This is a genomic window from Acidocella aromatica, assembly GCF_014201825.1.
Classification (GTDB): domain Bacteria; phylum Pseudomonadota; class Alphaproteobacteria; order Acetobacterales; family Acetobacteraceae; genus Acidocella; species Acidocella aromatica.
Genome location: NZ_JACHFJ010000001.1, coordinates 390033 through 445558 on the forward strand (window position 1 = coordinate 390033; position 55526 = coordinate 445558).

General features: G+C 64.3%; 58 protein-coding genes (2 of these 58 cut by a window edge). 30 read left to right on the forward strand and 28 right to left on the reverse strand.

From position 1 onward, the window contains the following. Positions 1-748: the 5' portion of an ethanolamine ammonia-lyase subunit EutB gene (locus HNP71_RS01975; protein ID WP_183265150.1), read on the reverse strand. 653 nt of this gene lie to the left of the window's left edge; 748 of the gene's 1401 nt are visible here — the first part of the coding sequence; it begins with the start codon at positions 746-748; its stop codon lies off the left edge, out of view. 273 nt (positions 749-1021) lie between these two features. On the opposite strand from HNP71_RS01975, the gene HNP71_RS01980 reads away from it, so the two are divergent. From HNP71_RS01980 to HNP71_RS01990, 3 genes are all read left to right on the forward strand, one after another. Continuing rightward, positions 1022-1831 (forward strand): sulfotransferase family protein, encoded by an 810-nt coding sequence (locus HNP71_RS01980; RefSeq protein WP_183265151.1) that lies wholly within the window; start codon positions 1022-1024, stop codon positions 1829-1831. A 3-nt stretch (positions 1832-1834) separates the two neighbouring features. Beyond that, positions 1835-2881 carry a glycosyltransferase family protein gene (locus HNP71_RS01985; protein WP_183265152.1) on the forward strand — a complete coding sequence of 349 codons (1047 nt, stop codon included), beginning with the start codon at positions 1835-1837 and terminating at the stop codon, positions 2879-2881. A 341-nt stretch (positions 2882-3222) separates the two neighbouring features. Further along, a complete protein-coding gene (locus tag HNP71_RS01990; RefSeq protein ID WP_183265153.1) occupies positions 3223-3639 on the forward strand; it encodes a GFA family protein in 417 nt (138 codons plus the stop codon). A gap of 6 nt (positions 3640-3645) precedes the next feature. Here HNP71_RS01990 and HNP71_RS01995 read toward each other — a convergent pair whose 3' ends face one another. After that, positions 3646-3978 (reverse strand): hypothetical protein, encoded by a 333-nt coding sequence (locus HNP71_RS01995; RefSeq protein ID WP_183265154.1) that lies wholly within the window; start codon positions 3976-3978, stop codon positions 3646-3648. Between the two features lie 375 nt (positions 3979-4353). Here HNP71_RS01995 and HNP71_RS02000 point away from each other — a divergent pair, with 375 nt between their 5' ends. From HNP71_RS02000 to queC, 3 genes are read left to right on the forward strand one after another with little or no spacing between them, the layout of a single operon-like run. Further along, positions 4354-5049 carry a VIT1/CCC1 transporter family protein gene (locus HNP71_RS02000; protein WP_183265155.1) on the forward strand — a complete coding sequence of 232 codons (696 nt, stop codon included), beginning with the start codon at positions 4354-4356 and terminating at the stop codon, positions 5047-5049. A gap of 26 nt (positions 5050-5075) precedes the next feature. After that, complete coding sequence (locus tag HNP71_RS02005; protein WP_183265156.1) at positions 5076-5615, forward strand: cytochrome b; 540 nt, start codon at positions 5076-5078, stop codon at positions 5613-5615. A 43-nt stretch (positions 5616-5658) separates the two neighbouring features. After that, positions 5659-6366 (forward strand): 7-cyano-7-deazaguanine synthase QueC, encoded by a 708-nt coding sequence (gene queC, locus HNP71_RS02010; RefSeq protein ID WP_183265157.1) that lies wholly within the window; start codon positions 5659-5661, stop codon positions 6364-6366. On the opposite strand, the gene HNP71_RS02015 is transcribed toward queC, so the two are convergent. Genes HNP71_RS02015 through HNP71_RS02025 form a run of 3 tightly spaced genes read right to left on the reverse strand, consistent with a single transcriptional unit; the run spans position 6354 to position 8299 of the window. Continuing rightward, on the reverse strand, positions 6354-6713 hold the full coding sequence (locus tag HNP71_RS02015) for a 6-pyruvoyl trahydropterin synthase family protein (protein ID WP_183265158.1): 360 nt from the start codon (positions 6711-6713) through the stop codon (positions 6354-6356). The two genes, queC and HNP71_RS02015, sit on opposite strands and share 13 nt — an antisense overlap. Then, the gene (queE, locus tag HNP71_RS02020) at positions 6714-7346 is read right to left on the reverse strand and encodes a 7-carboxy-7-deazaguanine synthase (protein ID WP_183265159.1); all 633 of its coding nucleotides are present in this window, start codon (positions 7344-7346) and stop codon (positions 6714-6716) included. A gap of 17 nt (positions 7347-7363) precedes the next feature. Beyond that, complete coding sequence (locus HNP71_RS02025) at positions 7364-8299, reverse strand: LysR family transcriptional regulator (RefSeq protein ID WP_183265160.1); 936 nt, start codon at positions 8297-8299, stop codon at positions 7364-7366. Between the two features lie 113 nt (positions 8300-8412). On the opposite strand from HNP71_RS02025, the gene HNP71_RS02030 reads away from it, so the two are divergent. The 3 genes from HNP71_RS02030 (at position 8413) to HNP71_RS02040 (ending at position 10255) form a co-directional block, all read left to right on the forward strand. Beyond that, positions 8413-9114, forward strand: coding sequence for a pirin family protein (locus HNP71_RS02030; RefSeq protein ID WP_183265161.1), 702 nt, complete (start codon positions 8413-8415; stop codon positions 9112-9114). 40 nt (positions 9115-9154) lie between these two features. Further along, a complete protein-coding gene (wrbA, locus tag HNP71_RS02035) occupies positions 9155-9754 on the forward strand; it encodes an NAD(P)H:quinone oxidoreductase (protein WP_183265162.1) in 600 nt (199 codons plus the stop codon). A 75-nt stretch (positions 9755-9829) separates the two neighbouring features. Then, positions 9830-10255 carry a DoxX family protein gene (locus HNP71_RS02040; protein ID WP_183265163.1) on the forward strand — a complete coding sequence of 142 codons (426 nt, stop codon included), beginning with the start codon at positions 9830-9832 and terminating at the stop codon, positions 10253-10255. A 22-nt stretch (positions 10256-10277) separates the two neighbouring features. Here HNP71_RS02040 and HNP71_RS02045 read toward each other — a convergent pair whose 3' ends face one another. From HNP71_RS02045 to HNP71_RS02095, 11 genes are all read right to left on the reverse strand, one after another. Beyond that, complete coding sequence (locus HNP71_RS02045) at positions 10278-12632, reverse strand: TonB-dependent receptor domain-containing protein (protein ID WP_183265164.1); 2355 nt, start codon at positions 12630-12632, stop codon at positions 10278-10280. Then, entirely contained in the window at positions 12629-13711 is a 1083-nt protein-coding gene (gene pqqE, locus HNP71_RS02050) for a pyrroloquinoline quinone biosynthesis protein PqqE (RefSeq protein WP_183265165.1), read from the reverse strand. Before pqqE ends, HNP71_RS02045 begins: the two co-directional genes overlap by 4 nt. Next, the gene (pqqD, locus tag HNP71_RS02055; RefSeq protein ID WP_183265166.1) at positions 13708-13986 is read right to left on the reverse strand and encodes a pyrroloquinoline quinone biosynthesis peptide chaperone PqqD; all 279 of its coding nucleotides are present in this window, start codon (positions 13984-13986) and stop codon (positions 13708-13710) included. The genes pqqE and pqqD overlap by 4 nt, the downstream gene beginning before the upstream one ends. After that, positions 13983-14732: a pyrroloquinoline-quinone synthase PqqC gene (pqqC, locus tag HNP71_RS02060; protein WP_183265167.1), complete on the reverse strand. Its 750-nt coding sequence runs from the start codon at positions 14730-14732 to the stop codon at positions 13983-13985. Before pqqC ends, pqqD begins: the two co-directional genes overlap by 4 nt. Beyond that, positions 14729-15655, reverse strand: coding sequence for a pyrroloquinoline quinone biosynthesis protein PqqB (pqqB, locus tag HNP71_RS02065; protein WP_183265168.1), 927 nt, complete (start codon positions 15653-15655; stop codon positions 14729-14731). The genes pqqC and pqqB overlap by 4 nt, the downstream gene beginning before the upstream one ends. Before the next feature lie 42 nt (positions 15656-15697). Beyond that, positions 15698-15775, reverse strand: coding sequence for a pyrroloquinoline quinone precursor peptide PqqA (gene pqqA, locus HNP71_RS14400; protein WP_221246593.1), 78 nt, complete (start codon positions 15773-15775; stop codon positions 15698-15700). A gap of 105 nt (positions 15776-15880) precedes the next feature. Further along, entirely contained in the window at positions 15881-16294 is a 414-nt protein-coding gene (locus HNP71_RS02075) for a c-type cytochrome (RefSeq protein WP_183265169.1), read from the reverse strand. A 23-nt stretch (positions 16295-16317) separates the two neighbouring features. Next, positions 16318-17088: a hypothetical protein gene (locus tag HNP71_RS02080; RefSeq protein ID WP_183265170.1), complete on the reverse strand. Its 771-nt coding sequence runs from the start codon at positions 17086-17088 to the stop codon at positions 16318-16320. 49 nt (positions 17089-17137) lie between these two features. Then, complete coding sequence (locus HNP71_RS02085; RefSeq protein WP_183265171.1) at positions 17138-18907, reverse strand: methanol/ethanol family PQQ-dependent dehydrogenase; 1770 nt, start codon at positions 18905-18907, stop codon at positions 17138-17140. A 422-nt stretch (positions 18908-19329) separates the two neighbouring features. Continuing rightward, positions 19330-19614 (reverse strand): hypothetical protein, encoded by a 285-nt coding sequence (locus HNP71_RS02090; RefSeq protein WP_183265172.1) that lies wholly within the window; start codon positions 19612-19614, stop codon positions 19330-19332. Between the two features lie 9 nt (positions 19615-19623). Continuing rightward, positions 19624-19899, reverse strand: a complete 276-nt coding sequence (locus HNP71_RS02095) for a hypothetical protein (RefSeq protein WP_183265173.1) — start codon at positions 19897-19899, stop codon at positions 19624-19626. Between the two features lie 445 nt (positions 19900-20344). Here HNP71_RS02095 and HNP71_RS02100 point away from each other — a divergent pair, with 445 nt between their 5' ends. From HNP71_RS02100 to HNP71_RS02120, 5 genes are read left to right on the forward strand one after another with little or no spacing between them, the layout of a single operon-like run. After that, positions 20345-20950, forward strand: coding sequence for a cupin domain-containing protein (locus HNP71_RS02100; protein WP_221246567.1), 606 nt, complete (start codon positions 20345-20347; stop codon positions 20948-20950). A 24-nt stretch (positions 20951-20974) separates the two neighbouring features. After that, on the forward strand, positions 20975-22102 hold the full coding sequence (locus tag HNP71_RS02105) for an ABC transporter ATP-binding protein (protein WP_408840455.1): 1128 nt from the start codon (positions 20975-20977) through the stop codon (positions 22100-22102). A 1-nt stretch (position 22103) separates the two neighbouring features. Then, a complete protein-coding gene (locus HNP71_RS02110) occupies positions 22104-23330 on the forward strand; it encodes a polyamine ABC transporter substrate-binding protein (RefSeq protein ID WP_183265175.1) in 1227 nt (408 codons plus the stop codon). A 12-nt stretch (positions 23331-23342) separates the two neighbouring features. Continuing rightward, a complete protein-coding gene (locus HNP71_RS02115) occupies positions 23343-24203 on the forward strand; it encodes an ABC transporter permease (RefSeq protein WP_183265176.1) in 861 nt (286 codons plus the stop codon). Continuing rightward, complete coding sequence (locus tag HNP71_RS02120; protein ID WP_183265177.1) at positions 24200-25030, forward strand: ABC transporter permease; 831 nt, start codon at positions 24200-24202, stop codon at positions 25028-25030. Before HNP71_RS02115 ends, HNP71_RS02120 begins: the two co-directional genes overlap by 4 nt. Before the next feature lie 4 nt (positions 25031-25034). Here the strand turns inward: HNP71_RS02120 and qhpR are convergent, their stop codons facing one another. The 7 genes from qhpR to HNP71_RS02155 all read right to left on the reverse strand — a co-directional run bounded on the left by qhpR (position 25035) and on the right by HNP71_RS02155 (position 32202). Next, a complete protein-coding gene (gene qhpR / locus HNP71_RS02125; protein WP_183265178.1) occupies positions 25035-26039 on the reverse strand; it encodes an AraC-like transcriptional regulator QhpR in 1005 nt (334 codons plus the stop codon). A 93-nt stretch (positions 26040-26132) separates the two neighbouring features. Beyond that, the gene (locus tag HNP71_RS02130; protein ID WP_183265179.1) at positions 26133-27416 is read right to left on the reverse strand and encodes an NAD(P)/FAD-dependent oxidoreductase; all 1284 of its coding nucleotides are present in this window, start codon (positions 27414-27416) and stop codon (positions 26133-26135) included. After that, complete coding sequence (locus HNP71_RS02135) at positions 27413-27826, reverse strand: Rid family hydrolase (protein ID WP_183265180.1); 414 nt, start codon at positions 27824-27826, stop codon at positions 27413-27415. Before HNP71_RS02135 ends, HNP71_RS02130 begins: the two co-directional genes overlap by 4 nt. Further along, positions 27826-29151 carry a glutamine synthetase family protein gene (locus HNP71_RS02140; RefSeq protein WP_221246568.1) on the reverse strand — a complete coding sequence of 442 codons (1326 nt, stop codon included), beginning with the start codon at positions 29149-29151 and terminating at the stop codon, positions 27826-27828. Before HNP71_RS02140 ends, HNP71_RS02135 begins: the two co-directional genes overlap by 1 nt. A gap of 14 nt (positions 29152-29165) precedes the next feature. Next, entirely contained in the window at positions 29166-30587 is a 1422-nt protein-coding gene (locus HNP71_RS02145; protein ID WP_183265182.1) for an FMN-binding glutamate synthase family protein, read from the reverse strand. Further along, on the reverse strand, positions 30572-31267 hold the full coding sequence (locus tag HNP71_RS02150; RefSeq protein WP_183265183.1) for a GltB/FmdC/FwdC-like GXGXG domain-containing protein: 696 nt from the start codon (positions 31265-31267) through the stop codon (positions 30572-30574). The genes HNP71_RS02145 and HNP71_RS02150 overlap by 16 nt, the downstream gene beginning before the upstream one ends. Continuing rightward, positions 31264-32202 carry a class II glutamine amidotransferase domain-containing protein gene (locus HNP71_RS02155; protein ID WP_183265184.1) on the reverse strand — a complete coding sequence of 313 codons (939 nt, stop codon included), beginning with the start codon at positions 32200-32202 and terminating at the stop codon, positions 31264-31266. Before HNP71_RS02155 ends, HNP71_RS02150 begins: the two co-directional genes overlap by 4 nt. A gap of 206 nt (positions 32203-32408) precedes the next feature. On the opposite strand from HNP71_RS02155, the gene HNP71_RS02160 reads away from it, so the two are divergent. The 5 genes from HNP71_RS02160 (at position 32409) to HNP71_RS02180 (ending at position 40425) form a co-directional block, all read left to right on the forward strand. Beyond that, the gene (locus HNP71_RS02160) at positions 32409-33899 is read left to right on the forward strand and encodes an FAD-linked oxidase C-terminal domain-containing protein (RefSeq protein ID WP_183265185.1); all 1491 of its coding nucleotides are present in this window, start codon (positions 32409-32411) and stop codon (positions 33897-33899) included. An 11-nt stretch (positions 33900-33910) separates the two neighbouring features. Continuing rightward, the gene (glcE, locus tag HNP71_RS02165) at positions 33911-35128 is read left to right on the forward strand and encodes a glycolate oxidase subunit GlcE (RefSeq protein WP_183265186.1); all 1218 of its coding nucleotides are present in this window, start codon (positions 33911-33913) and stop codon (positions 35126-35128) included. Positions 35129-35132: 4 nt separating this feature from the next. Further along, positions 35133-36416 carry a glycolate oxidase subunit GlcF gene (gene glcF, locus HNP71_RS02170; RefSeq protein ID WP_183265187.1) on the forward strand — a complete coding sequence of 428 codons (1284 nt, stop codon included), beginning with the start codon at positions 35133-35135 and terminating at the stop codon, positions 36414-36416. Positions 36417-36861: 445 nt separating this feature from the next. Beyond that, positions 36862-39060: a beta-glucosidase gene (locus HNP71_RS02175; RefSeq protein WP_183265188.1), complete on the forward strand. Its 2199-nt coding sequence runs from the start codon at positions 36862-36864 to the stop codon at positions 39058-39060. Between the two features lie 30 nt (positions 39061-39090). Next, positions 39091-40425 carry a sugar MFS transporter gene (locus HNP71_RS02180; protein WP_183265189.1) on the forward strand — a complete coding sequence of 445 codons (1335 nt, stop codon included), beginning with the start codon at positions 39091-39093 and terminating at the stop codon, positions 40423-40425. On the opposite strand, the gene HNP71_RS02185 is transcribed toward HNP71_RS02180, so the two are convergent. The 3 genes from HNP71_RS02185 to HNP71_RS02195 are packed head-to-tail and all read right to left on the reverse strand — an operon-like array spanning position 40422 to position 44227. After that, positions 40422-41144 (reverse strand): prepilin peptidase, encoded by a 723-nt coding sequence (locus HNP71_RS02185; protein WP_183265190.1) that lies wholly within the window; start codon positions 41142-41144, stop codon positions 40422-40424. The genes HNP71_RS02180 and HNP71_RS02185 overlap by 4 nt on opposite strands. Next, positions 41141-42526, reverse strand: a complete 1386-nt coding sequence (locus HNP71_RS02190; RefSeq protein ID WP_183265191.1) for a cytochrome-c peroxidase — start codon at positions 42524-42526, stop codon at positions 41141-41143. The genes HNP71_RS02185 and HNP71_RS02190 overlap by 4 nt, the downstream gene beginning before the upstream one ends. A gap of 24 nt (positions 42527-42550) precedes the next feature. Beyond that, a complete protein-coding gene (locus tag HNP71_RS02195; RefSeq protein WP_221246569.1) occupies positions 42551-44227 on the reverse strand; it encodes a phospholipase C in 1677 nt (558 codons plus the stop codon). A 181-nt stretch (positions 44228-44408) separates the two neighbouring features. Between HNP71_RS02195 and HNP71_RS02200 the strand changes: the two genes are divergently transcribed. The 10 genes from HNP71_RS02200 to HNP71_RS14145 all read left to right on the forward strand — a co-directional run bounded on the left by HNP71_RS02200 (position 44409) and on the right by HNP71_RS14145 (position 53677). Next, entirely contained in the window at positions 44409-46088 is a 1680-nt protein-coding gene (locus HNP71_RS02200; RefSeq protein ID WP_246344015.1) for a GspE/PulE family protein, read from the forward strand. Further along, a complete protein-coding gene (locus tag HNP71_RS02205) occupies positions 46088-47278 on the forward strand; it encodes a type II secretion system F family protein (RefSeq protein WP_183265192.1) in 1191 nt (396 codons plus the stop codon). Before HNP71_RS02200 ends, HNP71_RS02205 begins: the two co-directional genes overlap by 1 nt. After that, complete coding sequence (locus tag HNP71_RS02210; protein ID WP_183265193.1) at positions 47262-47642, forward strand: GspH/FimT family pseudopilin; 381 nt, start codon at positions 47262-47264, stop codon at positions 47640-47642. Before HNP71_RS02205 ends, HNP71_RS02210 begins: the two co-directional genes overlap by 17 nt. Continuing rightward, positions 47632-47988 (forward strand): type IV pilus modification PilV family protein, encoded by a 357-nt coding sequence (locus HNP71_RS02215; protein WP_183265194.1) that lies wholly within the window; start codon positions 47632-47634, stop codon positions 47986-47988. The genes HNP71_RS02210 and HNP71_RS02215 overlap by 11 nt, the downstream gene beginning before the upstream one ends. Further along, the gene (locus tag HNP71_RS02220; protein ID WP_183265195.1) at positions 47985-48554 is read left to right on the forward strand and encodes a prepilin-type N-terminal cleavage/methylation domain-containing protein; all 570 of its coding nucleotides are present in this window, start codon (positions 47985-47987) and stop codon (positions 48552-48554) included. Before HNP71_RS02215 ends, HNP71_RS02220 begins: the two co-directional genes overlap by 4 nt. Before the next feature lie 84 nt (positions 48555-48638). Beyond that, a complete protein-coding gene (locus tag HNP71_RS02225; RefSeq protein ID WP_183265196.1) occupies positions 48639-49622 on the forward strand; it encodes a PilN domain-containing protein in 984 nt (327 codons plus the stop codon). Further along, positions 49619-50200, forward strand: a complete 582-nt coding sequence (gspM, locus tag HNP71_RS02230) for a type II secretion system protein GspM (RefSeq protein ID WP_183265197.1) — start codon at positions 49619-49621, stop codon at positions 50198-50200. The genes HNP71_RS02225 and gspM overlap by 4 nt, the downstream gene beginning before the upstream one ends. After that, a complete protein-coding gene (locus HNP71_RS02235; protein ID WP_183265198.1) occupies positions 50197-50655 on the forward strand; it encodes a hypothetical protein in 459 nt (152 codons plus the stop codon). Before gspM ends, HNP71_RS02235 begins: the two co-directional genes overlap by 4 nt. Next, the gene (gene gspD, locus HNP71_RS02240) at positions 50655-52898 is read left to right on the forward strand and encodes a type II secretion system secretin GspD (protein WP_183265199.1); all 2244 of its coding nucleotides are present in this window, start codon (positions 50655-50657) and stop codon (positions 52896-52898) included. The genes HNP71_RS02235 and gspD overlap by 1 nt, the downstream gene beginning before the upstream one ends. Continuing rightward, positions 52895-53677, forward strand: coding sequence for a type II secretion system protein GspK (locus HNP71_RS14145; RefSeq protein WP_183265200.1), 783 nt, complete (start codon positions 52895-52897; stop codon positions 53675-53677). The genes gspD and HNP71_RS14145 overlap by 4 nt, the downstream gene beginning before the upstream one ends. Here the strand turns inward: HNP71_RS14145 and gspG are convergent. Next, on the reverse strand, positions 53674-54123 hold the full coding sequence (gene gspG, locus HNP71_RS02250; protein ID WP_183265201.1) for a type II secretion system major pseudopilin GspG: 450 nt from the start codon (positions 54121-54123) through the stop codon (positions 53674-53676). The two genes, HNP71_RS14145 and gspG, sit on opposite strands and share 4 nt — an antisense overlap. Before the next feature lie 91 nt (positions 54124-54214). On the opposite strand from gspG, the gene HNP71_RS02255 reads away from it, so the two are divergent. Further along, positions 54215-54625, forward strand: coding sequence for a lytic transglycosylase domain-containing protein (locus HNP71_RS02255; protein ID WP_343062178.1), 411 nt, complete (start codon positions 54215-54217; stop codon positions 54623-54625). A 3-nt stretch (positions 54626-54628) separates the two neighbouring features. On the opposite strand, the gene HNP71_RS02260 is transcribed toward HNP71_RS02255, so the two are convergent. Next, a protein-coding gene (locus HNP71_RS02260; protein ID WP_183265202.1) for an efflux transporter outer membrane subunit crosses the window boundary here: on the reverse strand, positions 54629-55526 show its 3' portion. 542 nt of this gene lie beyond the right edge of the window; the window shows 898 of its 1440 coding nt (coding positions 543-1440); its start codon lies beyond the right edge, outside the window; its stop codon occupies positions 54629-54631.

The window sequence follows — 55526 nt, forward strand, 5'->3', positions numbered from 1 at the left end:
CGATGGACTGGAACACAAGGTCCACCGCCCCGCCCGCCTGCATCACCTCGATGGCATTTGTCACATGCGTCAGCACGCAAGTCTGGGTGGGGATCTCGTAGCGCTGGCGCAACTCATCCAGCATGCCCAACAGTCGCAGGCAGTTCTGCACGTTGTCGGTGGCAGGGTTGATGCCGATCACGGCATCACCCGAGCCATAAAGCAGCCCGTCCAGCGTGGAGGCGGCAATGCCTTTTAGGTCGTCGGTCGGGTGGTTGGGTTGCAGGCGCGAGGAAAGCCGCCCTGGCAGCCCCACCGTGTTACGGAATTTCTTCACCACCACGCATTTGCGCGCGACCGCGATCAGGTCCTGGTTGCGCATCAGCTTGCTCACCGCCGCCACCATCTCGGGCGTTAGTCCCGGCGCCAATGCGGCCAGCATGGCGGAATCGGCCTCGTAGGAAAGCAGCCAGTCGCGGAACTGCCCAACGGTCATGTGCGAGACCGGGGCGAAGGCGGCGGCATCATGCGTATCGCAGATCAGCCGCGTGACCTCGTCCTCCTCGTAGGGGATCAGCGGCTGTTCGAGGAATATCTTTAACGGCAAATCGGCCAGCACCACGCGGGCGGCGACGCGCTCGGCATCGGAAGAGGCGGCCAGCCCCGCCAGTTCGTCGCCTGAGCGCCGGGCGGAAGCGCGGGCCAAAACGGTTTTCAGATCGGCAAAACGGTAGGTTTCCCCGCGGAAACCATGAGCAAAATTCCTCATAGGCGGATAACACCACAGGATTTTACCAAAACGCAACTCAAATTCCCTACAAGAAGCATATCGTTCCGTATCCGGCGCATGAGCAGCTTATTTGCAACAGGCGCTGCCCCTGGGGTTACACATTGTAACCATTGCGCCGCCAAACCCGCCCCACCGTCGCCGAGCCCGCTCAAAACCTGTGGAATGCTCAGGAAGATTGCGGTCTCAAGGGCGTGGCTGGCGCCAAAATCACGGCAACTTTACATCGCCGGGCTTTTTTATACCCTAGGCCAGATGAACACGCAGCGCATTCATATCATCGGCCCGCCGCGTTCGGGCACGACCATTATGCATACGCTGTTCTCGGTCTGCATGGGTGTGGATGGCGTAACCAGCCACGAAGAGCGCATTTGGCGGCGAATGCCGCATGGGGAGCGCGTGCTGGTGAGCAAATGCCCCGGCGAGGAGCGTTTCGCCTCCCCCTTGCTGAAATTCGACCGGGATTTATGGTTCATCTTCATGCTCCGCGACCCGCGCGACTTGGTGGTGAGCGGGCATGGCAGCAAGCCGGGGCGCTACTGGTCCAATCTGCGCACCTGGTACGAGGCGCTAGCGGTTTACGAGGCGATGCAGGACCACCCGCGCTTCATTACCGTGCGTTACGAAGATCTGGTCCGCACACCCGACAAGACGCAGCAGGACCTGCTCCGCCGCCTGCCGTTTCTGCAAAACGCCGTGCCCTTCAGCCAATATCAGGAACACATCCCGCAAGGCGTGCGCCAGTCAACGAAGATCGTCCAGGCCATGCGCGGCATCCGCGCCGTCTCGGCCGAGAATGTCGGGGCTTGGCAGCAGCATCTGCCACGGATCAAGGCGCATATCAGGCGCTACCCGGACCTGCCCGCCCGGCTGATCGGCCTGGGCTATGAGCAGGATGCAACTTGGGTCAAAGCGCTTGAGAGCGTACCCGCCGACAATCAGCCCAGCGTGGTGCCGGACAACCTGCCACTGCTGAAGCGCTTCCGCTGCGCCCTGCGGTTTTACGGCCATCTCCTCGTCTACCTCATGCGCCGCTACGCATGGGCGAGCCATCGCCAAGCATAAGCCATGCAAATCATTCACGTCAGCAGTTTTCCCATCACGCGGAAAAGCCCGAACCTGCACGCGGTCTCGATCAAGCTCTCCAACGGCCTGACGCGCAACGGCCATAACGTCCTCAATGTCTCGGACCGTGATGTGGCGCGGATGAGCGCCTTCGGCTACCGGCGCCTGGGCACGCGCCATGCCAACAGGGTCCTGCGCGAAATCTGCGAGATGCATCGGCCGGATCTTCTGCTGCTCGGCCATGCGGACGTCATCTCCCCCGAGACGGTGGCCGCCATCCGGCGTGACCGCCCTGCCCTGCGGGTGATCCAGTGGAATGTCGATCCGCTGTTCGAGCCCGACAATGTCGCTCGCATCAACGCCAAGCTCGATGTGGTGGACGCCACGCTGATCTCCACCGCCGGAGCGGAGCTGGAGCAGTTCCGCCGTCCGGGGCATCTCGTTGGGTTCCTGCCCAATCCGGTGGATTTCTCCATCGAGACCGCACGCAACCACGAGCGCGCCGAGCTGCCGTTCGAAGTGTTCTACGCCTGCCGCAACCCCGCCCACCCGCCCCGGTGCGTGTTCGGGCGCGACTGGAACATGAACGAGTTCTGCGCCCAACTACAGCAACTATGCCCGGAGCTGCGCATGACGCTGCCCGGCATCGCCGGACGCCCGCCGCTGAAGGGGTATGAGTTCCAGCAATCCATGTGCGAGGCCGGGATCGGCCTGAACATCAGCCGCCGCCCGGATTCCTGGCTCTACAGCTCGGACCGTCTGGCCCAGCTCGCGGGCAACGGCATGGTGGTGGCGATGGAACGCGGGACCGGCTACGAGACGCTGTTCACCGCCAAGCAGATGCTATTCGCCTCCAGCCTGGAGGAGCTTGCCACCGGGCTGCGCGCCCTGGCCGCCGATCCCGCCCAACGCATGGCCATGGCCACCGCCGGACGCGCGCGCTACCACGAGCTGTTCAACGAGCGGATCGTGGCACGCTATATCGAGCAGGTGGCGGCAGGCCCAGTTGACCCGCGCGACTACGAGTGGCCGACCCTGCTACCGGGCTGAAACATGTGAAGCATCCCCTGATGCATGAATTGCGATCGCACGCATTCTGATACGCAGGAAAACTACACATTAAAGACATAAAATATAGTTTTTGTATATTAATAACGACCCTCAAAGAATTCGCAAAATAAAGAAAATATTTTTATAAAAATTATAAAACAACCAAAAATACCGAAAATTTTTGCCATAAACAGTTTTTAATTCTTAGACGCATTCGTACTGTGCATAGAAGAGGCGCCTTGCCGCATCGGCTTGCTCGGGAAATCATAATATCCCTAGACTCGCTATCGCCGGGGCGGCAGATTCCGGCCACATCAAAAACATCAGGAGGAAATCCAGCCATGTCCATCAGCCTCGAAGGCGGCTGCGCCTGCGGCCAGATCCGTTACGAATGCACCGCCGAGCCCATCTTCACCGCGCATTGCCATTGCCGCGACTGCCAGCAAGCCTCGGGCGGGGCGATGGCCACGGTCAGCGGCGTGCCAAGCGCTGCGTTCCGCGTCACCAAGGGCGCGCCGAAATCGTTCCGCTACGCTGGCAGCAGCGGCAAGGGGCTGGACCGGAATTTCTGCCCGAATTGTGGCTCACGCCTGTTCACCAACAATGCCGGGGCGCTCCCGGATGTAACGTTCATCAATGTCGGCAGCCTGGACAATCCGTCCCAGGTCACGCCATCGATGCATATCTTCATGGCCAGCGCCCAATCTTGGGATAAGCCTGCCGACGGCTTGCCCCAGTTCCCCGGCATGCCTGGCTGATCTGACTTACCCGGCAGCCTGGGTGGCGGGGCGGTAAGCATTGGCCACCGTCTCGCCAAACGGGCCGCTATTGTGTGACTGGCCAAACGGATGCTTACGGTACGCGTCCTCAAGATGCGGGTAGCCGGACAGGATGAAGTTCTCCACACCCACCTCCTTATACTCGCGTAAGAGCCGAGTCACCCGCTGCAGACGTTGGTGGACGAACTCTGGCGGGCCCATCAACCCGCCGCGCTGCTCGTCACGCATGATGTGAACGATGAGCCGCCGCTGGCCGGCCGCTTGGTGGCGCTGGATCAGGGGCGCATCGGGGTGGACATGCCAGTGGATTTGCTCCACCCGCGCCGCCATGCTGAACAGAGCTTCGCGGGTGACGACCGGAGGCGTGCTCGCCTTCGCACAAACTTATAGAAGTTTTTTGGCCGGCGCAGTGCCTAGCCTCCACAGCGGAAATGCCGGACGGCCTCAGTTCTTCGCGAACGCTTTATACAACTCCATCGTTATAGCGATCTCCCAACCCGCCTAGATAGAGAATATTTTCCCACCTAAATGGAGCAAGATCGAATAATGAAGCATTATATGTTTATTCAATAGGCAATAATCATTAAAGCTTCCCTAGCGGGCTGATTTCCCCAAATCTTCTTCCGCTGTTACAATTTATGTTTCTATGATGCGCTGCTTCGGCAGACGTTCGGGTACAGATGAGGGCTAGTCATGCGAAACAAACACTCCGAAAACCATATGCTGGAACGGACCGGCTGGCTGCGCGCCGCCGTGCTGGGCGCGAATGATGGCATCATCTCCACCGCCAGCCTGATCCTGGGCGTGGTCTCCGCCAGCGGCGCGCGGCACGATGCCCTGGTGGCGGGCATAGCCGGGCTGGTGGCGGGCGCCATGGCCATGGCCGCTGGCGAGTATGTGTCTGTCAGCTCCCAGTCCGACACCGAAAACGCCGCCCTGGCCAAGGAGCGCGACGAGCTGGCGACCCAGCCGGAATTCGAGGTCGAGGAACTGACACAGATTTACGTCGCGCGCGGGGTGGAGCCGCCTTTGGCCCGCGAGGTGGCGCTACAGCTGATGAGCCACGACCCCCTTGGCGCCCATGCGCGCGACGAACTCGGCATCACCGAAACCAGCAGCGCCAACCCCGTCCAGGCCGCCATCGCCTCGGCACTGATGTTCTCCTCCGGCGCCGCCGCCCCGCTGCTCCTCGCCGCCTTCACGCCGATGCCGGCGCTCATGCCAACCATCGGCGTCAGCGCGCTGGTCTTCCTGGCGCTGCTCGGCGCCATCGGGGCGCAAGCGGGGGGCGCGCCCATCCTGAAACCAACATTGCGCGTCGCCTTCTGGGGCGCGCTCGCCATGGCCGCGACAACAGGCATCGGCCGCCTTTTCGACACGACCGTATAAACTATAAGCCCTCAAGGATCCCCAACATGAGCGCAGGCACCGCCACCGCACGATATGACGGCCTCACCATCTCCCTGCATTGGGCCACGGCGGCGCTGGTGGTGCTGCAATTCGCCCTGGCGGAATTCTGGGATTTCTTCCCCCGGCCCACGAAACACCTGATGGTGGTGTCGCATATGTCCTTCGGGCTGATCCTCACCGCCATCTTCGCGCTGCGCCTGTTCTGGCGGACCCGGCCCGGCCGCGTCAGCTTCCCCGCCGAGCCGGGGCTCATGGGCCGTGCGGCCAAGGGTGTGCATCACCTGCTCTACACGCTGCTGGCGCTGGAAATCCCGCTCGGCTTCTTCACACGCTGGACGGACAACCACCCCTTGAGCTTCTTCGGCCTGCTCATCCCCTCACCCTTCGGCGATTTTTCCAAGCCGGTGGGCGAGTGGGTGGACCAGATCCATGACATCACCGCCTGGAGCATCGTCGTGCTCGCGGGGCTGCATGCGCTGGCGGCGCTTTACCACCATTACAGCCTCAAGGACGGCGTGCTGCGCCGCATGCTGCCAACCGCATAACGCCGCGCTTGCCTTGGGCCCCGCCCTGCGGTCTAACGCGAACATGAGCGAACAGACTGCCCTCGTCCTGTTCTCGGGCGGCCAGGATTCCACCACCTGCCTCGCCTGGGCGCTGGACCGCTTCGACCACGTCGAGACCATCGGCTTTGATTACGGCCAGCGCCACCGTGTGGAGTTGGAGCTGCGGCGAAATGTGCGCGCCGCCATCGCCCCGCGCTTCCCCACCTGGGCGGCCAAGCTGGGCGAGGATCATCTGGTGGACCTCACCGTGCTCGGCCAGATCAGCGACACGGCGCTGACCCAGGATGTCGCCATCGCCATGCGGGCCGACGGGCTGCCCAACACCTTCGTGCCCGGGCGGAATCTGGTCTTCATGAACTTCGCCGCCACCATCGCGTATCGGCGCGGGGCGAAACATCTCGTCACCGGCGTGTGCGAGACGGATTATTCCGGCTACCCCGATTGCCGCGACGACACGATGAAGGCCATGCAGCTTGCCCTGAATCTGGGCATGCAGGCGCGCTTCGTCATCCACACGCCGCTGATGTGGATCGACAAGGCGCAGACCTGGAAGCTGGCTGAGCAGCTCGGCGGCGAAGCGCTGGTGGAGTTGATCCGCGACGAGACCATCAGCTGCTATAACGGCGACACCACGCAGCTTCACGATTGGGGCATGGGCTGTGGCACCTGCCCCGCCTGCCAGCTACGCGCCCAGGGCTGGGCCGCGTTTCAGGGCAGTCACCCCGCGTAGCAGCATTTATCGCCGCTCGCCTCGCGGTACACACACACACGCGCCAAACCGGGGAGCTTGGGCTGGACCTTGCGCCAGATCCACATGGCAAGGTTCTCCATCGTCGCCGGACCAAGATCGGCAATCTCGTCGAGGAAATGATGATCGAGCTGCTCGCGCACCTCGGCCAGCACGCGCTCGAAAATGCCGAGATCCAGCAGCATGCCGCTTTGCGGGTCTGGCTCGCCGCGCAGCATCACCTCGGCGTGGTAGGTGTGGCCGTGGATGCGCCGGCTGGGCTCGGCATCCACCACGCGAATGAGCGTATGCGCCGCTTCGAAGTAAAACCGTTTCGAGAGTTCGATCATCTAGGGAATTCCAAGCACTTTATGGGTCTGCACGCTGAGCCGCCAGCGCGGATGCGCGAGGCAATAGGCGATGGCCGAGGCGGTGTTCGCCGCGCGGTCGGGGCCATCCATAGGTTGCAGCAAGAAGTTTTTGAACGCCATGCCAACGAAGGATGCAGGATCGACACCCGGCTGCGGATAGACGAGCTTCAGCTCATCTCCCGCCGTGAGCTGCAATGGCGCATCAGCCTTGGGGCTGACGCAGACCCAATCCAGCCCCGGCGGCGACGCGACGGTGCCGTTGGTCTCAACCGCGATCTCGAACCCCTGGGCATGCAGTGCCGCGATCAGGTCTTCATCCACCTGCAACAGCGGCTCGCCGCCGGTGAGCACCACGAGCCGGTTGCCCGCCTCGCCCGTCCAGGCCTGGGCAATGGAAGCCGCCAGCGCCTCGGCCGTGGCGAAGCGCCCGCCGCCCTCTCCATCCGTGCCGATGAAATCGGTATCGCAGAACTGGCAGACGGCCTTGGCGCGGTCTTCCTCGCGCCCGCTCCACAGATTGCAGCCCGCAAAGCGGCAGAACACCGCCGGGCGACCAGCATTCAGCCCCTCGCCTTGCAGCGTGTAGAAGATTTCCTTGATGGCGTATGACATGGTGATTGCCGTGGCTCCTAAGCCCTCGGCTCCGGCAAATCAACTCGCGACCACGGGGCCGCGCTGAAGCAGTCGGCCAGATAGTCCAGCAGCACCGTTACTCTGGCGGGGCGCAGGGCGCTGGGCGGGGTGACGAGGTTAAGTGCGATGGGTGCAATCTCCCAGCCCGGCAATACCTCCTCCAGCCGTCCCTCCGCCAGTTCACGCCAAACCATGAACTCGGGCTGGAGCGCCATGCCCTGCCCCGCCAGCAGGACCGGCCCCAGAGCGTCGGCGTTATTGGCCCGCAGGCGCCCGCGCATGGTCACGGCATAATCTCCCTCGCGCGCATGGCGGAACCGCCACACACCCGGAGAGGCCGTGCCGGTGTAGATCAGCCCGGCATGGGCCACGAGTTCGCGCGGGTGGTTCGGTCGGCCAAAGCGGTCGAGATAGGAGGGCGCGGCCACCAAGGGGCGGCGCACGGTACAGAGGCGGCGGCCGCGCAGCGAGGAATCCGCCAGGGCGGCAATGCGCAGGGCGGCATCGAACCCCTCGGCCACCAAATCCACCAACTCGTCGCTCAGTTGCAGGTCGATATCCACTTCCGGGTAGCGGTCCAGAAAGGCGGGCAGAACCGGGGCCAGATGCCGCATACCAAAAGACATCGGCGCCGAGAGGCGAACCAGCCCGCTTGGGTTAAGTGACTGCGCCGACGCTTCGGCCTCCGCCGCCTCGCCCTCGGCCAGGATCCGGTTCGCACGCTCCAGCGCCCCGCGTCCCGTCTCGGTGAGCGAAAGCCTGCGCGATGTGCGGTGCAGCAGCATCGTGCCCAGCCGCTGCTCCAGCCGGGAGATGGCCTTGGACACGGTGGGCTTGGACAAGCCCAGCTCCTCCGCCGCCCGGACGAATGAGCCCGTTTCGGCGACTTTGGCGAACACCGCCCAGGCCTCGAAATCAGGCAACCGCATCATGCAATTTCCAGAACCGATCTGTTTCCGTCATTTCTGTTTTAAATCACCATCCGCATCCCTATTTCAATCCCAGAGCAAGGCCAGCAGGGCCTTCCAGACAAGGAGTGTTGAAAATGATCGAGCTGCGCCCATTCAAAAACCTCGGCGGTGCCAATCACGGATGGCTCGACGCCAAGCACCATTTTTCCTTCGCCGAATACCATGACCCCAACCGCATGGGGTGGGGGCTGCTGCGTGTGTGGAACGACGACACCATCGCCCCAGGCACGGGTTTTCCACCTCATCCACACGCGAACATGGAAATCATCACCTATGTCCGCAAGGGGGCGATCACGCATCGCGACCACCTGGGCAATCTCGGCCGCACCGAGGCGGGCGACGTACAGGTGATGTCCGCCGGCACCGGGATCACCCATAGCGAATACAACATGGAGAAGGAACCGACGCAGATCTTCCAGATCTGGATCCGCCCGAGCAGCCGCGGCCACGGGCCGAGCTGGGGCACCAAGCCCTTCCCCAAGGGCGAGCGCGCGGGCAAGTTCATCGTGCTGGCCTCGGGCTTTGCCGAGGATACCGACGCCCTGACGATCCATAGCGATGCGCGCCTGCTTGGCGCCACGCTGAAGGCCGGTGAGACCCTTGACTACAAGCTCGGCGCCGACCGCCTGGGTTACCTCGTGTCCGCCAAGGGAAGTGTGCAAATCAACGGTGTGGCCGTGCATGAGCGCGACGGCGCGGCCATCGATATGCTAGACAATCTGCGTGTCACGGCCCTGGAGGATGCGGAGATCGTCCTCGCCGATGTGGCAGCCTGAACGCGATGCTTTCGTTTCATAAAGGGTAAAGGAGACGCTCATGAGCAAGGTTCTGGTTCTGTATTATTCCACCTACGGTCATATCGAGCAGATGGCCGAAGCCGTGGCGGCGGGGGCTGCCGAGGCCGGCGCGACGGTGACGCTGAAGCGCGTGCCGGAAACCGCACCCGAGGCCGTGGCCAAGGCCGGGCATTTCAAGCTCGACCAGAAGGCCCCCGTGGCCACGGTTGCGGAACTCGTCGATTACGACGCCATCATCGTCGGCGCGCCGACGCGCTTTGGCCGCATGCCCTCGCAGATGGCGAGCTTCCTCGACCAGGCCGGTGGGCTATGGGCGCGCGGCTTGCTCAACGGCAAGGTTGGCTCCGCCTTCACCTCCACCGCCACCCAGCATGGCGGGCAGGAAGTGACGCTGTTCTCCACCATCACCAATCTTCTGCATTTCGGCATGGTGATCGTCGGCCTGCCCTACAGCTTCCAGGGCCAGATGAAGCTTGACGAAATCACCGGCGGCAGCCCCTACGGCGCCACCACCATCGCCGGTGGCGATGGCAGCCGCCAACCCAGCGAAAACGAACTCGCCGGTGCGCGCTACCAGGGCAAGCATGTGGCGGAAATCGCCAACAAGCTTTTCGGCTAAAGCCTGAATACCGGGAGGTGGCAAACGCCATCTCCCACCCCATTCCCTCACAATTCGCAATTCAAGGAGACCGCCATGTTCAAGTATGGTGCGGAGAAGTTTTCTGACGAGCTGATTCTGGCCGCTCGTTTTCTGCTGGTGCTGCTGTACCTGATCTTCGGCTGGCAGAAGATCACCGATTATGCCGGAACCGTTGCCTATATGGCGCAGACCGGCGCGCCCGTCCCCGGCATTTCCGCCGTCATCGCCATCATCATGGAATTGTTCGTCTCCGCGGCCATCGTGCTTGGCGTCTTCACCCGCCCGCTGGCGCTGCTGCTGATGGCGTACACCCTCGGCACCGGGATTATCGGGCATCATTACTGGAACATGACCGGCATGGCGCAGTTTGAGAACATGATCAATTTCTACAAGAACGTGAGCATCATGGGCGGACTGCTGCTGCTCTACGTAACCGGCAGCGGGAAATATTCCATCGACCGCCTGCTGCAATACGGCTGATCACAAAAGGCTCAGGGCTGCGCTACAGCTTGTAGCGCAGCCCCACATACACGCCAATCGGCGCGCCGATGGAATAGCTGCGCGGGTTGGAATAATTCGGGGCCTGCGCCACATATACCCCGCCATTGCCCGAGGTGGGTGAGAACGTGCCGTAAGCGTAGTAGGTTTGGTCGAGCAGGTTCTCGATGGTGCCGAAGACCTGCAACCGCCGCGTTACCCAGTAGCTGGAGGTGAGGTTGAGCACCACCGAACCAGGCAGCGGTTTTTGCAGATTGGCGGCATCCCCGGCGAGGTACTGGCTGCTCTGGGCCGTACCGTTCAGTCCGATGCTCCAGCGCGGCGTGATATCGTAGGTGACACCAGCCTTGACGACATGGCGTGGCACACCGGGCAGGTGGTCACCAGGGTAAACGGTAGTGTTACCATTGGGGTCGGCGCCGGGATTATAGGCCGAGGAAACAATGTACTGGGTCTGATATGTGGCGTCGGTGAAGCTGTAGTTGAGATAAGCGTGCCAGCGCGCCGCCTCGTAGCCCAGCCCCAGCTCCACCCCCTGGCGCCTCACATTGCCGATATTGGCGAAATACCCCGCCCCCTGAGGGTTGAGTGGCGATTGCAGGAACTCGATATCGTCATTGGTAACGGAGCGGTACAAATCCAGCGTGTAAGTGAGCAGCCCGCCGCCCGGCGCCAAGGTGATACCCCGCAGCCCTGCCTGCACCTCGCGCGTGACAAGCTGCTTCAGCGGCGGGTCGCCGGACATGAAATTCGCCATGGTGCAGGCATCTTCCGGGCTGGCGCAGGAGAGTTCCGCGGGCGTGGGCGCCGCGTTCTGCTCGGACCATCCGGCATAGGCCGTGAGTTCCGGGGTGAGCTGGTAGCTCAAGCCCACAGCCGGGTTGAAATGCGAAAAGTAGTGCTGCCCATTCAGCCCCCCACCCGCGGCGTTGGGGTCGGCGGGGAGCTGGTTGTGTAAGTCGATCTGCGCGAGGTTCAGCCGCCCGGCGGCGGTGAGGCTGAGTCGGTTGGTGAGGTCGAAGGTGTCGGACAGATACGCCCCGTAATACACGTTGCGGATGCCCACGCGGGTTGGCACCGTGCCTGGCTCGTCCACTGCGTAACCCGGATTGGGCGCGCCGGACGGCGTGTAATACACGCGGCTGTTAAGCCCGAGGGCACCGTCATAGGCCACGGCCCCATACATGGTATAGGCGCCGTCCAGGCTCAGGCCGGCGGTAAGCGTGTTGCCATGCCCCAGCAGCTTGGCGGTGTTGGTGAACTGCCCGGCCAAGCCAAACGCATTGGTGTTGGTGCTGTTCTCGGCAAGCTGGCCGTAATTCACGGCATTGTCGCCCAGATAAGCCGGGATCGGCGCCCCGCCGACGCCGGTGGCCACGGTGCCATCGCCCTGGCACAGATAGCCCTCATTAGGCCCGGGGCCGCAGGGGGTGTCGTTGGGGCCGTTGCCGTTGGTCAGCCCCTCGTGCAAATTCTCGATATAGCCTGTGAGGTTCATGCTCAGCGTATTGCTGAAGCGGTGGCTCAGCGTGGCGGCGAGCTTCACGTATTTATCGTCAATACGGTTGGGGCCGGTGAACTGCGCGGAGGGATCGAGGTTCAGTACATCCTCCGGAACCGAGCCGGGGCCGTTGAGCGCCGAATGCGCCACCGTCACGTTAATATGCAGTTCAGTATTGTCGCCGCGCCAGCCGAGATCGCCGTAGAAGTTCTGGATATCGGAGGATTGGCCATCGCGCCAACCGCCCTCATGCGTGGCGGAGACATCGAGATAGGCCGCCGTGTTACCGCGCTGGCCCCCGTATTCCAGATTGCCCTCAACGCGCCCGAACGAGCCGCCGGAAAGCGAGATCTCGCCGCCCGGATCGGTGAAGCCGTTCTTCATCCGCACATCGACGGCCCCACCCAAGGCATTCAACCCGTCGGCCGGGTTGCCATCCTGTACCGAGAGCGAGGCAATGGCCTCGTTAGGCAGGAGCGACCATATGGCTATATCGCCGAACGGAGCGTTGAAGCGCGCGCCGTCGACATAGACCGACAGCCCCGCAGGCGTGCCCTGGATCGGGGAGATCTCGAAGCCATGATAGAAGATATCCGCCTGATACGGGTTGCCCTGGCTCTGCGTCTGCGTCACGCCGGGCAGTTCCTGGGTCAGTGCCTCGGTAAGGCTGGCGGTGCCGTTGGGCTTGAGTTGGCTGCGGTTTAGCGTGTGGACGGGATGCGGCCATTTGCGCTCGTCGATAACCGCACCCGCCGCCGGGGCGGTATGGACCACGATTTCGCCCGGCACCGCCTGCTCCTGCGCCCAGGCGGGCGCCGCTCCCGCCAGCAGGATCAGCGGAAGCCCCGCGTATCTCACGGCCGGCGATACCTGAAGTCCGGCGGCGGGGCGGCGGCTTCGGCCAGGGCGGCCTCGCGGATGCGCGCATGGTGCGGCGAGCGGTGGCAGACCGGGTCGGTGGCGGTGGCATCGCCCACCAAGGCCAGCGCCTGACAGCGGCAACCGCCAAAATCCACGTCCCGCCGGTCGCAGGAGCGGCAGGGCTCCTGCATCCATTCCGTGCCACGGAAGCGCTGGAAGGCGTCGCTGGCGTCCCAGATCGCACCAAGCTCCCGCTCGCCCGCGCGCTCGAAGCTCATGCCGGGAATGGAATCCGCCGCATGACAGGGCAGCACACGGCCATCCGGCGCGATGTTGATGAACCGGCTGCCCCAGCCGTCCATACAGGTTTTCGGCAGATCGGCGTGCAGGTCGGGCAGCACATAGTCGATGACCAGCTGCCCGCGCAGCGCCTCGCGCCGCTCGGCCACGATGGCATCGGCCCGCGCGAGTGCCGCCTCATCCGGGATCAGCGCCGCGCGGTTGGCCAACGCCCAGCCATGATACTGCACATGCGCGACTTCCAGCCGCCCCGCGCCAAGTTCCACGGCGAGGTTGATGATCTCGTCCAGACGGTTGAGATTCTGCCGGTGAACCACGGCATTCAGCGTCAGCGCCATGCCGAGTTGCGGCACCAGCCGGGCCACCTCCAGCTTCTTCGCATGCGCGCCTTCATAGGCGGCGATGCGGTCGGCGCTTTGCGCATCCGCGCCCTGGATGCTCACCTGCACATGGTCCAGCCCCGCCTCGGCCAGAATGCGCAGCTTGGCTTCATCCAGCAGCACTGCAGAGGTGATGAGATTGGTATACAACCCAACCTTGCTGGCGTGGGCGACAAGTTCAGGCAGGTCGCGCCGCAAGGTGGGTTCGCCACCGGAGAAATGGATTTGCAGCACGCCGAGCGCGGCGGCCTCATCCATCACGGCTTTCCAGAAATCCGTGTCCCGCTCGGCATTGGCCTTGAGCAGTTCCAGCGGGTTGGAGCAGTAGGGGCATTGCAGCGGGCAGCGATGTGTCAGCTCCGCCAGCAACGCCATCGGCGGCGGATGGGTGGTCATGCGGTGATCATTCCCTTGTCGCGCAGGTCGGCGAGCAGTTCCAGAACGTCCGCCTGCACCGTTTCCACTTCGGTTTCGTATTGCTTGGCCAATGCGGCGCAGAGTGCATCTATGGCCGTGGCGCCATCGAGTTTCTCCAGCACCGCGTTGGCAATGTCGTCCAGCACCAGCACGCGCTCCGGAGCCAGCAGGATATGCTGACCACGGGCGGCGTCATAGCGGCGGCGCACGCCCGGCTTCAGGCGCGGCACCGCCTCAAGGGCGAGCGCGGTCATGCCGCGACGGGCAGCGACAGTGCTTCGGAGAGAAACGCCCCGGCCGGGATCATCCCTGGCGTGACATAGGCCATGTAGAGCGCATCGAGCTGCGCCCAGAGCAGATCGCATTTAAAGCGCAACGCGCCGAGTGCCGCCTGCTGCTGCTCCACCGTGCGCGCGTGCGTCTTCACGTAGTTCAGCGCGAAATCGGCATCGCGCGGGGCCTGATGCAGACGGGCATTGAAATAGACCAGCGTGTCGCGGTCCACGAAATCGTAATTCGCCAGCATCCCGGCCACACGTTCAGAAATGATGGTCGGCGAGAACATCTCGGTCAGCGAGGACGCCACCGCCTCCAGCAGTGAGCGCTCGCGCACGAAACTCACATAGGCATCCACCGCGTAACGGGTGATGGGCAGGATGGCGCGGCAGGATTCCACCAACTCCGCATCCAGCCCCACCCCTGTGGCCAGGCGCAGCCAGCGGGCGATGCCGCCATCGCCGGGCGCATCGCCGTCATGGTCTACCAGGCGCTGACGCCAAGCGCGACGGGATTCGGCGTCGGGGAAGCGCCCGACGATCAGCGCGTCCTTCCGAGGAATGCTGCACTGATAGTAATAACGGTTCAGCGCCCAGGCCTGCACCTGCTCGCGCGTGCATCCACCGGAATGCAGCATCTTATGGAACGGATGCAGATTGTGGTAATGTTTCGCGCCAATCTCGCGCAGCGCGGCTTCAAGCTCATGATCGTTCAGCAGCTTCATGTCGTTACCTCCATACCGTCATACGCGACTTCCCAGCCGGCGGCACGGACTTGCGCGGCCTCCGAGCTGTCATCGCATAAAATCGGGTTCGTATTATTTATATGTATTAAGATGCGCCGCCCCAGCTTTACAGGTGCGAAGGAGGCGATCGTCCCGGTTTCACCGGAGACACTGATGTGACCCATGCGGGTCCCGCTCTTATGGCCCAGACCGGCGTTGATCATTTCGTTGTCATGCCAGAGCGTGCCATCGAAAAACAAAAGATCCGCGCCATCAACACGGATGCGGAGCGCATCCGTCACGGCGTTGCAGCCGGGGATGAAGACGAGGCGATGCCCAGTGGCATCGGTAATGTCGAGACCTATCACCGCATCGGGCGAAAGCAGCTCCTCGATATTGTCGCTGGCCTCGGTATAGAGCGGCACCTTGCCGCCCACCCGGAACGGCGTGACGGTCAGGCCCAGCGGCTCGCCGCGCGCATCGCGGATTTCCTCGGTAGCACCCGCATCCAACACGCGGCGCGGCACGCGCGGGCCGGGCAGAACGTCGAAGATCACGTTGCGGTGCAGGATATCCAGCACCGAAGCCGGACCGTACAGGCCGAATTCGTGCCCCTCGCGCAGCGAGAGCAGGCCGGTGATGCAATCGACATCCGCCCCGGTGAGCACCACCGCCGCAATGGGCGAGCCGCGCAGCATGCCTGGCTTGGGGTGCAGGCAGGGAGCTTGGTTAATCTGGTTGGGCAAATCGGGGCTGGCGTTCAGCAGCACCCAGCGATCGCCATCGGCGGACACGGCCAGCGAGGCCTGCGTACGTGGCTTGGCCTGCGGATCACCCGTGCGGGCGCGGCGGCAATTGGCGCAGCCGCAATTCCATTGCGGGAACCCACCTCCCGCTGCGGCGCCGAGTACCCGGACCTTCATTACGATTGCCTGAGAGGAGGGTTACCCGGCGCCATGCTCTGCTTACTTCCGCGCGGCGGAGACGTAAGAGTTGATCTCGGTGCCAACACAGATTTCGGTCACGGTCGGTTTACGCCACATAGTCACTCCTCCTTTATCGTTTACTTCGCCCTGGACTCATGGATGCACGGCGGGCCACCGCGACATTGGGGTAGGCCGGGACCAGCAAAAGCCCCGGCCGGAAAATTACGGCTTCTCGGAGACCAGCGGAACCTTGGAGCTCATGGTCGCGGTGTAGTCCAGCTTCGTGGTGCCAGCCGGATAGCCGTTCTGTTGCAGGATATAAGCGAACGCATCCTCATACTGCTCGTGCGTGAGGCTGGCGGGCTGGCCGGCCGGCATCTGCTGCACCACCTCGGTAAAGACCGGGCCGACGGTGAACTTGTTGGCCGCATTCGCGAAGGCCTGACCCACCAGCGCCGGACCGGCGGCGCCGGAGAGGTCAGCGCCGTGGCACATGGCACAATTTTGCGCATAAACGTCCGCGCCGGCCTTGGCCTGGTCTGCGGTGTACAGCGCCGGCGGAGCCGCAAGGGCCGCCGCGGCGGAACCGGCCACCAGCGCGGCGCCAAGCAGAACACGGGTCTTCAAGCTGTTCATTCCTTCAATCCTCTTCAAATTAGTCACTCATCAGCCGCCTGATACGGCGCCACCAGCGTTTTCAGCTGCCCCGCCCGCGTCAAGCGTTCGAGACCTGCGTTGAACGCTTGTGCCTGCGCTGCCGCACGCGGCATGTACAGCGCTACCACATTCCACGCCGCGTCGGGCATATTCATTATGGCCGTATGCAAAGCGTGCGGATGAGTCGTCTCTTCCCGCACCAGCCAGGGCTGCCACACCATCGCCGCTCCCACTTCGCCCTTCAGCAGGGCGGCCAGCAGGTCGTTATTGGTGTAGTACACATGCTCGGCATGGGCGGTCTGGTCGTCGAAATAGCTGTTCGGCACGGTGAGGAAATCCACGCCGATATCAGCCTTCTCAGCCGTGGCGGTAAAGCCTTGCACGGGTGTGCCGGTGGTGGCCATCACGAAGCCGGTGCGGGCGTAAGGCTTGGTCGCCTGCAAGCCCTTTGGCACACCGTTCCCATTGGCCTCGACAGGCACGCCCATCACCAAGTCGCACTGCGCCGCCATCTTCGCGAAAGCCTTGCCGGGGTCGATCTTGGCGTCGTCGCTATCGCCGCCCACGCCATCATCGCCGGTGTTCAGCTTCACGATCTCGGCACGCAGCCCGCCCTGCGCGGCCACGGCCTGGGCCACGGCGAGGTCGGTTGTGGAGAGCGGGTTGGCCTCGTCCACGCAGAAACGGATGACAGCGCCGCCTGCAGGAGATTGAGCGTCGCCGCTAACCGCGTGCGCGGGCGAGGCCAGGGCCATGGCGGCGAGAACCGCCATGGCACCTTGGGCTGCTCCCGGCGGCAGACGCCACCGGGAAACATCCACGTTACGAGGAGGGAAGAGCGAAGACATAGAGCTGCCCACCACGGGGGATCTTGACTTCGGGAGCCGCCAGCTTGCCCGCCCAAATCGGCCACACGCCGCCCCAGCCGGTCCAGATGGCAACGTACTGCTTGCCGTCGATCTGGTAGGAGATGGGGTTGGAGATGATGCCCGAGGTGAGCTGCGGGCTGGTCCACACCACTTGGCCGGTCTTGGCGTCGAAGGCCTTCAGGTAGCCATCAACCGTGCCGGAGAACACCAGCCCGCCCTTGGTCGCCAGCGTGCCGGCATCCCAGGGGTAGGAGCTCTTCTGTTCCCAGACCTTCTTGCCGGTCGAAAGGTCGATCGCCTGCAGCGAACCGTACTGGCCAGGGCTGGTCGGGTCGTCCTTCATCTCGAACTTCTCGCCCAGGAAGGGCAGACCGGCCGAGTAGGTCACCGGCACGCCGACCATGGTCATGCAGGCGTGCAGCGTGGGCACGTAGGCCATGTTGGTTTCGGGGTCGATGGACCCGGGCCACCAGTTCTTGCCGCCCAGGAAGCTCGGGCAGGTGAAGATGGACTTGGTCAGCGTCGGCTTCAGCTCTTCGTTGGTGATGGCATGGCCGGTCTTGTCGATGCCCAGGATCGAGGTGTCGTGGATGAACGGTTTGGCGTAGATCAGCTTACCGTCCGTACGGTCGATGGCATAGAAGTAACCGTTACGGTTGGCCTCGATGACCGCCTTATAGCTCTTGCCCTCATAGGTGATGTCGGCAAGCTGCGGCGTGTTCACGCCGTCATAGTCCCAGGTGTCGTTGGCGGTGTACTGATAGTACCACTTCATCTTGCCGGTATCGGGGTCCAGCGCCAGCAGGGAGTCGGAGTACAGGTTCTTGCCGGGGCGCATCTTGGCCAGCCACGGGCCGGGGTTGCCCACGCCCCAGAGCAGGGTGTTGGTGTCTGCATCGTAGGTGCCGGTCATCCAGGCGGCGCCGCCGCCGGTCTGGTACATTCCCTTGGGCCAGGTGTCGCCGCCGGGCTCGTCCGGAGAAGGAATGGTGTAGGTCTTCCACACCTGCTGGCCATTGGTGGCATCGAGGCCCACGATGAAGCCGCGCGCGCCGTACTCGCCGCCGCCGGAGGCGATAATGACCTTGCCGTTCACGACCAGTGGTGCCTCGGTGATGGAGTAGCCCACACCCGGCTCGGCCAGGGAGACGTTCCACTGCTCCTTACCGGTGGTGGCGTCCAGCGCCACGACGTGGTTGTCCAGCGTGCCGAAGATCACCGAGCTGCCATACACGGCCACACCGCGGTTATTGGTGTCACAGCACAAGGTCTTATAGGCCGCCGGCGCAATCTTGTAATCATACTGCCAGAGCTTCTCGCCGGTCTTGGCATTGTAGGCGATGACGTGATCCTTCGGCGTGGTCACGAACATGTAGTTGCCGGAGACGATCGGCGTGCCCTCGAAGCCGTCGGGGATGTCGATCTTGCCCGAGGTCCAGGCGGTGGAAAGGGTGGATACGTTGCCGGCGTTGATCTGGTCGAACGGCACATAGTCCTGGCCCGCGTAGTCGCGGTTGAACATCAGCCAGCCATCCGAGGTGGAGGCACCGACAAGGTCACTCTGGCTCACCGGGGTGTAGGCAGGCGCGACAGGCGCAGCCGCGGGGGCGGCGGTCTGCGCCTTGGCAGGCACCGCTAGCGCCGCGCAGGCAGCGAGGGCAAGCCCGGCACAGCCGAACGCGGTGGCGCCCTTAAGACGGTGTTGGAGACTTATTTTCGGCATTTTTCACTCCCTAGTTAATTTACGCTCGATCTCGTTGACCGCGCCAGCTTCAGCAAGCCTGAACAGGCCTGCGGCCTCACCCCGGCACGCTGACACGATTACACCTGAAAGTCCTGATACAATGTCGCAATGAAGCGTTCATCCGGCACGCCGCCACGCCAATCCGTCCACCCCAATCGGAGAATCCCGGACGCAACACGCCCTGCCTTCATTAGTACGACCATCCTCCATCTCACCGCGTCTCGCGGCTCTTGTTTGTAGCAAGAGGCTGACAAGCAAACACCATGCCACATTAAAAAACACAGCAATACCTTTGGTTTTACCCAGGGGGCACAGCCACGTTGAGCGTTACAAAATATGACAACGCACCAAAATGGAGCGCAACAGCTGTAGCACGCCGCAACATGCCGCGGTGCAACAAATCAGCCTTCGCGGCTCTCCACCCTGAATTGGCGTTTTTCCAATTCGACGAAATAAGCCGGAACCTCGAAATAGGACTCCATAGCGTACACACCGGGCGTCCTCGGCGAGGCCAGCAATAGCTGCGCGGCAATGGCGAAATGGATCTCGTGGCTATCCTGCGCTGGAATCTTGCCGGCATTGGCCTTGATATTGCGCTCGATTACCTTATTCAACAGGTCGAGCAGGCGAACGCTGACACCGCCGATCACCATCGGCTCGTCGAAATTGCCAAACCCGGCCTTCACCAGCCCAATTCACGCCTTATGCTCGCGCTGCGGCAGATGCAGCTTCCAAGTAAATTCCTGGATGCCCTTCTCGCGGATGCCTTCGGCCAACGGCACCGTGAGCCGCCCGGAATGAGGAGAGCGCGTGAACTCGCAACGCGCCCATGGCTCCGGCAAGTTGAGCGTTTCCACCCCACTCAACGGCGAGCAGGTGACATGCCTGCCGCCATAAAACTGCGTGCTGGGATAAGCATATTCGGCCAGCACGGCGGAGACTGAATAAGGCGGCGTCAAGCACCGCCTCAAGCTCCACCCCCCTGGCCTCGGCGATGCGCCCCACAACCTCCAATGTCGCGGGGTCGATTACATCGCGCGTCGGCCCTGTGGCGAAATGCCACGTACCCGAGAAATAGGCAGAACTTGCGGGATCGAACATGGATGACGCCCTGACATGAGGCACGGAGTGCCAGGGACTGTACTCAGGCCAAAAAACCACATCAACTCAGGCCGGACACCATACCGCCAGACCAGAATTGCCCAAAAAATAAACGAACCGCTCCATATAATCGTCCAATCACACCAGAAAACCGGCAGAAAAATCCAGAATGCACCTGCGAAGCAGCAATAATAAAAGAATATTTCCTGCAAATACCTAAAACTTTTACAAATCAAATGAACATCATACACAACCCGGGTTGACGCATTATTTTCCCCGATTGTACCCTTCAAACTAGCGAAAAACAGAGGCCTCATGCCCAAGACAATCGCATTCTTCCCAGAGGCCGCGTTTGGCCCCGTACTAAACTCTGTTGACATCGCACATGCGATGGCGGCGCGCGGCCATAAGCCGTTCTTTCTGTCTGCCCCCATGCCGCCCGAGCAAATGGCAAAATTCCGGGAAGCATTCATCAACGGGCATATCCAGAATTTCACCAAATCCTCCTACGAGCAGATCGACAATTACGCGAAGGATTGCTGGGCCGCGATCGTGAGCAGCGTCAAATGGGCGCAAAAAGACCTACCCGGCGCGCCTTATCTCCGCGATCCCCTCGTCCTCAGTGAACTAACCTATTGGGGCACGATCCCCAGCATGATCGAAGAAGAAAGCCGCATCTCCGGCAAGCTGATCCACAAAGGTCCGCAGGGCGAAACCGAATGCGGCTTCTGGGTCTGCATATCTGGCAAATGGGAATGCCATGTCACGCTCGACGAGTTCTGCCATTCTCTCGAAGGCCGCGCGACCTATGGGCATGAATCCGGAAAGGTGATGACAATCTCACCCGATATGGCGGCGTTCTTTCCACAGGACTGGAAAGGTGTTTGCACCGTGCATGAGACTGTAAAAAACTTTATCTGATTCGTTGACTGAAGGATGCCGCCCGTGAACGCAACGTCCCTGCCCCGCCACGATGTCCGGCTCGAAAATGTTATGAAACAATTCGGCCCCTGGGTGGCGGTGAACAACATCTCGCTCACCATCAATGGCGGGGAATTCTTCTCGCTGCTGGGGCCATCCGGCTGCGGCAAATCCACCACACTCTCGATGATCGGCGGCTTCGAGACACCCAACTCCGGCGGGATATACCTCGGTGGCGAGGATGTGAGCCGCCTGCCTCCCTACAAGCGGGACGTGAACACCGTGTTCCAGTCCTATGCATTGTTCCCACATCTCGACATCTTCGAGAATGTCGCCTTCGGGCTACGGCGTAAGGGGCTACCCAAGGCGGAAATCCAAAATCGTACGCACGAGATGCTGAATCTCGTCGATCTCACCAACTTCGCCAAGCGCAAGCCAGGGCAGCTTTCGGGTGGCCAGCAACAGCGCGTGGCGCTGGCACGTGCGCTGGTCAACCGGCCGAAGCTGCTGCTGCTCGACGAACCGCTTGGCGCGCTAGACCTGAAGCTGCGCAAGCAAATGCAGTTCGAGCTGAAGCGCATCCAGAACGAGATCGGCATCACCTTCCTCTTCGTCACCCATGACCAAGAAGAAGCGATGGCAATGTCCGACCGTCTGGCTGTGATGTCGCGGGGGCAGATCGAGCAGGTTGGCACCCCGGCCGAGGTGTACGACCATCCGGCCACCGAATTCGTCGCCTCCTTCCTCGGCGCCTCCAACCTCATCCCCGGCGAGGTGACAGCGCGCGATGACGATATCACCAGCGTGAAGCTGGAAGATGGCGCTATGGTGAAGCTACCCAGCACGGCGCTGAAAATCTACGGCAAGAGCGTCAAGATTGGCGTGCGGCCCGAGAAGTTCCAGATCATCACCGGCACCGAAACGCCGGAACCGGGCTGGAACGAGATCGAGGCTATCTCCGGCGTCTCCGTCTATCTCGGGGTCAGCCATCAATACGTGATGACCAGCCGCAGCGGCCGGCAGCTCAGCGTGTATGAACAGAATTCGGGGCGCGACAGCCCACTCGCCCCCGGCACTACCGTGCGCCTCGCCTGGAATCCGGCGCATACTTTCGCTGTTGCCTACGACCCAACCAAAGCCGATGGAGAGTGATATGAGCGAAGACGAACTGCCTGGAAATTCCTCCCAACAAGCCTTCCTGCGCGGCCTCACGCAGCCACGCCTGACGCGCCAGAACTTCCTGCGCGGTGCCGCGGGCACCGCACTTGCCGCCCTGACGCCGCAAATCTCCCGCGCCGCAACCGTGACCGACTGGAACGCCTGGTGGGCCGCGCAGAAACCCAGCGATCAATTCGTCTTCGCCAACTGGCCCTATTATATCGACGTGCAGGGCAACGGCTCCGACCACCCCTCCATCGACGCCTTCACCAAGCAGACCGGCATCAAGGTGAAGTACATGGAGGTGATCCAGAACAACGCGCCGTTCTACGCGCAGATCGCCCCGGTGCTGAAATCCGGCCAGCCCACCGGGTACGACATGATCGTGATGACCAATCACTGGGAACTCACCGAGCTGATCCTGCAGAAATGGCTGGTGCCGCTGTGGAAGGAGAAGGTGCCCAACTTCGCCAAATACGCCAGTCCCAGCGTGGTCAGCCCCGCCTACGATCCCGGCAATAAATACACCATGGCCTGGCAGTCTGGCTTCACCGGCATCGCCTACAACCCCAAGCTGACCAAGCGCGAGATCACCAGCTTCGAGGATCTGTGGGACCCTGCCTTCGCCGGGCATGTCGGCATGTTCAACGACAATACCGAACTCGGCAGCGCCGCCCTGCTCAAGCTTGGCATCGATCCCGCCACCTCTACACCGGAGGATTGGCACAAAGCCGCCGCCACCCTGCGCGACCAGAAAGACAAAGGCCTGGTACGGCAATATTATGACCAGAGCTATATCAACGCGCTGCAGAACGGCGATATCTGGATAACCCAGGCTTGGTCGGGCGACATCTATCAGGCCAATTCCAAGGGCTACAAGGACCTAAAATTCGTGGTGCCAAAGGAAGGCATAATGATGTGGCATGACAATATGGCCATTCCCGTCGGCGCGAAGAACCCGCTCTCGGCGCTGGCCTGGATGAACTACTACTACACGCCGGAAGCCGCCGGCATCATCGAGGATTACATCAACTATATCTGCCCGGTTCCAGCGGCGAAGGATTACATCCTCAACGTCATCAAGGACCCGGCAGTGGCCAACAGCCCGCTGGTGTTTCCCTCCGATACCGACCTCAAGAAGACGCATGATTTCTACGCCTTCAAGAGTTATGCCGAGTTCCAGAAGTGGAACAGCATCTTTAACCCGATCATCCAAGCTTAAGGAAGATACCCCATGCGGCGGCTGCGCGGAAAGCTCTCCCCCTATCTGCTCAGCCTACCGAGTTGGGTGTATCTGCTGATGTTCTTCCTGATCCCGCTGGGATCGATGCTGGGCATGGCGCTGGCCACGGGCGACCCGCTCGATGGCTACACCATGTCCGACAATTTCCAGGAATTCGTCGATGCCTTCACGAATTACCAGGATACCTTCTACCGCTCCTTCTGGTACGGCACCGCCTCCACCGTAGCCACGCTGCTGCTCGCCTATCCAGTGGCGTACTGGATCGCCTTTCACGCTGGGCGCTACAAGAGCAGCTTCCTGTTCCTCATCATGCTGCCGTTCTTCGTCTCCTTCGTCATCCGCGTGGAGGCGTGGCAGTTCATCCTCGCCGATGAAGGCTTCATCTTCGGCCCGCTGAAGAGCATCGGCCTGCTGCCACAGAATTTCCATGTGCTCTCCACGCAATGGGCGGTCATTGGCGGCCTCGTTTACAACAGCTTCGCCTATTATGTACTGCCGCTCTACGTGGTGCTGGAGAAGATCGACCGCCGCCTCGTGCGCGCCGCCAACGATCTCTACGCCTCCCCGCCCACCGCCTTCGTCAAGATCGTCCTGCCCCTCTCCGCTCCCGGCGTATTCGCGGGCTTTCTGCTGGTCTTCGTCACCAATGTCGGCGATTTCGTGAATGCCGACATCCTCGGCGGGCCCGGCACCTACATGATCGGCAATGTCATCCAGGACGCCTTCTTCGTGAACCAGGATTACCCGATGGCCGCCGCCCTCTCCTCCATGCTGATGCTGATGCTGATGATCGCGATCCTACTTTATTCAAAGGCTTTCGGCACCGACGCCATTCAGGAGTACGCGGCATGAGCAGCGTAACCACCCTCCCCGCAACAAAGGCCTACAGCCCAAGCCGCGTTGGCGAGCGTCTGCTCTCCTTCTTCACCTGGGCGATGATCGCCTACAACATGCTACCCATCGCGGTGATGGTGGTCTTCAGCTTCAACACCGCCCCCAACGGGCATGTGGCTCTGAAATGGCTTGGCTTTACTCTAGACTCTTACAAGCACGCCTTCGCCATCCAGGACCTCACCGGTGCGCTGGGGAACTCGCTGGAGGTGGCGGCAGGCAGCGCGCTTATCTCGGTCATCCTCGGCACGCCACTGGCGCTGGCCCTGGCGCGCTACAAATTCTGGGGCAAAACCCTTACCGACATCGTGATCTTCGCCGACATCGCCGCCCCGGCCGTGGTCGTCGGCGCCTCGCTGCTGGCGCTGTTCCTCACGCTCAACCTGCCGCGCGGGCTGCTCACCATCTTCATCGCGCATGTGGCCTTCAACGTCGCCTTCGCGGTGGTGGTCATCCGCGCCCGCGTCTCAGGGCTGGACCGCGCGCTGGACCGCGCCGCGGCGGATCTCGGCGCAACACCCTGGGTCGCGTTCTGGACGGTGGTGTTCCCCCTGATCCTGCCCGGTATTATCGGCGCCTGGCTGCTCTGCTTCATGCTCTCCATCGACGATCTGATCATCACCACCTTCGTCGCCGGGCAGACACTCACCTTCCCGCTCTGGGTTTACGGCGCCACCAAGATCGGCACGCCCCCGCAGGTCTTCGTGCTCAGCACCTTCGTGTTCATCGGCGGCGTGCTGCTTGCGCTGGCCAACGCGGCACTCTCGAGAAAGCGCGAAAGCGCCTGATCCCTCAAGAGAGCCGAGCCCTCGCCTGCTGGCGATAGGCGGCGGGGGCGAAGCCTGTCCGGGCACGGAAGGCGCGGGAGAAGGCGCTGATCTCGCTATAGCCCAGCCTCTCGCCTATCGCTGTTACAGGCAAATCCGTCTGCCCCAGCAATGCCTCGGCCAGCCGCCCCCGCACGCCATTGCGCAACTCCGCGAAATTCAGCCCCAACGTCTTGAGGCGGCGTTGCAGGCTGCGCAGGCTCATGCCGAAATCAGCGGCGGCATCCGCCACATCGGCACGTAGCCCGTTGCACAGGCATGCCGCAATCCACGCCTCCAGCCCATGCCGCAACTCCAGCCGCTGCTCGCGCGCGCCCAGCTCGTCATCCAACTCGGCCCGCAACGCCGCGTATCGTCCATCATCCGCCCCAAGCGGACTGAGGGCAAGAAACGATGCTGGAAACAGCAGCGCGTTCTGCGCCGTGCCAAAACGCAGCGGACAGCCAAAATGCCCCCGATACGCGCCCAGCGCCTCAGCCGGATCATGCGCGAGTTCCACCCCCAGCTTGCGCCACGCCTCGCCCAGCAGCACACGCATGAAACCGTCTTCCATCGCGAGGGTAAAGTTGGCATCCTGCACACGGCAACGCACGGTAGGGTCGATAATGGCGTAGGAAAGCCGCGCCACCCCATTGCTCACGGCAAGGCAGCTTACGCTATTGGTCTGCACCAGGCTGAAATAATGCACGAAAGCCGCAACCGCCTCTCCCACACTTGGCGCCGCCTGCATCAGCGCACCAAGCTTGCCAAGCGCGCTCACATGAAACCGCCGCCCCAGCGTCAACCCAAACGTGGCATCGCCCAGCTCAGCTGCGGCGGTCTCCAGCGCGGAGGTAAAAGTGGCTAGCGGGAACAACTCGCCCGCCGCTGGGTACAACGCCGCCGTAGCACCCGTCAGCGGGCCGATATAGGCCAGACGCGGCCGCTCGCGCGTGATCGCCGTCAGGGCATCCCTGGCGATGCCGGTCATGATCGCTCCAGGCGGAGAGAGGCTCGGCAACACGGCGGCATACCTCCTTTCGTCAAGCGCAGCTAAAGACCAAGCAAGTTCCGTGCCCCATGCTTACGCGGCAAAGCGAAACGCTGCCGGGTCCACAAACGGCGTGGCGCCGGTAATTAGCTCCGCCGCCAGCCGCCCCGCCGCCGGGCCAATACCAAACCCATGCCCCGAAAACCCGCTGGCCAGGAACAGCCCAGGCACTGGCAGCGGCGAGATCACCGGCAGGGCATTCGGCGTAGTATCAATAATCCCTGACCAAGCGTTGGTAATCCGCGCACCAACAAATTCCGGCACCGCCTCAATCGCATTCCGCAAGGCCAGATCGGGCAATTTTCCATAAGGTGCCGTACTGATGATGCGCGTGCGCTCAAACGGCGTCACCTCATCCGCCCGCCAATGGCGCTGCAGCACCAAGCTTTGCAGAAACGGCATCCCCAAACGCAGCTGCAACTCCCGCCAGCCGGTACGGAACGCCGGCAGGAAGTCCTTCGTCAGCAATAGATTGTCGATGCCCAGCGGCACGATATTGGCATCCCGCACCGCGATGGAATATCCGCCATCCTGGCGTTTGCGGAAGGCGAAATCCGTGCCGCCGACGGCAAACTCCGGCACCTCTCCAGCCCCTTCGATCCGCGCCACCGTCGCCCGCACAGGCAGTTGCTTGAAATTAAGGCCGAGATTGCCCGCGAACAGCCGCGTCCACGCCCCAGCCGCCACCAGCGCCGCATTGCAGCTTATGCGCCCACGCTCCGTCACCACCTCGCTCACGCGCCCGCCCTTGGTCTCCACGCTCCGCACGGCGCAGTTGGTGAGCAGTGCCGCGCCCTTGGCCCGCGCGCCCTCGGCAATGGCGACGGTGGCGGCGTAAGGCTCCGCCCGGCCATCCTGCGCCGTGAACAGCCCGCCGACGAATTTGCGCCCGGAATTGGGCAGCATCCGCGCCATCTCATCGGCCGCCAGCAGGCGCGATTCCAGCCCGTAAGGCCGGACCTTTTCCATCCAGGCCTCATGCTTGGCCATCTCGCGCGCATTGGCTGCGGCGTACAAAATCCCGGACTCCGCATACCCCACATCCGCGCCGATGCGCTGACGTAGCCCCGCCCACATCTCGCGCGCCGCGATGGCCAGCGGAATCTCAGCCGAATCGCGCCCCTGGCGGCGCACCCAGCCCCAATTGCGGCTGGACTGCTCCGCCCCGATCTCCCCTTTCTCGCACAAGGCCACACGCAAACCACGTTCGGCCAATTCAAGCGCAGTGCTGGCACCGATAATCCCGCCACCAATCACCACCACATCAACCTCAGCCGGGAGGGCGCTATCGCCCTCCACCTTGCGGAACAAGCTCATCGGTCCAGCAGTTTCCCGTTCTCATCATGGATGATCGCATCCACCTGGATTTCGACCATCATTCCGGGCCGGGTCAACCCCGCCTCCACGCCGGTGGAGACCGGATCGATCCCCTTGAACACCTCCCCATGCGCCTTCACGAAGCCCATAACGCCGCCCTGCATGTCCGAAAGAAACGCGGTGGTCCGCACCACATGCTTCAGCTCCGCGCCCAGCTCATGCAGAGCTTTCTCGATACGTTGCATGATAAAGATCGCCTGCTCATAAGCATCGCTTGGCGCATGAACCTCATTATGCTCGTTGATCGCCGTGGTTCCGGCAATGAACACGTAAGGCCCCACGCGCTTGCCGCGCGCATACGAGCCGATGACCTCGAACCGCCCGCCACTGAAATATTTCTGTACCGACATCAGAAATTCCTCATATAGCGTTCGATCTCCACCCGCGTGACCTGCGCTGCAACAAACTCGATCTCGCGCTTGGCCTGCTGCACCAGAATGGTGTGGCGCTCCTCACCCAGAACCTGCTTCATGAAGTCCGAACTCTCCGCCAGCGTCACGGCCGAGGTGAGATCGGTGGGCAGCTTGCCCACCCCTTCCGCACCAGGGGCATAGCCATCGCCCAGGCAGGGCGCGGTAGGCTCCAGCCCCTGCTCAATACCGTCCAGCCCAGCAGCAATATCACAGGCCAGAAGGTAATACGGATTACAATCCGCGGCGGCATCGCGTTTCTCGATACGCACGGCAGAATCCGTGCCCTCAAGTACACGCAGCCCCACGGTGCGGTTGTCATAGCCCCAATTCGCGGCGGTGGGGCAGAAGGTATAGGACCTGCGCCGGCGCATCGCATTCGGCGTAGTGGAACCGGCAAGCGTGATCTCTGCCATACGCTTCTGCAACCCAGCGAGGAAGGTCAGCCCCGTGCGGCTCAACTTACCATGGTCGGCGAACAGATTCTTCCCATCCTTCCACACTGAGTAATGCGTATGAAACCCATTACCCGACTGATCGATAAACGGCTTGGCCATGAAGGTCGCCAGCAGCCCCTTGGTCTGCACCAGCTCCTTCACCAGATTGCGAAACATGATGACGCGGTCAGCCGATTCCAGCGCCTCGCCATAGCGGATATTCACCTCCGCCTGCCCCGCCGCGTATTCCGGGTTGGACTGCTCGATGGGTATTCCCATCTCATCGATCATCTGGCGGATCGGCCCCAGAACATATTCATTTTGCGCCGCGCGGGCCAGCGAATAGACCTGGATGCCTTTCTCCACAGGCTGCATCGTCTCAGGATTCAGCAGGTAGAATTCCAACTCCGTGCCGCACATGATGGTCAGTCCCATCGCAGTGGCACGCTCGATCTGCTTCACCAACGCCGCGCGCGGGTCGATGGGCACGGGTTTATGGTCCATCCCCTCCGCCCGGCCCAGGCAGAACGCCACCCCTGGCTCCCACGGCACCGGCACGGGTGCCGTGAGCGGAAAGAGATGCATATCAGGAAAGCCATTGTTGAAATTGACGTAGGGCGTGTCCCAGACATCGCAGGTCATATCCATCGCCAGCATGGCGATGGATACGGCATTGCCCCCCTTGCAGATAGTCCCCCAATGAGTCGCCGGAATGCGCTTACCGCGCATGATGCCGTTGAGATCGCCAATGCCCAGGGCCACGGTATGCGTGCCCGGCGGCAGAATGAACGCGGTGGCGGCGGATGTGTCGTAGCTGCTGCTATCCATGCTCATCGTCTCCCTTACCAGCCATAAGCGCGGTCGATCCCCGCCATCTTCACCCCCGTGAACGCCGATGCCTCGAAGGACAGCGCCCGCAAATCTTCCATGTCCAGGTTATGAACATTCGATTTGCCGCAAGCCTTGGCCAGCGCCGTCACCTCCATGGTCATGGCCGTCAGGTAGCGCGCCACGCGTTCCGCCCCGGCGGCCACATCCATGCGCGCGGTAAGCTCTGGCGTCTGCGTCGCCACACCCACCGGGCACATGCCCGTATGGCAGTGGTGGCAAGCGCCGGGCGATGTGCCGAGCTTCTTATAATCATCGAGATAACGCGGCGAGTTGCAGCCCAGCGCGATCATCGCCGCATTGCCGATCATCACCGCATCCGCCCCCAGCGCGAGACACTTGGCGACATCGACACCCGAACGAATCCCGCCCGCCGCCACCAGCGAAACCTTGCCGGACATACCGCATTCATCCAGCGCCTCACGCGCCGCGCGGATCGCCGAGATGGTGGGAATCCCCGTATGGTTCAGCAGCAACTCCGGCGATGCACCGGTGCCGCCCTCGGCCCCATCCACCACCACCACATCCACCCCCACCTTGGCGGCGATGGCGACATCGTAGCGCGGCCGCGTGGCTCCCATCTTCAGGAAAATCGGCACCTGATAATTGGTGGCGATCCGCAGTTCCTCCACCTTGATGGCGAGATCATCAGCCCCCAACCAGTCCGGATGGCGCACGGTGGAGCGCTGATCCACGCCCTCGGGCAATGTACGCATCTGCGAAACCCGAGGCGACACCTTCATCCCCAGCAACAACCCGCCCGTGCCCGGCTTCGCCCCCTGGCCGACGACGATCTCCAGCGCATCGGCACGGCGCAGATGATCGAGATCCAGCCCATACCGCGCGGGCGACATCTGGTACACCAGCTTGTTCGAGGCCGCGCGCTCCTCCTCCAGCATCCCGCCCTCCCCCGTGCAGGTCATGGTGCCGACCTTCGACGCCCCATGCCCCAGCGCTTCCTTGGCATTGGCCGAGAGCGCGCCAAAGGACATCGAGGCGATATAGATGGGAATCTTCAGCTCCAGCGGCTTCTCCACCAGCCCGCGCCCGCCGCCAAGAATGGTGGTGGTGTCACAGGATTCCCGATACCCCTCCAGCGGCAGGCGCGTCATCGTCGCCGGCACGAAGGTGAGATCGTCAAACGTGGGAAAACGCTTGTTGAAGGTGTTGTAGCCGCGCACCTGGTAACGCCCAAGCTGAGCCAGGGCGTGAACCTCGGAAATCGCTTCCGGCGTCCAGCGCAGCGAACCGCCTTCATCGTAGGAGGACGGCACACCAGCCGGGCGGCCTTCGATCGCCCCATCGCCGAATTTCACCAGCTCCTCCGGCGCCTCCGGGAACGGATAGTGATAAGTGCCGTTCAGATCATCAGCCATGCGTTTGCATCCCTGCTCTCGAAATACCAAAGCCGCTGGCCGGAAACGATCCGGCGCCAATTGCGCGCGCTGTCCACCAGCCCCAGCGGTTCCAAAATCGCGTCCACCTCAGCCACCTGCTCGGCGGTGGGCTCCTTCACCACGGCATCCACGCCCAGGCTCTCAATCTCGCCCGCGACCCAGACCTCGCCCTGCCACAGCGCATCGGCGCAGGACGCCCCCGCCCCGCCCAGCGCGATGATCTTGCCTGCATGGGCCATGAACCCCGCCTGCGAGCCGATCTTGCCTTCGACGATGATATTGCCGCCCTTCATGGCCACGCCGATGCGCGGCCCGGCATCGCCTCGCACATGGATCGTGCCGCCCCGCATCGCCGCCCCCGCCGACATCCCGGCATAGCCGCCAATGGTAATATGCCCGGCATCCATGCCCTCGCCCGTACCCCAGCCGGCATCGTCCTCAACCGTAACGATGGCGCCGGTATTGAGCCCGCCGCAATAATAGCCCACGGAACCTTCAAAGGCGACATCGACGCCTTTCGGCAACCCGATGCCCAGATTATGCCGCGAGAGCGTATTGCGCACGAGCAGCGAATGATGCGCCTTCGCCGCCGCCTGGATCTCCTCGTTCACATCCTTGATGTGCCTGTTCCCCACCTCGATCACATACCGGCTGCTCATGCCGCCAACTCCCCGCGACCCCAGATGCCGGTCTTGGCCGGGCCATCGTAATTGATGATTTTTGCTCTGCCCGGATACACGCGCCGCAGCGCCTGCTCCTCGGTCGCAGCGCAGAACGCGCCATCCTGCTGCACCGTCGCCAGCGGCTTGATGGCAAAACGGTCCTTGGCAAAACCAATACCGTTTGTGTCAGCAATCATATAGGTAAACACACCATCGATCTGCTTGATCGAATGATCCAGCGCCTCCTGCAGCGTCATGCCCTTGCTCATCTGGTCGGAAACCCATACCGCGATCAGCTCGGAATCATTCTGCGTGAGGAACCGATACCCCTGCCGCTCCAGCCGCTGCCGCCAGTTGTAATAATCGGTGATCTGCCCGTTATGCACGATGGCGACATCGGCAAAGGGCCGCGCCCAGAACGGATGGCTGGCATTGGGCCGCACGGCGGACTCAGTCGCCAGCCGCGCATGCCCCAGCCCATGCGTACCGATCATCCCGCGCACGCCATGCTTCTCTGCCACGGTCCGCGCATCGCCATCATCCTTGATGATCTCAAGCGACTTCCCGACGGACTGCACCTCCAGCCGATGGCAGATCGTATCCGCCTCACGCGTCCAGCGCGCCAGATCGCCCGGCTCACTGATCACCATGCGCACGGAATAATGCTTGTCCCCGCTATTGTCCCAGGTCGGATTCTCCAGGAAATCCGCCCCGTGCTCCTTCAGGATATAGTGGAAATCGTCCAAATCCTGGCCCAGCTTGGCGCGCTCGAACCCCATGGCGCGGACGATGAACCCGCTCTCGCGCGGTATGCCGTATATGGCAAACCCCGTACTGTCCGAGCCGCGATGCGCCTGCGCATCCATCAGCTCGACAAGATCGGTCCCGACATCCCCAACCTTGCCCAATATTCGCCCCGCGATCCCGCACATGCTCTCTCACCCTCCTCCTCCACACCAAAAAATGATGTAGAAATGAGCAAATCAACGATAAGAGGCAGGTTAGCCAGCAATTAATCAGCATTCTTGACAGTTGACGCCATATTTTTAGGCGAAGCAGCAAATACACACCGCAGCCTTGCCGTACTGGCGGCTTTGCCCCAGTTATGGGGGAACCATCCCAGTGCCGGAGGCGCCCAATGATACGCATGCCCGAACCGGACCAGCAGGTTCTCGCCCGCCGGGGCGAGATCATTGCCGCGCTGCGCCGCATAGTCCCCGGCGAGGGCGTGGTCGAGAACGAGAACGAACTGCGCGCCTTTGAGTGCGATGGCCTGACCGCCTACCGGCAATTACCGATGATCGCCGTACTGCCCAGCACCACCGCGCAGGTGGCCGAGGTTCTGCGCTACTGTAAGGCGAACAACATCCGCATCGTGCCGCGCGGGGCGGGCACCTCGCTTTCCGGCGGCGCCATGCCGCTGGCCGATGGCATTCTCCTCGGCATGGGCAAGTTCAAGAAGATTTTGGAGATCGACCTACCAAACCGCTGCGCCGTCGTGCAGCCTGGGGTGACGAATCTCGGCATCTCGCAGGCCGTGCGCGGCCAGGGGCTATATTACGCGCCGGACCCATCGAGCCAGATCGCCTGCACCATCGGCGGCAACGTGGCAGAGAATTCGGGCGGCGTACACTGCCTAAAATACGGTTTGACCACGAACAATGTCATCGGCGTCGAGATCGTCACGCTGGACGGCGAGATCATCCGCCTCGGCGGCAAGCATTTCGACGGCCCAGGCTACGATCTGCTCGGCGCGCTGGTCGGCTCCGAGGGCATGCTCGGCGTGGTCACCGAGGTCACAGTGCGGCTTCTACCCATCCCACCCACAGCCCGTGCGCTGATGATCGGCTTTCCCAGCGTGGAAAGCGCTGGCGATTGCGTGGCGGCGGTGATCGCCGCGGGCATCATTCCGGGCGGCATGGAAATAATGGACAAGCTCGCCACCGAGGCGGCTGAAGCCTTCGTCCATGCGGGCTACCCGCTCGATGTCGCGGCGTTGCTGATCGTGGAACTCGATGGCTGCGCGGCCGAGGTGGATCATCTGGTCGCGGCGGTCGAGCACATCGCAACCCAGCACCAGGCGGTGAGCTGCCGGGCCAGTACCTCGGAGGAGGAGCGCCTGCTGTTCTGGGCTGGGCGCAAGGCGGCCTTCCCCGCCGTCGGGCGCATCTCGCCCGATTACTACTGCATGGACGGCACCATCCCCCGCAAGCGCATCGCCGAGGTGCTGCGCCGCATGACCGAGATGGAACAAACCTACGGCCTGCGCGTGGCCAATGTCTTCCACGCGGGGGACGGCAATCTGCACCCGCTCATCCTCTACGACGCCAACCGCCCCGGCGAGTTGCAGCGCGCCGAGGATTTCGGCGCGGATATTCTGCGCCTCTGCGTGGAGGTCGGCGGCGTGCTCACCGGCGAACATGGCGTGGGCGTGGAGAAGCGCGACCTGATGCCGACGATGTTCAACGAGACCGACCTCGCCCAGCAGCAAGCGCTGAAATGCGCGTTCGACGATGCGGGCCTGCTCAACCCCGGCAAGGTGTTCCCCCAGCTCTGCCGCTGCGCCGAGCTGGGCCGGATGCACATCCATGGCGGCAAGCTGCCTTTCCCCGAACTCGAACGGTTCTGACGGAGACGCCCATGACCCTCTACCAACCGGGCGACGCCGCCGAACTGGCCGCGATCATCTCCGCCTCAGCCTCATCGGGCGAGACGCTCTCCATCAGCAGCGGCGGCTCCAAGCGCCGCCTCGGCCGCCATGCCCCCACCGCCGCCACGCTGGACCTCAGCCGGATCACCGGCATCATCGACTACGAACCTGCAGAGCTGGTGCTCACCGCCCGCGCCGCCACGCCGCTGGCCGAGATCGAGGGGTTGCTGGCCTCGCGGCGGCAGATGCTGGCCTTCGAGCCGCCGGACTGGCGCGCTCTGCTCGGCCATACCGGTGAACCCACGCTGGGCGGCGTGCTGGCCTGCAACCAGTCCGGCCCCAGGCGGCTCAAGGCCGGGGCCGCGCGCGACCATTTCCTCGGCTTCTCAGCGGTAAACGGGCGCGGCGAGATCTGGAAAGCCGGCGGGCGCGTGGTGAAGAACGTCACCGGCTACGACATGTGCAAGCTTCAGGCCGGGGCATTCGGCACGCTCTCGGCGCTCACGGAGGTCACCATCAAGGTGATGCCCCGTCCCGAGACCGCCCGCACCCTGCTGCTGCCCGTCACCGACGCCACAGCGGCCCTCACCCTGATGAGCGCCGCGCTGAACACGCCGCACGAGATCAGCGCCGCCGCCTATCTGCCCGCCGCCGTGCTGGCGCGCAGCCGGGTCTCGGGCGCGCTGCCCGCGGGCAACGGGCTGGTGGCGCTGCGGCTGGAAGGCCCAGCCCCCTCCGTGGCGCACCGGACAGACGCGCTGGAAGCTACCTTCGGCACCGCCGCCCGGCTGGTCGATGGCGACAGCTCCACGCTCTGGGCCGAGATCGGAGCGGTTCGCCCTCTGCTGGGCAACGCCGCCATCGTCTGGCGCCTCAACCCCACCCCATCCAGGGCGGTCCAATTGCTGCACGCTTTGGCCGGGCAGTTCGCCAGCGCGTCATTTTTCCTCGATTGGGGCGGCGGGCAGATCTGGGCGGGGCTGGAGCCCGCGCAGGCCGGGCCCGATGCCGGAGCCACCGCCATCCGCGCCGCCCTGGCCAAAACGGGCGGCCATGCCACTCTGTTCGCCGCCCCCGATGAGCTGCGCGCCCAGATCGATGTCTTCGAGCCGCTCTCGCCCGCGCTCGCCGCCCTCACCCAGCGCGTGAAGCAGGGCTTCGACCCGCTCGGCATCCTCAACCCGCGCCGCATGTACAAGGAGTTCTGAGGTCATGCAGACCAACTTCTCCCCGGAGCAGCTCGCCGACCCGGCCATCGCCACGGCGGATAAAATTCTGCGCAATTGCGTGCATTGCGGTTTCTGCACGGCCACCTGCCCCACCTACGCCCTGCTGGGCGACGAGCTGGATAGCCCGCGCGGGCGCATCTACATGATCAAGGACATGCTGGAGCATGAGCGCCCAGCCACGCCCGAAGTGGTGAAGCATGTGGACCGCTGCCTCTCCTGCCTGAGTTGCATGACCACTTGCCCCTCGGGCGTGGATTACATGCATCTCGTGGACCATGCCCGCGCGCATATCGAGCGCACCTATAAACGCCCCCTGGCCGACCGCGCCCTGCGCCGCGTGCTGGCCCTGGTGCTGCCAAATCCGAGGCTGTTCCGGCTCTCCGTGGCGCTGGCCAAGCTCGGCCGCCCGTTTTCTCCGCTGCTGCCCGCAAAACTCCGCGCCATGCTGGCCTTGGCCCCGGCCCGCCTGCCCATCCCGGTGCCGGAGGCGACACTGAACCTGAAGCCGCAAGGTGCCGTCCGCCTGCGCGTCGCCCTGCTGCCCGGCTGCACGCAGCAGGTGCTGGCCCCGCATCTCAACACCGCCACCGCCCGGCTGCTCGCCCGGCATGGGTGCGAGGTGGTGGTCCTGCCCGGCACCGGCTGCTGCGGCGCGCTGCGCCACCATATGGGCGCCGCCGACCACGCCGAGGCTCGCGCCAACATCCTCGCTTGGCGCAAAGAGGTCGAGGCCGGGCGGATCGATGCCATCGTGATGAACGCCTCGGGCTGCGGCACCACTGTGAAGGATTACGGCTTCCTCTTCCGCAACGACCCGGACCTAGCCGCCCCCGCTGCCGCCATATCGCGCATCACGCGGGACATCACCGAGCTGATGGCCGAAATCGGGCTACAAGCGCCGGTCATCCCCACCGGGCAGCGCGTGGCGTATCACAGCGCCTGCTCGCTCCAGCACGGCCAGCGGGTGACGGAAGCCCCCAAGCAACTCCTGCGTCAGGCGGGCTTCGCGGTGGTGGACGTGCCGGAAGGCCATCTATGCTGTGGCTCGGCGGGCACCTACAACATGCTCCAACCCGAGATCGCCACCCAGCTGCGTGACCGCAAGGTGGCGAATATCGAGAGCACGGCGCCCGCCCTGATCGCCGCCGGGAATATCGGCTGCATGGTGCAGATCGGCTCCGGCACGAAACTCCCCGTGGTGCATACGGCCGAACTGCTCGACTGGGCCACCGGCGGGCCACGGCCCGAGGCACTGAAGGCCTCCTAACCCTCCCACCCGCCACCGAGCACCTTGAACAGGCCGATATGGCCCCGCACCAGCGCGGCATCGGCCAGCGCAGCGGCACTTGTGGGTCGAGCCAGGGGAATTCCGCATAACGCGGATGGATGACAAAGGCCGCCAGCAATATGCCGCCCGCGAACAGCATCCCCAGATCACCCCGGAATTCAGCCAGTTCAGCCTGTTGTCCTGGTCCAGCGCGGCGTAGATCAGCGCGAACCCCACGCCGCAGGCGACGAGGCGAACAGGGCCCAATGGATGCAATTCTGCGGCGGCAGCGATTTCACGCCCCAGAACAGGCACACGGCACTGCCAAGCGCTTTATGCCTGCTGGCGGCGGCTTTAGCCGCGCCGAGGCTTGGGCTATGGCTGTGCCGCGCCCAAGGGCGGAGAGTTGTGTGGAGGGTTTGTGATTTTTAGACTGACATCCGGCATGGCGGTGATCGCACTGGCCCTGACCGCCGCCCCCGCCTGCGCGGACGCCCCACCCCCCTGGATGAATCCCACCCTCTCCCCGGATGCCCGCGCCGACGCGCTGGAAGCCAAAATGGACGAGACGCAGAAGCTCTCCTTACTCCACGGGCATTTCGCCCTGGCCGCCTATTATGGTGGGTTTTCCGGCGACGCCCCGCCGCCGATCCCCGGCGCCATCGGCTCCTCGGGCTATGTGCCTGGCATTCCGGCGCTTGGCATCCCGGCCCTGCAGGAAACGGATGGCGGGCTCGGCGTCTCCGACGCCATGGACGAAGCCTGGAACACCGGCGCCACCCCCCTTCCCGCGAATCTGGCGCTGGCGGCAAGTTTCGACCCCACCTTGGCCCGCGCCACCGGCATCCTCGCCGGGCGGGAGGCTTGGCGGCGCGGCTTCAACGTATTGCTGGCGGGCGGAGTGAACCTGACGCGCGACCCGCGCGGAGGGCGCAATTTCGAGTATCTGGGCGAGGACCCGTATCTCGCCGGGCTGCTCGGCGGGCAGATCATCGCCGGCATCCAGGCGCAGCATGTGGTGGCCACGGTCAAGCATTTCGCGCTCAACGACAAAGAATCCAACCGCTACGCCGACGACGCCCACCTAAACGAGGCGAGCGCGCGCGAGTCCGACCTGCTGGCCTTCGAGCTAGCCATCGAGGGCGGCGCCCCGGCCTCGGTGATGTGCGCGTACAATCTCGTCGGCGGCACCTATGCCTGCGGCAACGACCATCTGCTCAACGGCGTGCTGAAAGGCGACTGGCATTATCCGGGCTGGGTGATGTCCGATTGGGGAGCCGTGCATTCAGTGAAGGACGCCCTGGCCGGGCTGGATCAGGAATCCGGCGAGGAATACGACGCGCAGGTATTCTTCGGCGCCCCGCTGGCCGACGCGGTGAAGACCGGCGAAGTCCCCCAGGCGCGCCTCGACGGCATGGTCCACCGCATCCTGCGCTCTATGTTCGCGGTCGGACTATTCGACCATCCGCCGGTGAAAACGCCCATCGATTATCAGGCCGACGGCCTCTCCGCCCAGCACGAGGAGGAAGAAGGCCTCGTGCTGCTGAAAAATAACGACAACATATTGCCCCTGATAAAGGGCAACGAGCACATCGCGGTGATCGGCGGCTATGCCAATGCCGGGGTGCTCTCTGGCGGAGGCTCCTCTCAGGTCATCCCGGACGTTCCGGCCCAGCTCCTGCCCACGGTGCTGATGGGCGAAGGGCTGGCGGGCAACCACACCAGCGCGGTCATCGACCCGGATGCCCCGCTCGCCGCGATGCACGACCTCGCCCCCAACGCGCAGTTCCGCTTCGATCCGGGCAATTACCCCTCCTCCGCCGCGCAACTGGCGAAATGGGCGGATGTAGTGATCGTGTTCGCCCGCAAATGGCAGACCGAGAGCCAGGACGTGCCAGACCTCACTTTGCCCGACGGGCAGGATGCGATGATCGAGGCCGTGGCCAAGGCGAACCCGCATACCATCGTGGTGCTGGAAACGGGCAACCCCGTGCAAATGCCCTGGCTGAGCGATGTGGCCGGGGTGATGGAGGCCTGGTATCCGGGCGGCAATGGCGGCCATGCCATCGCCAACGCGCTGTTCGGCGCGGTCAATCCCTCCGGCCATCTGCCCATGACCTTCCCGCGCGACGAGACACAGCTCCCCCGCCCTGGACTCTCCGGGCTGGACGCCGCACCAGGGCAAATCACCAGCACCGATTACAATATCGAAGGCGCGGATGTCGGCTATCGCTGGTTCGCGGCCAGGGGGCTGACACCGCTCTTCCCGTTCGGCTACGGCCTCTCCTACACCAGCTTCGGCTTCAGTCATCTAGCGCTGAGCGACACACATGCTCTCGTTGCCAGTTTCGACGTCACCAACACCGGCAAGGTTAGCGGCACCGCCGTGCCGCAGCTCTACCTCACCGCCCGCGCGGGCCAGCGCACCGAGCGGCTGGTCGGCTTTGCCCGCGTCACCCTCGCGCCGGGCGAGACGCGGCATGTGAGCCTGACCATCGACCCGCGTTTGCTCGCGGATTTCGATACCAAAGCCAATGATTGGCGCGTGGATGCCGGCGTCTACAACATCGCTCTGGCCCGCTCCGCCGCCGAAGTTGCGGAAACCGCAGCGATCAGCCTTCCCGCCACTCACTTGGCGCCATAAGAAAACATCAAATCCGAGGAAACGCCCAACATGGCTCTTGCCCCTCAGGCACATCCCCAGCCCACCGCCACCGTTACCCGCACCGGTGGCGGCGCTATGACAGGGCTCGTCATTTTCCTGTTCTTCGCCTGGGGCTTCGTCACGGTGCTCAACGACCCGCTGATCGCCAAGCTCAAGGGGCTGTTCTCGCTCAACTATGCCGAGGCGATGCTCACCCAGTTCGCCTTCTTCCTCGGCTATTTCATCTTCTCCGCCCCGGCCGGAGCGATCTTGGGGCGCATCGGCTATGTGCGCAGCCTGGTGCTGGGGCTGGTCATCATGGCTTCGGGCTGCCTGATGTTCGCCCCCGCCGCGCGGCATGCGGTGTATCCAGGCTTCCTGCTCGCATTGTTCTGCGTCGCCTCGGGCATCACCATCCTGCAAGTGGCGGCCAACCCTTATATCGCGGTGCTGGGCAGCCGGGAAACCTCGCATAGCCGCCTCACCCTGGCGCAAGCCTTCAATTCGCTCGGCACCTTCACCGGGCCGTTCATTGGCGCGCTGTTCCTGCTGCAAAACGGCGTGACCGCCCCCGCCAGCACGGACCCGGCGCAGCTCGCCGCACTGCGGGTGCATGAGGCCGAGCTGGTGCAACAGCCCTTCCTGGTCATCGCTTGCGTACTGCTGGCCTTGGCGCTGCTGTTCTGGAACCTGCGCCGCGTGCCGGGGCCGGTGGCGGCTTCGGCCAGCCCCAACCCGTTCCGCCGCGTGCTGCTCACCCGCCCGCGCCTGATCCTCGGGGTGGTGTCGATCTTCGTTTATGTCGGGGCGGAAGTGTCCATCGGCTCCGGGCTGACCAACTACCTGATGCTGCCCAGCGTGCTGGGGCCGCATACGGGGGCCATCGGCGCAATGCTGGCCGGGCTGTTGCACAAGGCCAACGGCTTCAATGCCGCGCAGGTGGCGGGCACGCTGGTCAGCCTGTATTGGGGTCTTGCCATGCTTGGGCGTTTCGGTGGTTCCTTCCTGCTCAGCCGTTTCACCCCCGGCAAGGTGCTGTGCGCCGCCGCCCTCACCGCCACAACGCTAGTGCTGTACTCGGCTTCCAATACTGGGCTGCTGGCGGCGACGACCGTGCTAGCGGTGGGGCTGGCCAATTCCATCATGTTCCCCACCATCTTCACTTTGGCGCTGGAAGGGCTGGGCGAGGAAACCGCCAACGGCTCCGCCCTGCTGTGCATGGCCATCGTGGGCGGGGCGATCGTCCCGGTCATCTACGGGGCCACGGCGGATGCGCTCGGCCTCGGCCATGCGCTCATCGTGCCCGCCTGCTGCTATCTGGTCATCGCCGGGTATGGCCTGCTGATGGCGCGCCGCCCCGCCTAGCCGCCCCACAGCCGGGCGGTGAAGAACGCCAGCGCCAGCGGCGGGCCGAAGGGAACGGGCTGGTCCCCCCGCCGCCCCAGAACCAGCGCCAGCACGATGCCCGCCACCCCCGCGCCGGTAATCACCCAAGGCAGCGCCGCCAGCCCCAGCCAAGCCCCGGCAGCGGCCAGCAGCTTGGCGTCCCCCTGGCCTAGCCCATCGCGCCCACGGGCCAGACGGTACAGCGCATCCAGCAGCCGGAAGCCGAGATACCCCAACGCCGCCGCAACCGCGTGGCCGTAGAGCGCCGTGGGATCATCAAGATACGTTACCGCCAGCCCGGCCAGAAGCAGCGGCAGGGTGATGACATCGGGCAGACGACAATTTTCCGCATCAATCCAGGCGGCGCAGAGCAGCGCCCAGCCCAGAGCCGCATCAATCCAGGCGCGCGGGCCGTTGCCGCCATCCACCAGCAGCGCCACCACGGCAACGCACAGCGCCGCCAGTTCGATGCACGGATGAAACCAGCCGATGCGCGCCTCACAATGGCGGCAGCGCCCACGCTGCACGGCGAAGCTGAGCAGCGGCACCAACTCACTTGCGCCCAGGACATGGGAGCAAGAGTCGCATTGCGAGCGCGCCCAGGCGATGGCCCGCCCCAGCGGCCAACGCCGCACCACCACACCGAGCCAACTGCCGACGATCAACCCCAGCAGCGGCAGCGTTATCGTCGCGTTCACGCGCCCGGTTTACCGCCCGGAGGGGTGTAACCATCGGTCAGCGTCTTCATATACGCGATAATGTCCTGCTCCTCGCGCTCGCTCAACGCTGGCTGCTGCCCCAGCGTGCGGTTCAGCGGCGGATCGGTATTGTCGATATTGGCCTGATACTTCGCGGGCAGATCATTGAATTTCTGCACCGCGCCATCCGGCCCACGGGGGTAGATCTTGCCCGGCTGCACGTCGCGCAGATTGTAAAAGTCCAGTACCTGCTTGAGCGTGTGGTACTCGCCATTATGGAAGAACACCTGCCGCGTGGCCGCATTGCGCAGCGTGGGGGTGAGGAACATGCCGCAATATTGCGTCTGCTGCGCGAGATCCGTGCGGTACGGCCCGCAAATCCCCATATCGTAATAGCTGGCGTCCTTGTTGTCCGCGAGGTCCGGGTTACGCGGCACGCCCAGCGCCTCGTACTGGTGATCGGTAAAAAGCGGCGGATTGTGCAGCGCGTCCGGCTGGTCGAGATGGCAGGCCGCGCAATCGCCCTTGTTCACGTCGTTGAACAGCACATAGCCGCGCAGCTCGGCGCGGGTGAAGCGCGCTTTGCCCTCCAGCCAATAGTCGTACTTGCTGGTGTAGGGATGGAAATCCTGGTTCTCAACCTGATAGCGCGCCACGGCGAACATCGCCTCGGCAACGAGCAGCCGCGGCTGCAGGAAAACCATCGAGCCGAACAGCGTGGTGAATTGCGAGGCATAAGGTGCTGCCTGCAGCTTTTCCGTGACGGTCGTGATATCGCCCGCATCCATCTCGAACGGGCTGAACAGCGGCCCCATGGCCTGGGTTTGCAGCGTGTTCACCCGGCCATCCCAGAACAACCCGCCTGCGGGCACGATATTGGCGGCACTCTGCGCCGTGCTCTGGGCGGTCTTGATCGCGCGCATCTTGGCGCTGGCGGCGGCGGCGAGCTGGGGCAACGGCGTGGGGTTGTCGGCATCGCCAGCCGGGTCGGGGCCGATGCTGAAATTGGGTTGGGTGATAAGATACATCAGCGAGGGCACGGCACGCGCGCCCTGGTTCTTCAACTCCGGGCCGCCATACACGGCGGGCAGATCGCTCGGCGGGCCATAGGCCTTGCTGGGATCGTGGCAGGAGGCGCAGGCCAACTTGCCGGAGGATGAGAGACTTTTATCAAAGAAGATCTGCTCGCCTAGAAGCGCCATCGCCGAAAGCGGCTGGCTCTCTGGGCGGACAAGCTGCACGGGGTTGGGATTTTCGCCCCGCGCGAGCTTGAAGCTCGCGGCGGGGTTGGAAAGCCAAGCGGCCACCGGCACCGGGGTGCTGAGAATGGCCGCCACGGCGGCACAGACGCCAAGCGCCATGGCGACAGTCAGGATACGCATGGCGTCTGTTCCGTGATGCTTAGTTTATTGCGGTTCGCCGGTGCTGGTGTTCAGCATCAGGCGGCCCGCACTGCCGGAGAAGCTGACGAAGTTGAACAGCGGCATGATCGAGCCGGAAGAGGCATCGAACGAGCCGTTGCCCAGGCGCTGGCCCTTCAGCCAGTTATCCTCGATGAAGCGCACCACGGAGGCCTCGGAGATGAGGTTATGGTCGATATAGTTGGCGCGCGCCCAGGGGGAGATGACCAGGAAGGGGATGCGCGTGCCGGGACCGCAGCGGCCGTTCACCGGCTGACCGGCGATGCCGACCGGCGCGGTGCCGGTGCCGCAGGTACCAGCGCCGTTCAGCTGGTCGGCGGTGGCGTCGAAGGACGAGTGCAGCACCTTGGTGAAGGCATGGTCGTACCAGCCATCGGAGTCGTCATAAGTGATGATTATGGCGGTGTTCTTCCAATCCGGCTGCTGCTGGATGAAGTTAACCAGCTTCACGACACCAGCCTGCTCGTCGAGCGGGTCGGAGTAACCGGCATGGGCGTCCTGGTAGGCGGGCATCTTGATGTAGGACACGGCGGGGAAGTTGCCAGCCTGCACGGCGCTGTAGAAATCGTTCAGGTCGTACTGGTGGTTGGCCGGGTCCACGGCGCCGCCATTGTCGTAGGTATAGCCGACATCGACCAGGCCCGCCGGGCGCGCATGCGTGGGGTTGGCGGTGGAGGCGAAGTACTGGAACCAGTTATGGTGCGGGATGTAGTCCGCCGTGGCACCCACAACCGCGGAGCTGGTGGAGCGGGCGCAGCCGGTGGTGCCGTTGGTGTTGGTCAGGCCCAGGTTGAAGCCACCCATGAAGCCGCCCCAGGAGATCTTGGCCGCGTTCAGCAGGTCGCCGATGTTCTTGGCGTTGATCATCGCTTGGTTGGTGGCGCTGGAGCAGGTGTCGTAGCCGGGATCGACGTCGTTGATCAGCGTATAGTCGGTCGCGCCGTTGATCGTGTTCTTCACGTAGTAGGAGGACTTGCTGCTGGCGACGAGCTGCAGGCCGTCGGTCTGGCCCGCAACAATCTCGAGCGCGCCCGGGGTCGAGGGGCCGTAGGTGTCGGTATAGGCGTTGTCGCTCATCGCGTAATGCTGGGCGTAGTTCCACAGCGCGGTGACGGTGTTGCCGTCGTAATAGCCCATCACCTGGCCCTTGGTGCCGAATGCCCCGGCTCCGCCGGTGGTGCCGTTACCGGTATAGAGCGGGAACAGATCCATCTTGCCCGCGTCATAGGCTTCTTCTTCGGCCATATAGGCGTGGTTCTGGTCGGCGGTGGCGGCTTGGCTGCGGTCCAGGCGGAAGGGGTTGGCCGCACCGGTGCCGTTGGCGGTGTTGGTGTAGTTCGGGTTGGCGGTCAGCAGCGTGCCGGAAAGGCCATTCGGCGTCTTGGTGCCGGACTTGGCGGTGAAGCTCGGCTCGCCACTCGGGTTGGTGGCTTTTGGATAGGTGGCGAAATAGTGATCGAACGAGACGTTCTCGCCATAGATCACGACCAGATGCTTGATCGGGGTGGCGGTGGTGAGCGCGTCCACACCACGCGTGGTCAGCCTGAGGGTGGAGGGCGCGGTGGCGCCGGAGGTCCCGACCATGGCACCGGCGGGGGCGATGGCGGTCAGCATCGTCGAGAAGCAGAACGACACACCGATAAGAGACTTGCGTATGCGCATGGGATTCCCTGTTGATGTTAAGAATTCGTAAGCCGGTTCGGCTTCTAGGCAACCACGCACGGTTTGCGTGTGACTGAATTATGATTTGTCAAAGACGATTTCACTATCGTTGCCGACATTATTCTGTCACTTGCCCACAACGTCCGCTACCGCGAAATAGCCGGTCATGGACAGCCTCCCGATGGATCTTGCCGCCCCGCCCGCCATGGCGGATGCGGCACTTGAGCTGCTTGCCGCCAGCGGCATCTGCGATGCCATCGCCCTCGAGCGTGCCCGTGCCGTTGCGCGCGAGACGGGGTTGAGCTGCGCACAGGCCCTGGTGCAACTCGGGCTGGTGCCCGAACGCGCGCTCGCCGAAACCTGGGCCGCGCTGCTGCGCCTTCCGCTCACTACCCCGGAGCGCTACCCGGATGCACCCGTGCTGCCCGAGCGCCTGCGCCCGCGCTTCCTGCGCGCCGCGCGCACCGTGCCGTTGCGCATCACCCCTGACGGTGCGCTAAGCGTGGCGCTGGCCGATCCGCTGGACGAGTTCACACAAGCCGCCATCGGGCTGGCCACGGGCTTGGCCGTGCGGGTGGAGGTGGGCGTGCCGGTGGAGCTGGAAGCCGCATTAAACCGTTTGTATGCTGACGACCAGGTACGACAAGAGACCGAAACGAGTACCGCCGCCAGCGAAGACGACGCCGAGCGGCTGAAGGACCTCGCCAGCGAGGCGCCGGTGATCCGCCTCGTCAACCAGATCATCTCCCACGCCGTGGAAAGTTCCGCCTCGGATATTCACATTGAGTCGTTCGAGGACCGCGTGCGCATCCGCTACCGTCACGATGGCGATTTGCAGGAGGCGCAGACCCACCCGGCCCGCCACGCCGCGGCCATCATCTCGCGCCTGAAGATCCTCGCCAAGCTCGACATCGCCGAGCGCCGCCTGCCGCAGGATGGGCGCATCCGCATCGCCGTGCGCGGGCAGGAGGTGGTGTTCCGCCTCGCCACCGCGCCCAGCCTGCATGGCGAAATCGCCGTACTGCGCGTGCTGGACCGCTCCGCCGTATCCTTCGACTATACCACCCAGGGGCATGATCCGCAGGTGGTCGAACGGCTGAAGGCGGCACTCGCCGCGCCCAACGGCATCATCCTCGTCACCGGCCCCACCGGCTCAGGCAAGACCACCACGCTCTACACCGCCCTGCTCTCCCTCAATGCCGAGGAGACTAAGATCATCACGGTGGAAGACCCGATCGAGTACCAGTTGCCGGGGATCAACCAGATCCAGGTGCGCCCGCAGATCGGGCTGGATTTCGCCGCATTGCTGCGCTCCATCGTGCGCCTCGACCCGAACGTGATCATGGTCGGCGAGATCCGCGATCTGGAAACCGCCGAGATCGCGGCGCGCGCGGCGCTCACCGGGCATCTGGTGCTCTCCACCCTGCACACCAACTCGGCCGCCGCCGCCATCACCCGCCTAAGGGACATGGGGCTGGAGGATTACCTCCTGGCCGCCGTGCTGCGCGGCGTGCTGGCGCAGCGGCTGGTGCGTCGCCTCTGCTCTGAGTGCAAGGAGGAAGTGCCGGTGCCAAACGATCTCCGCCAGCGCTTCAATCTTGACTGCTCCACCATGTTCCGGGCCCACGGCTGCCCCGCCTGCCGCAACACCGGCTATCGTGGGCGTCAGGCCATCGCCGAATTCCTCACACCCGACACCGAGATCGAGCGCCTGCTCTTCTCCCATGCCGGGCAGGCGGAGATCGAGCGCGCCGCCGTAGGGACGGGGATGAAAACCATGCTGCAAACCGGCATGGCGGCGGTGGCGCGGGGCGAAACCACCATCGAGGAAGTCCTGCGCGCCGTGCGGGCCGAGGAATAATGCCACGCTTCGTCTATCGCGCTTTAGGCAACGGCGGCGAGATGCTGCGCGGCACCGCCGAAGGCGCCGACCGCGCCGAGATCGCCGGGCAGTTGCAAAAACGGGGCGCGATGGTGCTATCCATCGCCCCGGAACGGCGCTTCTCTACTCTGCTTCGGCTGGAACTGGGCGGCGGCGCGCTCAAGCGCGTGGAACTGGCGACGTTGCTGGCCGCCGGGCAGGACCTGGACCGCGCACTGCGGCTGATGGCCGAGGAAGCCGCTAACCGCCGCGTCTCCGCCGTGCTGGGCCGGGTGAGGGATTCGGTGCGCGACGGCGCGGCCCTCACCACCGCCTTGCAGCGCGAGCCAAGGAGTTTTCCCCGCCTCTATATCGGGCTTGTGCGCGCTGGCGAGGCGGGCGGGCAGCTCGCCGCCACGCTGGAGCGCTTGGCCGGGCTACTGGAGCGCCAGCGCAGCCTCGCCGCAAGCGTGCAATCGGCGATGATCTACCCGGCCATATTGCTGATCGCCGCCATCGGCTCCATCGCGCTGCTACTCACCCAGGTGCTTCCGCAATTCGTGCCACTCTTTGCCCAGAACGGCGTCGCCTTGCCCGCCTCCACCGCCTTTCTGCTGGCGCTGGGCCAAGTGGTCTCGGCCAGTGCGCCTTATGCCCTGCTGGCGTCCCTGGTCCTGGGCTTTGGCCTGCGGGCGTTGCTGCGCCAGCCCGGCCCGCGCCTTGTCGTGGATAGGCTGATCCTGCGCGTTCCCCTCCTTGGCGGGCTGACGCGGGAGGTTCTGGCCGCGCGCTTCGCCCGCACGCTGGGGCTGTTGCTGGCTAATGGCGTGGCGCTGCTGCCCGCTCTGACCATGACGCAGGAGGTGCTGGGCAACCGCGCCGCCCAGAACGCCGTGGCGGTGGCAGCGGAAAGTGCGAAGACCGGCCAGGGCATGGCCCGCGCGCTGCAACAGGCCGGATGTTTTCCGCTGCGGCTGGTGCATCTGCTGCGCCTGGGCGAGGAAACCGCCCAGCTCGGCCCGCTGGCCTTGCGCGCCGCCGACATGCACGAGGAACGCACGCGCCTCGCCCTGCAACAACTCGTCGCTATGCTGGTACCCGCCATCACCATCCTGATGGGCGCGGCGGTGGCGGGGATCGTCTCTTCCCTGCTTCTGGCCATGCTGAGCCTCAATGACATCGCGCAGTGACTCCGGCTTCACACTGCTGGAGATGCTGGTGGTCATCGCCGTGATGGGGCTGGCGCTGGCCTTGCTGGCCTATGCCGGGCCGCCGCACGACCGCTGGCTGCAAACCCAGGTGGCGGCCCGGCAGATCGCATCCGCCATGCGGCTGGACCGTGGGCAGGCCATCGCCACCGGGCGGACCATTGTGTTCACTCCGCCGCCTTTGCCAAGCTGGCTCGCCGTGACGGCACAAACCCCGCCCGGAGGGCTGGTGTTCCAGCCCGATGGCAGCTCCACCGGCGGACAAATCACCCTGGCCTACGGCGCGCGGCAGATCGCCATCCGCGCCGACTGGCTGACCGGGCGGATCAGCACCGATGCGCCGTGATTCCGGCTTTACCCTGCTGGAGGTGATGGTGGCCTTCGTGATCGCCGCCCTGGCCTCGCTGGTGTTGTACCAGGTGGCATTCAACGCCTCGGCCCAAGCGCTCACCGCCGCGCACTATCAGGAGGCGCTGGTGCGCGCCCAATCGCGCCTCGCCGCCCTTGGCCCGCTTACCCAGCTGCAACCCGGGCGCAGCGCGGGCGACGATGGCGGCGGCTTCTCCTGGGAGATGAGCATCATCCCGGAACAATCCAACGGGCAGATCACGCTCTATGCCGTGCGCCTAACCGAGCGTTTCGGCACCCGCGCGGTGACGCTCACGACAGAGCGCGTAGCCCCCAATCCATGACAAGGCGCGAGGCTGGCTACACGCTGCTGGAGATGCTGGTGGCGCTGGTGGTGTTCGGGCTGGTGATGGCCGGGCTGGCGCAAAGCTGGCGCTTCGGCCTCGCCGCATGGTCGGGCAGCGAACGGCACATCACCGGGCCGGAGGATATGGCGGCGGTGGATACCGCGCTGCGCAACATGATCGCCCAAGCCGTGCCTGGCAGCATGACCGGGCAGCTCGGCGGCCTCGCCTTCACCACCCGTCTGCCGCAGGGCACTGGCGGGCTGCGCGGGCTGGCCGACATCGCCATCCAGCCCGGCGCGGACGGCACGCTTACGCTCCGCGCGGCCCCGCACGCGGCGGGCATCCCGCTCCGCCCCCCTCCGCCACCTTCATTCAAGACGCTAGCCAGCGGGGTGGATACGGTCAGGATGAGCTATCTGACGCCGCAGAACGGCGCGCCGCCCGCCTGGGGCAGCAAATGGTCCGGCCCCGGGCTGCCGTTGCTGGTGCGCATCCATCTGCGCTTTGCCGACGGGCATGACTGGCCCGACCTCATCGCCGCGCCCGTGAACACCGGCCCATGACTCCAAAGCTTCATTGTTCACGGCAGCACGGAAAGATTAACCAGCCGCCATGAATCCGTCACAGGACGCGTGGGCCCGCCACTGATGCTCACCTCGCTTTTCGCTTGGTGGACGACCCAGCTGCGTGCTCTGCTGCCCCCTGCGATCGCACGGCACATGGCGGCGCGGGAGATGCTGATCATCGACATCGACCGCATGGACGACATCCCCCAGGGCAGCCTGTTGTTGCGCCGCGATGGGCAGGAGCGCTTTCTGCATGGGCTGCAAGCCACAGCCCCCGCCATGGCGCGCCTAGCCACCGGGCTGCGCCTGCCGCGCGGGGCGGTGCTGAGCCGCGAGGTCACTCTGCCCTATGCCGCCCTGCGCGACCTGCCCGCCGTGCTCTGCTTCGAGATGGACCGCCTCACCCCCTTTGCCGCCGATGAGCTGGTCTGGAGCGTCTCGCGCATCCGGCCTGACAAACCGCGCGGGCTGATGAAGCTGCACCTCACCTTCGCCCTGAGGGCACCGGTTGAGGCGCTGCTGGCAAGGCTGACGCGGTTGCATCTGGCGCCTGGGTTCATCGAGTCCAAAACCGGGCGCATCGAACTCGCCCGCCCGCGTCATGGCTCCGCCCGGCCGCGCTGGGCCAGCCTGCCAGCCGCCTGCGCCGTGCTGGCCCTCCTCTGCCTCGTGGCCCCCTTCATCCGCCAGCAGATCGCACTCAACCAAGCCGCCCAGGCCATAGCCGATGCCGCACCAGCGGCGCATGCCGCCATGGTCCTGCGCCACCAACTCGCTGTCACCGCCTCGGGCCGCAGCGCCATCGCCGCCGCACGTAATGGCGGCGACGCACTGCACGTGCTGGCCCTGCTCACCGGCGCTCTGCCCGACGGCACCTGGATCTCGGACCTCACGGTGAAATCCGGCGACCTCACCATCGACGGACAATCGGACAATGCGGCACAGCTAATCGGACTGCTCTCCGCCGTGCCGGGGCTGCATGATCCGGGCTTCACCGCCCCCGTCACCCGCACGGCGGACGGCAAGGCGGATCTGTTCGCGCTGCACGCCACGGTGGGACCATGACGGACACGCTGCTCAACCTGCCAGAGGGACGGCGCGGCCAAGCCCTGGCGCTGGGCATGCTGGCGGCAGCACTCCTGCTGCTCTGGCTCGCGGTCATCGCACCACTGCTGGGCTGGTATCAGGACCGCGCCGCCGAGCTGGCCCAGCAGCGCGAGGAAGCCGCGCATATGCAGGCTTTGGGCCGGGAGATCCCCGCTCTGCGCGCCGAGCTGGCCGCCGCCGGGGGGGAGGCGGCGGGGCATGAGGTGCTGCTCGCGGGCGGTACGGACGCCATCGCCGGGGCCAATCTTCAATCCGCCCTGCAAACCCTTGCCGGCCAGGCCGGAACCAGCCTGGACAGCGCAGCCCTGCTCCCCGCCCAGCCCGCCGGAGCGCTGCGGCGCATCTCCATGCAGGTGAGCGTGACCGCCCCCTGGCCAGTGCTGGTGGCGCTGCTCCAGGCCATCGACACAGCCCAACCCAGCATGGTGGCGGGAGATATCGGCATCACCATGGGCAACCAGACTGACCCCAGCCAGCCCGTGCCGATGCAAGCCAATTTCACCGTCAGCGGTTTTCGTGCGGGGAGCGGATCATGACCCGTCTCTGGCCGGCGCTCACCGCCTTACTGGCGGCGCTGCTGCTGGCCGAGCTGGCGCTGCCTCTGCCGGGCATCGTGCCCCAGCGCCTGTCGCCGCCCTCCACAAACCCCGTGGCCCGCCAAACCGATACCGCCGTAAGCCAATGGAGCGACACAGCCCTGGCCCGCCCGCTCTTCACACCCAGCCGCCGTCCCGCTGACCAGGGGCGCGGAGATGACGGCCTGCCCCGGCTCTCGGCCATCATCGTCACCAACGGCACGCGCAGCGCCATTTTCTCCACCGATGGACAGAAGCCGCAGATCCTGGGCGAAGGCGGCACGGTCGGCGGCTACCGGGTGCGCGCGATCCTGCCCGACAAGGTGGAACTCGACAGCTCCTCCGGCCCGCTCACGCTGCGCCCGCAATTCATCACCAGCCCACCCGCCGCCGTGGCCACGGACAATAATTCCTGATGCGAAAATATATTTCTCTTACCACCTTCCTGCTGCTCGGCGCCTGCGCCAGCCAGCCCGCCACCGGACCCGCACCCGCGCTGCTGACAGCCTCCCCCCTGGCGCCACCCGCCTCAGCCGCGACGGACGGACGCATCAACGGCCAAGTAACCGGCGGCGCCCTGCCGCCGCGCCCCAGCGCCAGCTACGGCGCCACCCTCGCCCCCCCTGGCGCCGCACAGGCCAGTGCCAGCGGCGGCAATGGCGACATCACCTTCGACTTCGCCGATACCGATATCCGCGCCGTCGTCGCCCAGGTGCTGGGTGGGATTCTGCATGTGAACTACACCATCGACCCCTCGGTGAGCGGCACGGTGACGCTGCGTACCGTAACCCCCCTCACCCAGGACCAGGTGCTGCCCACGCTGCAAACCATGCTGGCGCAGAACAACGCCGTGCTGGTGCAGAGCAGCGGGCTGTACCGGGTGATGCCGGCCGACCAGTCCGGCGGGGCCGCCCTGGCCTCCAACCCGGCTTTGGGCGGGGCCGAAGTGCTGCCTTTGCGCTATGCCTCGGCCCAGCCTTTGGCCACCATGCTACAGCCTTATGTCACCAAGGGCGGGTCCATCACCGCCGATCCGACGCGCAACGCGCTCATCATCCAGGGCGACCCGGCAACGCGCGAGGCGCTGACAGGGCTTATCCAGGCCTTCGACGTGGATGCCCTGGCCGGGCAATCCTACGAGCTGTTCCCGGTCACGGGCGGCGATGCCAAGGATTTCGCCGACGCCTTCTCCGCCGCCCTGACCAAGACCGGCGACACCGCGGCCAAAGGCCCGGCCGCGGTGAGCGTAGTGCCACTGGAGCGCATCAGCGCCGTGCTCGTCATCGCTCGTTCGCAAAGCTACCTGGCCGACGCCGCGCGCGTTTACGGCGTGCTCGCCCAAGTGCAGACGGAGACCGTGCGCAGTTGGCATGTCTACTACCTGCGCAACAGCCGCGCCAACGATGCCGCTTATCTGCTGCAACAAGCCTTCACGCCCGATGCCGTGACCGCGCAGCCCAGCGCCAGCGCCACCGTATCGCAAAACGCGCAGAGCGGCGGCATGAACGGCTCATCCTCAAACATGAACAACAGCGGCGCCAGCAGCGAAATTTCCAGCTCCACCGGCAGCACGGACGCCTCGAGCGCCAACAGCAGCAACGGCACTGGCACGTCCTCCGCCGCCAGCGCAACACAGAGCAGTGCAAGCACCTCGGGTGCGTCCGCGCTACTCGGCCCGCTCTCTTCCACCGGCAATGCCAGCGGGGACACGCAATCGGGCATCCGCATCATCCCGGACGTACCGAATAACTCGCTGCTCGTTTATGCCACCACCAACGAGGATGCGCAGATTGAAGGCGTACTCAGCAAGATCGACATCATGCCTCTGGAAGTGCGGATCGATGCGACCATCGCCGAGGTGGAGCTGACCGGCGAGCTGAAATACGGCACGCAGTATTACTTTAAGTCCGGCGACATCAATACGGTGCTGACCACCGCCTCCACCGCGGCGCTGGATTCCACCTTCCCCGGCTTCGTTCTCGCAGGCACGGGCAACAACGCCTTCGCCATTTCGGCTCTGCAATCGGTGACCAAGGTGCGGGTGCTCTCCTCGCCGGAATTGATGGTGCTCGACGGCCAGGGGGCCAGCCTGCAGGTGGGTAATAGCGTGCCTTATCTCAGCCAGACCTCGCAGAGTACCACGTCCAACTCGGCGGTTATCGATTCCATCGACTACCGCGATACCGGCGTGATCCTGCACGTCACTCCGCATGTCGGCAGCAACGGGCTGGTGACCATGGATATCAGCCAGGAGGTGAGCGGGGTCTCCCCCACCGTGACCACCACGGGCCTCAACTCCCCCACCTTCACCGAGCGCGCCGTCACCTCGCGCGTCGCCATCCAGGATGGGCAGACCGTGGGCCTCGCCGGGCTGATTTCGGATGATGATTCGCGCCAGAACAGCGGCATACCGGGGCTGAAGAACCTTCCCTGGATCGGGGCGGCGTTCGGCTCGCAGACCAACAACCGTACACGGCAGGAATTGCTGGTGCTGATCACCCCTCATGTGATCCGCACCCAGCAGCAGGCGCTGGACCTTACCGAGGACATGCAGCAGGCCCTGCCCCAGGCCGCCGCGGTGCCGGGCGCGTTGCGGAACACGCCGACCGACAACAGCGACGACCCGAACCTGCGGCTGGAAAACCGCCTGATACGGTGAGCAAGGTGCGCGACCGCGGCTTCGCGCTGCTGATCGTGCTGTGGAGCCTGGTGCTGATCGGGCTGCTGATCAGCGAGCTTGCCGCCTCGGGCCGCTCCGCGGTGCGGCTGGCGGCCAATCTGCGGGCCGGAGCCGCCGCCAGCGCGCAGGCCGATGGCGCGATTTATCAGGCGATCTACCATTCCCTTTCCCAGGGCGGCGACCACTGGCCCGCCGATGGCAGCACACATCTGCTGGCCGGTGTTACCGTGCGAGTGGAAAGTCTCGCAGGCAAGGTCAACCCCAACCTCGCCTCCACCACCCTGCTCGCCGGGCTGATGCAGGCTTGCGGCGCGCAACCCAACGCGGCGAAGCAACTGGCGAACGCGATTATCGCCTGGCGCGCGGAAGCCCCGACGAAACAGGCGGCGGCGGAGTTGCAGGCGGCCTATCAGCGCGCCGGAATGGCCTATGCGCCGCCAGCCCAACCCTTTGCCGATCTTAGCGAACTCGCCGATGTGCTCGGCATCTCCCCCCCGCTCCTCGCCTGTGCGATCCCGGAGATGAGCCTGTACCAGAGTGGCGATCCCATCCCCGCGCAGGCCGAAGCCACCGTGCGGCGCGCGCTCACGCTCTCTGGCCAGAGCAATGTTTCAGGCTATATCGGCAGTTTTCCGGTTGTCGCCATTTTGGCCGAAACTGCTTCGGGCGTACGGCGTTATGCCATCGTCAGCTTGCAAGGCGCGGATGCCCCGGTGCCGTACAAGCTGCTGGCAATGGCGGATGGCGTGGTACCTTAATGGTTGCAGATCAGCCCCGGATCGCCCGGCTGCCCGGCCTTGCCTGAGTTGCCAAGCGAGCAGAGATCGTAATCCAATCCCGGGCGGGTCGAGGGAGCGGCGTAGAGATACGGATGCCCCCACGGGTCGAGCGGCGCATTGCCACTCTTGAGATACGGCCCGGCCCAGCTATCCACACCGTCGGGCTTCGTGATGAGCGCCTGCAAGCCCTGGCTGCTATCCGGGTAGCTGCCATTGTCAAGCTTGTAGAGATCGAGCACCGAGGCGATGCGCTGGATCGATTGCTGCGCGATCGAATCCTTCGCGTGACCGAGCTGACGCAGCATCGCCGGTGCCACAAGCCCGATGAGCAGGCCGAGAATGACGATCACGACCAGCAGCTCCAGCAGCGTGAAACCAGATTCTTTGTCGCAACTATTTACAAACTTGCAGGTATTATTTGACATTTTCATGACACGCATATCAGCCCGCTACGTATTGTGACACGCCGGGCTATAACACCGCAGCCATGACAACGGAACCGCAGAGGCTCATCCCATGATGATTCTGTACCTGAAATGCATGCTCGCGGTCGCTGCCGCCACCAGCCTGCCGCCGCGGGTGCTGCCGGTGATTCAGGCCATCGAGGGCGGGCGTGTTGGCATGGCGCGGGCGGATGCCAACGGCACCGAGGATCTGGGCGTGATGCAGGTAAACAGCCTTTGGCTCCCTGCCCTGGCCGCGCGCGCCATGCTGACGGAAGGTGAGACGCGGCAACGGCTGATCAATGACCCTTGCTTCAACATCGCCGCCGCGGCGCTGATCCTGCGGACATATCTGGCCGAGACGCATGGCGCGCTGCTGCCCGCCATCGGCGATTACCACTCCCACACCCCGGCACTGAACGCGGCCTATCTGGCCCAGGCCGAACAGACCGCCGCGCGGCTTTTCAATACCCCGGACCGTTAAGGCTCACGCGCCGCCGCTGTGCTCCAGCCAGCCGCCGCCCAACGCCTTGTACAACGTAATGCTGTTCTGCAACGCCGCCAATTGCAAACTCACCAAGGTCAGGCGGGCGCTCAGCAGCGAGTTATCGGCCACCAGCACGTTGAGGTAATTATCGATACCGGTCTGAAACCGCATGCCCGCTAGCTGGTAGTAGCGGCGATCGGCATCCACCAGCGCCTGCTCCGCCGCCACTTGGCTCACGTAAGTATCGCGGGCGTTCAGCGCGTCGGAGACGTCGTGGAAGGCGGATTGGATCGTCTTCTCGTAATTGGCGACCTCGATGCGCTTCTCGACCTTGGCGTAATCGAGATTGGCGAGGTTCTGGCCACCGGCGAAGATCGGCACGGTGATGTCCGGCTGGAACAGCCACGCGCCCGTGGCCGCGCCGAACAGATGCTGCAACCCGCTGCTTGCCGTGCCGCCATTGGCGGTGATGGTGATCTGCGGGAAGAAGGCCGAGCGCGCGGCACCCACATTCGCGTTCGCCGCCAGCAGCATGTGTTCCGCGGCCATGATATCCGGTCGGCGCTCCAGCAGGTCGGAGGGCAATCCGGCGGGCAGCGATTGCAGCCCCGGCTCCGCCTGTAGCCCGGCAACGGCGTTCATGCGGCCTAGCAGATCCGGCGGCAGAGTGGTGCCCACGAGCAGCACCAGCTGGTCCATATCCTGCGCCACCTGGCGAGTATAGGCGGCAACGTTCGCATTCGCCGTGTCCAGCGTGGTTTCCGCCTGGGCTTCGTCCAGGGCGGTGGCGGTGCCGTGTTGCAACTCCATCCGCACCAGCTTGAGCGAGGCCGTCTGGTCCGCCGCCGTATTCTGCGCGATGGTCAGGGATTCGCGGTCCGCCAGCCAGGTGAAATAC

Coding starts and splice junctions, on each gene's coding strand:
- pqqE (WP_183265165.1), bottom strand. CDS start 13,711: ATGACCACCCATCCGCCGCCGATGGCGTTGCTGGCGGAGCTGACACAT.
- HNP71_RS02195 (WP_221246569.1), bottom strand. CDS start 44,227: ATGCGCATACGCAAGTCTCTTATCGGTGTGTCGTTCTGCTTCTCGACG.
- glcE (WP_183265186.1), top strand. CDS start 33,911: ATGACCCTCTACCAACCGGGCGACGCCGCCGAACTGGCCGCGATCATC.
- HNP71_RS02215 (WP_183265194.1), top strand. CDS start 47,632: ATGCGCCGTGATTCCGGCTTTACCCTGCTGGAGGTGATGGTGGCCTTC.
- HNP71_RS02100 (WP_221246567.1), top strand. CDS start 20,345: ATGCCCAAGACAATCGCATTCTTCCCAGAGGCCGCGTTTGGCCCCGTA.
- HNP71_RS02115 (WP_183265176.1), top strand. CDS start 23,343: ATGCGGCGGCTGCGCGGAAAGCTCTCCCCCTATCTGCTCAGCCTACCG.
- qhpR (WP_183265178.1), bottom strand. CDS start 26,039: ATGACCGGCATCGCCAGGGATGCCCTGACGGCGATCACGCGCGAGCGG.
- HNP71_RS01990 (WP_183265153.1), top strand. CDS start 3,223: ATGTCCATCAGCCTCGAAGGCGGCTGCGCCTGCGGCCAGATCCGTTAC.
- HNP71_RS02200 (WP_246344015.1), top strand. CDS start 44,409: ATGGATCTTGCCGCCCCGCCCGCCATGGCGGATGCGGCACTTGAGCTG.
- pqqA (WP_221246593.1), bottom strand. CDS start 15,775: ATGTGGCGTAAACCGACCGTGACCGAAATCTGTGTTGGCACCGAGATC.
- gspM (WP_183265197.1), top strand. CDS start 49,619: ATGACGGACACGCTGCTCAACCTGCCAGAGGGACGGCGCGGCCAAGCC.
- HNP71_RS02110 (WP_183265175.1), top strand. CDS start 22,104: ATGAGCGAAGACGAACTGCCTGGAAATTCCTCCCAACAAGCCTTCCTG.
- HNP71_RS02155 (WP_183265184.1), bottom strand. CDS start 32,202: ATGTGCGGGATCGCGGGGCGAATATTGGGCAAGGTTGGGGATGTCGGG.
- gspD (WP_183265199.1), top strand. CDS start 50,655: ATGCGAAAATATATTTCTCTTACCACCTTCCTGCTGCTCGGCGCCTGC.
- HNP71_RS01985 (WP_183265152.1), top strand. CDS start 1,835: ATGCAAATCATTCACGTCAGCAGTTTTCCCATCACGCGGAAAAGCCCG.
- queE (WP_183265159.1), bottom strand. CDS start 7,346: ATGTCATACGCCATCAAGGAAATCTTCTACACGCTGCAAGGCGAGGGG.
- HNP71_RS02225 (WP_183265196.1), top strand. CDS start 48,639: ATGCTCACCTCGCTTTTCGCTTGGTGGACGACCCAGCTGCGTGCTCTG.
- HNP71_RS02120 (WP_183265177.1), top strand. CDS start 24,200: ATGAGCAGCGTAACCACCCTCCCCGCAACAAAGGCCTACAGCCCAAGC.
- HNP71_RS02000 (WP_183265155.1), top strand. CDS start 4,354: ATGCGAAACAAACACTCCGAAAACCATATGCTGGAACGGACCGGCTGG.
- HNP71_RS02205 (WP_183265192.1), top strand. CDS start 46,088: ATGCCACGCTTCGTCTATCGCGCTTTAGGCAACGGCGGCGAGATGCTG.
- HNP71_RS02005 (WP_183265156.1), top strand. CDS start 5,076: ATGAGCGCAGGCACCGCCACCGCACGATATGACGGCCTCACCATCTCC.
- HNP71_RS02235 (WP_183265198.1), top strand. CDS start 50,197: ATGACCCGTCTCTGGCCGGCGCTCACCGCCTTACTGGCGGCGCTGCTG.
- HNP71_RS02150 (WP_183265183.1), bottom strand. CDS start 31,267: ATGAGCAGCCGGTATGTGATCGAGGTGGGGAACAGGCACATCAAGGAT.
- HNP71_RS02160 (WP_183265185.1), top strand. CDS start 32,409: ATGATACGCATGCCCGAACCGGACCAGCAGGTTCTCGCCCGCCGGGGC.
- HNP71_RS02210 (WP_183265193.1), top strand. CDS start 47,262: ATGACATCGCGCAGTGACTCCGGCTTCACACTGCTGGAGATGCTGGTG.
- HNP71_RS02140 (WP_221246568.1), bottom strand. CDS start 29,151: ATGGATAGCAGCAGCTACGACACATCCGCCGCCACCGCGTTCATTCTG.
- glcF (WP_183265187.1), top strand. CDS start 35,133: ATGCAGACCAACTTCTCCCCGGAGCAGCTCGCCGACCCGGCCATCGCC.
- HNP71_RS01980 (WP_183265151.1), top strand. CDS start 1,022: ATGAACACGCAGCGCATTCATATCATCGGCCCGCCGCGTTCGGGCACG.
- HNP71_RS02025 (WP_183265160.1), bottom strand. CDS start 8,299: ATGATGCGGTTGCCTGATTTCGAGGCCTGGGCGGTGTTCGCCAAAGTC.
- pqqB (WP_183265168.1), bottom strand. CDS start 15,655: ATGAAGGTCCGGGTACTCGGCGCCGCAGCGGGAGGTGGGTTCCCGCAA.
- HNP71_RS02220 (WP_183265195.1), top strand. CDS start 47,985: ATGACAAGGCGCGAGGCTGGCTACACGCTGCTGGAGATGCTGGTGGCG.
- HNP71_RS02030 (WP_183265161.1), top strand. CDS start 8,413: ATGATCGAGCTGCGCCCATTCAAAAACCTCGGCGGTGCCAATCACGGA.
- pqqC (WP_183265167.1), bottom strand. CDS start 14,732: ATGAAGCTGCTGAACGATCATGAGCTTGAAGCCGCGCTGCGCGAGATT.
- HNP71_RS02080 (WP_183265170.1), bottom strand. CDS start 17,088: ATGGCGGTTCTCGCCGCCATGGCCCTGGCCTCGCCCGCGCACGCGGTT.
- HNP71_RS02190 (WP_183265191.1), bottom strand. CDS start 42,526: ATGCGTATCCTGACTGTCGCCATGGCGCTTGGCGTCTGTGCCGCCGTG.
- gspG (WP_183265201.1), bottom strand. CDS start 54,123: ATGTCAAATAATACCTGCAAGTTTGTAAATAGTTGCGACAAAGAATCT.
- HNP71_RS02255 (WP_343062178.1), top strand. CDS start 54,215: ATGATGATTCTGTACCTGAAATGCATGCTCGCGGTCGCTGCCGCCACC.
- HNP71_RS02180 (WP_183265189.1), top strand. CDS start 39,091: ATGGCTCTTGCCCCTCAGGCACATCCCCAGCCCACCGCCACCGTTACC.
- HNP71_RS02015 (WP_183265158.1), bottom strand. CDS start 6,713: ATGATCGAACTCTCGAAACGGTTTTACTTCGAAGCGGCGCATACGCTC.
- queC (WP_183265157.1), top strand. CDS start 5,659: ATGAGCGAACAGACTGCCCTCGTCCTGTTCTCGGGCGGCCAGGATTCC.
- wrbA (WP_183265162.1), top strand. CDS start 9,155: ATGAGCAAGGTTCTGGTTCTGTATTATTCCACCTACGGTCATATCGAG.
- HNP71_RS02175 (WP_183265188.1), top strand. CDS start 36,862: ATGGCGGTGATCGCACTGGCCCTGACCGCCGCCCCCGCCTGCGCGGAC.
- HNP71_RS02085 (WP_183265171.1), bottom strand. CDS start 18,907: ATGCCGAAAATAAGTCTCCAACACCGTCTTAAGGGCGCCACCGCGTTC.
- HNP71_RS02135 (WP_183265180.1), bottom strand. CDS start 27,826: ATGTCGGTACAGAAATATTTCAGTGGCGGGCGGTTCGAGGTCATCGGC.
- HNP71_RS02075 (WP_183265169.1), bottom strand. CDS start 16,294: ATGAACAGCTTGAAGACCCGTGTTCTGCTTGGCGCCGCGCTGGTGGCC.
- HNP71_RS02130 (WP_183265179.1), bottom strand. CDS start 27,416: ATGAGCTTGTTCCGCAAGGTGGAGGGCGATAGCGCCCTCCCGGCTGAG.
- HNP71_RS02145 (WP_183265182.1), bottom strand. CDS start 30,587: ATGGCTGATGATCTGAACGGCACTTATCACTATCCGTTCCCGGAGGCG.
- HNP71_RS02040 (WP_183265163.1), top strand. CDS start 9,830: ATGTTCAAGTATGGTGCGGAGAAGTTTTCTGACGAGCTGATTCTGGCC.
- pqqD (WP_183265166.1), bottom strand. CDS start 13,986: ATGACCGCGCTCGCCCTTGAGGCGGTGCCGCGCCTGAAGCCGGGCGTG.